Origin of the sequence: Streptomyces sp. NPDC051976, from assembly GCF_040680795.1 — a bacterium.
Classification (GTDB): domain Bacteria; phylum Actinomycetota; class Actinomycetes; order Streptomycetales; family Streptomycetaceae; genus Actinacidiphila.
Genome location: NZ_JBFAXL010000031.1, coordinates 57,672 through 107,491 on the forward strand (window position 1 = coordinate 57,672; position 49,820 = coordinate 107,491).

At 72.3% G+C, this 49,820-nt stretch carries 46 protein-coding genes (1 of these 46 only partly in view); 31 read left to right on the plus strand and 15 right to left on the minus strand.

The window, feature by feature from the left end; genetic code table 11:
- Both AB0M29_RS27130 and AB0M29_RS27135 read left to right on the plus strand, forming a co-directional pair.
- Positions 1-721, plus strand: the 3' portion of a protein-coding gene (locus tag AB0M29_RS27130) for a hypothetical protein (protein WP_365387070.1). The gene continues 158 nt to the left of window position 1, outside the view; the window shows 721 of its 879 coding nt (coding positions 159-879); the start codon falls outside the window, past its left edge; its stop codon occupies positions 719-721.
- Positions 722-756: 35 nt separating this feature from the next.
- Positions 757-1,452 carry a 4'-phosphopantetheinyl transferase superfamily protein gene (locus AB0M29_RS27135; RefSeq protein ID WP_365387071.1) on the plus strand — a complete coding sequence of 232 codons (696 nt, stop codon included), beginning with the start codon at positions 757-759 and terminating at the stop codon, positions 1,450-1,452.
- Between the two features lie 50 nt (positions 1,453-1,502).
- Here AB0M29_RS27135 and AB0M29_RS27140 read toward each other — a convergent pair whose 3' ends face one another.
- Positions 1,503-2,867, minus strand: coding sequence for a condensation domain-containing protein (locus AB0M29_RS27140; RefSeq protein ID WP_365387073.1), 1,365 nt, complete (start codon positions 2,865-2,867; stop codon positions 1,503-1,505).
- 673 nt (positions 2,868-3,540) lie between these two features.
- On the opposite strand from AB0M29_RS27140, the gene AB0M29_RS27145 reads away from it, so the two are divergent.
- The 3 genes from AB0M29_RS27145 to AB0M29_RS27155 all read left to right on the plus strand — a co-directional run bounded on the left by AB0M29_RS27145 (position 3,541) and on the right by AB0M29_RS27155 (position 9,677).
- Positions 3,541-5,658 (plus strand): chitobiase/beta-hexosaminidase C-terminal domain-containing protein, encoded by a 2,118-nt coding sequence (locus tag AB0M29_RS27145; protein ID WP_365387160.1) that lies wholly within the window; start codon positions 3,541-3,543, stop codon positions 5,656-5,658.
- Positions 5,659-5,862: 204 nt separating this feature from the next.
- Positions 5,863-7,773 (plus strand): LamG-like jellyroll fold domain-containing protein, encoded by a 1,911-nt coding sequence (locus tag AB0M29_RS27150; RefSeq protein WP_365387162.1) that lies wholly within the window; start codon positions 5,863-5,865, stop codon positions 7,771-7,773.
- Between the two features lie 107 nt (positions 7,774-7,880).
- Entirely contained in the window at positions 7,881-9,677 is a 1,797-nt protein-coding gene (locus AB0M29_RS27155) for a serine/threonine-protein kinase (protein ID WP_365387075.1), read from the plus strand.
- A gap of 85 nt (positions 9,678-9,762) precedes the next feature.
- Here AB0M29_RS27155 and AB0M29_RS27160 read toward each other — a convergent pair whose 3' ends face one another.
- Both AB0M29_RS27160 and AB0M29_RS27165 read right to left on the minus strand, forming a co-directional pair.
- Entirely contained in the window at positions 9,763-13,233 is a 3,471-nt protein-coding gene (locus tag AB0M29_RS27160) for a discoidin domain-containing protein (RefSeq protein WP_365387164.1), read from the minus strand.
- A 441-nt stretch (positions 13,234-13,674) separates the two neighbouring features.
- Positions 13,675-14,127 (minus strand): ATP-binding protein, encoded by a 453-nt coding sequence (locus AB0M29_RS27165; protein WP_365387076.1) that lies wholly within the window; start codon positions 14,125-14,127, stop codon positions 13,675-13,677.
- A 270-nt stretch (positions 14,128-14,397) separates the two neighbouring features.
- Between AB0M29_RS27165 and AB0M29_RS27170 the strand changes: the two genes are divergently transcribed.
- The 4 genes from AB0M29_RS27170 (at position 14,398) to AB0M29_RS27185 (ending at position 16,953) form a co-directional block, all read left to right on the plus strand.
- Positions 14,398-15,261: a helix-turn-helix transcriptional regulator gene (locus AB0M29_RS27170; RefSeq protein WP_365387078.1), complete on the plus strand. Its 864-nt coding sequence runs from the start codon at positions 14,398-14,400 to the stop codon at positions 15,259-15,261.
- On the plus strand, positions 15,258-15,488 hold the full coding sequence (locus AB0M29_RS27175) for a DUF397 domain-containing protein (protein WP_365387080.1): 231 nt from the start codon (positions 15,258-15,260) through the stop codon (positions 15,486-15,488). Before AB0M29_RS27170 ends, AB0M29_RS27175 begins: the two co-directional genes overlap by 4 nt.
- Positions 15,489-15,538: 50 nt before the next feature.
- The gene (locus AB0M29_RS27180) at positions 15,539-16,339 is read left to right on the plus strand and encodes an SAM-dependent methyltransferase (RefSeq protein ID WP_365387082.1); all 801 of its coding nucleotides are present in this window, start codon (positions 15,539-15,541) and stop codon (positions 16,337-16,339) included.
- A gap of 377 nt (positions 16,340-16,716) precedes the next feature.
- On the plus strand, positions 16,717-16,953 hold the full coding sequence (locus AB0M29_RS27185) for a LuxR C-terminal-related transcriptional regulator (RefSeq protein WP_365387084.1): 237 nt from the start codon (positions 16,717-16,719) through the stop codon (positions 16,951-16,953).
- 616 nt (positions 16,954-17,569) lie between these two features.
- Here AB0M29_RS27185 and AB0M29_RS27190 read toward each other — a convergent pair.
- Positions 17,570-18,421 carry a LysR family transcriptional regulator gene (locus tag AB0M29_RS27190; protein WP_365387086.1) on the minus strand — a complete coding sequence of 284 codons (852 nt, stop codon included), beginning with the start codon at positions 18,419-18,421 and terminating at the stop codon, positions 17,570-17,572.
- A 94-nt stretch (positions 18,422-18,515) separates the two neighbouring features.
- Between AB0M29_RS27190 and AB0M29_RS27195 the strand changes: the two genes are divergently transcribed.
- Positions 18,516-19,247: an SDR family oxidoreductase gene (locus AB0M29_RS27195; RefSeq protein WP_365387088.1), complete on the plus strand. Its 732-nt coding sequence runs from the start codon at positions 18,516-18,518 to the stop codon at positions 19,245-19,247.
- A gap of 27 nt (positions 19,248-19,274) precedes the next feature.
- Here AB0M29_RS27195 and AB0M29_RS27200 read toward each other — a convergent pair whose 3' ends face one another.
- Positions 19,275-20,537 carry an SDR family NAD(P)-dependent oxidoreductase gene (locus tag AB0M29_RS27200; protein ID WP_365387090.1) on the minus strand — a complete coding sequence of 421 codons (1,263 nt, stop codon included), beginning with the start codon at positions 20,535-20,537 and terminating at the stop codon, positions 19,275-19,277.
- 115 nt (positions 20,538-20,652) lie between these two features.
- The gene (locus AB0M29_RS27205; RefSeq protein ID WP_365387093.1) at positions 20,653-21,459 is read right to left on the minus strand and encodes a class I SAM-dependent methyltransferase; all 807 of its coding nucleotides are present in this window, start codon (positions 21,457-21,459) and stop codon (positions 20,653-20,655) included.
- A 637-nt stretch (positions 21,460-22,096) separates the two neighbouring features.
- On the opposite strand from AB0M29_RS27205, the gene AB0M29_RS27210 reads away from it, so the two are divergent.
- From AB0M29_RS27210 to AB0M29_RS27235, 6 genes are all read left to right on the plus strand, one after another.
- Complete coding sequence (locus AB0M29_RS27210) at positions 22,097-23,053, plus strand: alpha/beta fold hydrolase (protein ID WP_365387095.1); 957 nt, start codon at positions 22,097-22,099, stop codon at positions 23,051-23,053.
- A complete protein-coding gene (locus AB0M29_RS27215; protein ID WP_365387097.1) occupies positions 23,035-23,781 on the plus strand; it encodes a 3-oxoacyl-[acyl-carrier-protein] synthase III C-terminal domain-containing protein in 747 nt (248 codons plus the stop codon). Before AB0M29_RS27210 ends, AB0M29_RS27215 begins: the two co-directional genes overlap by 19 nt.
- Positions 23,778-24,878 (plus strand): AfsA-related hotdog domain-containing protein, encoded by a 1,101-nt coding sequence (locus tag AB0M29_RS27220; RefSeq protein WP_365387099.1) that lies wholly within the window; start codon positions 23,778-23,780, stop codon positions 24,876-24,878. The genes AB0M29_RS27215 and AB0M29_RS27220 overlap by 4 nt, the downstream gene beginning before the upstream one ends.
- Positions 24,879-24,945: 67 nt before the next feature.
- A complete protein-coding gene (locus AB0M29_RS27225) occupies positions 24,946-25,131 on the plus strand; it encodes a hypothetical protein (RefSeq protein ID WP_365387102.1) in 186 nt (61 codons plus the stop codon).
- Positions 25,131-25,361: an acyl-CoA dehydrogenase C-terminal domain-containing protein gene (locus tag AB0M29_RS27230; protein ID WP_365387103.1), complete on the plus strand. Its 231-nt coding sequence runs from the start codon at positions 25,131-25,133 to the stop codon at positions 25,359-25,361. The genes AB0M29_RS27225 and AB0M29_RS27230 overlap by 1 nt, the downstream gene beginning before the upstream one ends.
- 110 nt (positions 25,362-25,471) lie before the next feature.
- Positions 25,472-26,347: a hypothetical protein gene (locus tag AB0M29_RS27235; protein WP_365387104.1), complete on the plus strand. Its 876-nt coding sequence runs from the start codon at positions 25,472-25,474 to the stop codon at positions 26,345-26,347.
- Here the strand turns inward: AB0M29_RS27235 and AB0M29_RS27240 are convergent.
- On the minus strand, positions 26,329-27,690 hold the full coding sequence (locus AB0M29_RS27240; protein WP_365387106.1) for a hypothetical protein: 1,362 nt from the start codon (positions 27,688-27,690) through the stop codon (positions 26,329-26,331). The two genes, AB0M29_RS27235 and AB0M29_RS27240, sit on opposite strands and share 19 nt — an antisense overlap.
- 535 nt (positions 27,691-28,225) lie before the next feature.
- Here AB0M29_RS27240 and AB0M29_RS27245 point away from each other — a divergent pair.
- From AB0M29_RS27245 to AB0M29_RS27260, 4 genes are all read left to right on the plus strand, one after another.
- On the plus strand, positions 28,226-28,990 hold the full coding sequence (locus AB0M29_RS27245; protein WP_365387108.1) for a ferric reductase-like transmembrane domain-containing protein: 765 nt from the start codon (positions 28,226-28,228) through the stop codon (positions 28,988-28,990).
- A complete protein-coding gene (locus AB0M29_RS27250; RefSeq protein ID WP_365387110.1) occupies positions 28,987-30,705 on the plus strand; it encodes an FAD-dependent oxidoreductase in 1,719 nt (572 codons plus the stop codon). The genes AB0M29_RS27245 and AB0M29_RS27250 overlap by 4 nt, the downstream gene beginning before the upstream one ends.
- A complete protein-coding gene (locus AB0M29_RS27255; RefSeq protein WP_365387113.1) occupies positions 30,702-30,923 on the plus strand; it encodes a hypothetical protein in 222 nt (73 codons plus the stop codon). Before AB0M29_RS27250 ends, AB0M29_RS27255 begins: the two co-directional genes overlap by 4 nt.
- A 312-nt stretch (positions 30,924-31,235) precedes the next feature.
- Positions 31,236-32,177, plus strand: a complete 942-nt coding sequence (locus AB0M29_RS27260; protein WP_365387114.1) for an NADP-dependent oxidoreductase — start codon at positions 31,236-31,238, stop codon at positions 32,175-32,177.
- A 380-nt stretch (positions 32,178-32,557) separates the two neighbouring features.
- Here AB0M29_RS27260 and AB0M29_RS27265 read toward each other — a convergent pair whose 3' ends face one another.
- The 3 genes from AB0M29_RS27265 to AB0M29_RS27275 all read right to left on the minus strand — a co-directional run bounded on the left by AB0M29_RS27265 (position 32,558) and on the right by AB0M29_RS27275 (position 34,174).
- Positions 32,558-32,758, minus strand: a complete 201-nt coding sequence (locus AB0M29_RS27265; RefSeq protein WP_365387116.1) for a hypothetical protein — start codon at positions 32,756-32,758, stop codon at positions 32,558-32,560.
- Positions 32,755-33,492, minus strand: a complete 738-nt coding sequence (locus AB0M29_RS27270; RefSeq protein WP_365387117.1) for a hypothetical protein — start codon at positions 33,490-33,492, stop codon at positions 32,755-32,757. The genes AB0M29_RS27265 and AB0M29_RS27270 overlap by 4 nt, the downstream gene beginning before the upstream one ends.
- A 214-nt stretch (positions 33,493-33,706) precedes the next feature.
- Positions 33,707-34,174 carry a hypothetical protein gene (locus tag AB0M29_RS27275; RefSeq protein WP_365387119.1) on the minus strand — a complete coding sequence of 156 codons (468 nt, stop codon included), beginning with the start codon at positions 34,172-34,174 and terminating at the stop codon, positions 33,707-33,709.
- Positions 34,175-34,783: 609 nt separating this feature from the next.
- On the opposite strand from AB0M29_RS27275, the gene AB0M29_RS27280 reads away from it, so the two are divergent.
- Positions 34,784-35,785 carry a beta-ketoacyl-ACP synthase III gene (locus AB0M29_RS27280; RefSeq protein ID WP_365387121.1) on the plus strand — a complete coding sequence of 334 codons (1,002 nt, stop codon included), beginning with the start codon at positions 34,784-34,786 and terminating at the stop codon, positions 35,783-35,785.
- Between the two features lie 227 nt (positions 35,786-36,012).
- Positions 36,013-36,933 (plus strand): zinc-binding dehydrogenase, encoded by a 921-nt coding sequence (locus AB0M29_RS27285; RefSeq protein ID WP_365387123.1) that lies wholly within the window; start codon positions 36,013-36,015, stop codon positions 36,931-36,933.
- A 42-nt stretch (positions 36,934-36,975) separates the two neighbouring features.
- On the opposite strand, the gene AB0M29_RS27290 is transcribed toward AB0M29_RS27285, so the two are convergent.
- Positions 36,976-37,620 (minus strand): hemerythrin domain-containing protein, encoded by a 645-nt coding sequence (locus AB0M29_RS27290; protein WP_365387125.1) that lies wholly within the window; start codon positions 37,618-37,620, stop codon positions 36,976-36,978.
- 285 nt (positions 37,621-37,905) lie between these two features.
- The gene (locus AB0M29_RS27295) at positions 37,906-39,009 is read right to left on the minus strand and encodes an aminoglycoside phosphotransferase family protein (protein ID WP_365387126.1); all 1,104 of its coding nucleotides are present in this window, start codon (positions 39,007-39,009) and stop codon (positions 37,906-37,908) included.
- 269 nt (positions 39,010-39,278) lie between these two features.
- On the opposite strand from AB0M29_RS27295, the gene AB0M29_RS27300 reads away from it, so the two are divergent.
- Positions 39,279-40,610, plus strand: a complete 1,332-nt coding sequence (locus AB0M29_RS27300; RefSeq protein WP_365387129.1) for a phosphodiester glycosidase family protein — start codon at positions 39,279-39,281, stop codon at positions 40,608-40,610.
- A gap of 35 nt (positions 40,611-40,645) precedes the next feature.
- On the opposite strand, the gene AB0M29_RS27305 is transcribed toward AB0M29_RS27300, so the two are convergent.
- Complete coding sequence (locus AB0M29_RS27305) at positions 40,646-41,533, minus strand: LysR family transcriptional regulator (protein WP_365387130.1); 888 nt, start codon at positions 41,531-41,533, stop codon at positions 40,646-40,648.
- A 112-nt stretch (positions 41,534-41,645) separates the two neighbouring features.
- Here AB0M29_RS27305 and AB0M29_RS27310 point away from each other — a divergent pair, with 112 nt between their 5' ends.
- The 4 genes from AB0M29_RS27310 (at position 41,646) to sigJ (ending at position 44,504) form a co-directional block, all read left to right on the plus strand.
- The gene (locus AB0M29_RS27310) at positions 41,646-42,155 is read left to right on the plus strand and encodes a nuclear transport factor 2 family protein (RefSeq protein ID WP_365387132.1); all 510 of its coding nucleotides are present in this window, start codon (positions 41,646-41,648) and stop codon (positions 42,153-42,155) included.
- Between the two features lie 117 nt (positions 42,156-42,272).
- On the plus strand, positions 42,273-43,034 hold the full coding sequence (locus AB0M29_RS27315) for an SDR family oxidoreductase (protein ID WP_365387134.1): 762 nt from the start codon (positions 42,273-42,275) through the stop codon (positions 43,032-43,034).
- An 84-nt stretch (positions 43,035-43,118) separates the two neighbouring features.
- Positions 43,119-43,580: a S4 domain-containing protein gene (locus AB0M29_RS27320; protein ID WP_365387137.1), complete on the plus strand. Its 462-nt coding sequence runs from the start codon at positions 43,119-43,121 to the stop codon at positions 43,578-43,580.
- 3 nt (positions 43,581-43,583) lie between these two features.
- Positions 43,584-44,504, plus strand: coding sequence for an RNA polymerase sigma factor SigJ (gene sigJ, locus AB0M29_RS27325; protein WP_365387139.1), 921 nt, complete (start codon positions 43,584-43,586; stop codon positions 44,502-44,504).
- Between the two features lie 24 nt (positions 44,505-44,528).
- Here sigJ and AB0M29_RS27330 read toward each other — a convergent pair whose 3' ends face one another.
- Positions 44,529-44,936 (minus strand): VOC family protein, encoded by a 408-nt coding sequence (locus AB0M29_RS27330; RefSeq protein WP_365387141.1) that lies wholly within the window; start codon positions 44,934-44,936, stop codon positions 44,529-44,531.
- Between the two features lie 90 nt (positions 44,937-45,026).
- Here AB0M29_RS27330 and AB0M29_RS27335 point away from each other — a divergent pair, with 90 nt between their 5' ends.
- From AB0M29_RS27335 to AB0M29_RS27350, 4 genes are all read left to right on the plus strand, one after another.
- On the plus strand, positions 45,027-45,470 hold the full coding sequence (locus AB0M29_RS27335; protein WP_365387143.1) for a MarR family winged helix-turn-helix transcriptional regulator: 444 nt from the start codon (positions 45,027-45,029) through the stop codon (positions 45,468-45,470).
- Between the two features lie 137 nt (positions 45,471-45,607).
- Entirely contained in the window at positions 45,608-46,801 is a 1,194-nt protein-coding gene (locus tag AB0M29_RS27340; RefSeq protein WP_365387145.1) for an acetyl-CoA C-acyltransferase, read from the plus strand.
- A gap of 188 nt (positions 46,802-46,989) precedes the next feature.
- Positions 46,990-47,859, plus strand: coding sequence for a metallophosphoesterase (locus AB0M29_RS27345; protein ID WP_365387148.1), 870 nt, complete (start codon positions 46,990-46,992; stop codon positions 47,857-47,859).
- Positions 47,856-48,554 (plus strand): 4'-phosphopantetheinyl transferase superfamily protein, encoded by a 699-nt coding sequence (locus tag AB0M29_RS27350; RefSeq protein WP_365387150.1) that lies wholly within the window; start codon positions 47,856-47,858, stop codon positions 48,552-48,554. Before AB0M29_RS27345 ends, AB0M29_RS27350 begins: the two co-directional genes overlap by 4 nt.
- An 18-nt stretch (positions 48,555-48,572) precedes the next feature.
- Here the strand turns inward: AB0M29_RS27350 and AB0M29_RS27355 are convergent, their stop codons facing one another.
- Complete coding sequence (locus tag AB0M29_RS27355; protein WP_365387152.1) at positions 48,573-49,625, minus strand: LacI family DNA-binding transcriptional regulator; 1,053 nt, start codon at positions 49,623-49,625, stop codon at positions 48,573-48,575.
- Positions 49,626-49,820: the final 195 nt, after the last annotated feature.

Consider the following 49,820-nt stretch of genomic DNA (forward strand, 5'->3'; position numbering starts at 1 on the left):
GGACGAGGAGCGGCTCCGCGGCGGCGCCGGGCAGTCGTACGCGGAGATGGGCGAGGCGGTGATCACCGCCCTGGTGCCGCCCGAGCGGCCGGTCGACCTGCTCGTCGAGGTGTTCGCCTCGCCCGACGTGCAGCCCGGCCGGGCCGCCTCGGTGCACCTGAGCACCTTCTGCCCGGGGCGGCCGTTCGCGTTCGCCCTGACGGAACAGGGCACTTCGGGGGTGTTCAGCGCCCTGCGGCTGGCCGGGTCGTATCTCGCGGACGAGGGCTTCGCGCGCGCCCTCGTCCTGGTGCTGGAGCAGTCCGGGCTGCCGTACCGGCCCCCCGACGGCACCCCGGTGGCGGACCGCGCCGCCGCCGTCGGGCTGCTGCTCGCCCGCGACGCCGACGTCGAGCTGACCCTGCACGGCGACGCCGGGCGGGTCCCGGCCGAGGAGGCGTACGAGAGCGTCGCCAAGGCCGCGGCGGACCTGCGGGGCGCCGACCCGGAGGCGCTGCTGCTGCTCGGCCCCGCGCTGGCGGGACGCGGCGACCCCGACGGTACGGAGGCCACGGGCGGGGCGGCCACCGTCCGGGCCCGCTCCGGCAACCCGTACACCGGCCTGTGGTCGGCCCTCGCCGAGCACCTGCCGCGGCTGCGGGCGGACCGCCGCACCGCGCTGCTCGCGGAGTACGATCCGCTGCTGGGCCTGCTCGACCTCGCCCGGCTGCGCCGCCTATGACGGTCGGTCAGCGGCGGGATGCCGCAGGCGGGTTCGTGGAGGTCGACGTCTGGGCGATATCGCTGCGGCAGCCGCCGGAGGCGGTGGCCGAACTGCGGGCCATCCTCGACCCGATGGAGCGGCGGCGGGCCGCGGGCGATCCGCGGTACACCGTCGCGCACGGGGCGGTGCGCTGGATCCTCGCGGGCCGGCTCGGCGCCCAACCCGGCGCGCTGCGCCGGACGTTCGGCCCGCACGGCAAGCCGCGGCTGACCGGCACGGGGGCGGGACTGGGCTGGAATCTGAGCGCCAGCGGGGACTGGGCGCTGCTCGCCGTGGTGCCGCAGCCGGAAGGCGGCGCCGAGGGCGCGGCGGTGGGCATCGACATCCAGCGCCTGGTGCACCCGGACGCGGCGCCACGGCTGGCCCGGCGCTACTTCCCACAGGCGGAGGCCGAGGCGGTGCGCGCCGCGGCGGCGGGCGGCACGCCGGGTACGGCCCCCGGTACGGCGGCGGGGGCGGCGTACACGCGGCTGTGGACCTGCAAGGAGGCGTATGTGAAGGCGTACGGCGGGCGGCTGGTGGACGGGCTGTCGGTGCCGGTCCCGCCGGGAGCGGGCGGCGTCATGTCCGGGCCGCTCGGACCGTGCCAGGTCGCCGCGGCGCCCACCCCCGCCGAGGGCTACCACGCGGCCGTCGCGGTCACCGGCCCGCTGCCGCCCCGCCCGCGCCCGCGTTTGTGGAGCTGGTGACGCGGTACGCGGGCCCGCCCCTCAGCGCGGACGCTCCGTGAGCGTGTCCCTCACCCGCACCCCGTGGCCAGCGCGTCCTCGACGATCGACTCCTCGAAGCCGCGCAGGAACGCCTCCATGTCGGCGCGCGGGAGCAGCGAGCTGTCCGCCGTCATGGCCAGCTCCACCGCCCCCGGGGTGTCGACCACGTCCATGGCGAAACTGAGGTTCCTGCGCGGCGGGAACTCCACCGGCCAGCTCAGCGTCGTGTGTTCCCGCGCCCGGGCCAGCGGGACCGCTGCCCGGTCCGGTGCGGCGGGCCGGAACAGCCCCGGCTCACGGGTGTCGTTGAAGACGCAGCTGTGGTCGGCGAGATCGGGCAGTTCCGAGCGGAGCCGCTCGATGTCCTGGTCCAGCAGCCGCTTGTCGTACGAGGCGTAGCGGTACGCGCCGAGCGCGCCCGCGTGCACCCGCCGCACCAGATCGCCGAAGTCCCGGTCGACCGACCGCAGATGGAACAGTCCCTCCTGGGCGAGGGTGGTGATGGTCTGCGCCATGCCGGGCAGGAAGCGGTTGTTGACCACCACCTGCAGCAGCGGCTCGGGAGCGCCGGAGATCCTGCTGACCTGCTGGGCGGCGGCCGCCAGCAGCACCGAGGAGCCGCTGACCCTGCGGGTGGCCGCCACATGGTCGACCGCCCGCAGCAGGGCGGGGGAGTGCAGCACCGCGTTCGGGAAGAGAGCGTCGGGAGAGCGCTCCCCGCGGGGCGGGAACAGCCCGCGCGGCCCGTCGCCGAGCTTGGTGCGCCAGTAGCGGCGGGAGGCCGCGTCCCGGCGGCGCCCCCGGTCCGAGTTCTGGTACGCGGCCTCGTCCAGCGGCTGCGTCGCCGGGTACAACTCCCGTAGCCGCTCCGGGGATTCGCCTTGCACCAGCATCAGGATGTCGCGGGCCAGCCGGCGCAGCCCGCCGCCGTCGGCGGCGGTGTGGGAGAGCGCCATCACGTAGTGGTGGACGAGTCCGTCCGCCTCGACCAGGCCGACCCTGATCGGCCAGTGCCCGGCGCAGTCGAAGGCGCGCGATGCCAGCTCCGCCAGCAACTCGTCGCCCACCCGCCCGGTCTCCTCCCGCGCGCACTCCCGTAAGGCGACGGGCAGTCGCCCGGAGGCGTCCAGAGTCTGTACGAGTCCGCCCGCCTCGTCCGGCCGCAGCCGGGTGCGCAGCGACTCGTGCAGCCGGGCCGCGTGGGTGACCGCGTCGAGTACGGCGGCGCGCGGGTAGCCGGCGTCGAGGGGGAAGCCGATCGAGACGTTGTAGCGCGGCGCGTCGTCGCCGAGTACGGACACCGCGTCCCAGATCGCCTGCTGCCCCCAGGTCGCCGGGCCGGAGCCCGAACGGTCGGCCGTGACCTTGAGGTGCAGCTCTTCCGGCTCGCTCATCGAACACTCCTCGTGTGACAACCGTGGCCCGGGGCCAGCCCATTGGTCTGGTCCATGCGTCGATCCGGAAGTATGCCCGTCCGGCAGCCCGTTCGACCCGCTTTCGCCGCAACCGCCCGCCCTCGCCTCCGGGGCCGCGGGACGGGCTCTCCTCCCGAAGGCGCGCTGCGTTCACAAGGTGAATCCCGTACAACTTCTTGACTGACCGCCATGGCGACTTGACACTGCCTAACGGATCCAGAAGTGCCCTGATCCATTGATTGAGAGCGTTTTCAAATAGCGAATTCCCAGGGAACGGCCGCGGTCTGGCCCTGAATGTTCAGCAACGCGTGCGATCCACCCCCCACTTCCGCACTGATCTGGCGTTCACTTCGCGAAGCCAGACGAAAGGACCCCACCGATGCGCCGAACCATCACCCCGGGCCGCAGCGGGCCCGGACCGCGTCGCCACCAGCGTTCCGTCGCCCTGCTCGGCGCGCTCGTCCTCGCGCTGGCCGGACTGCTGGGCCTGCTGCAGGTCGCCGGGTCGGCCTCCGCCGACAGCACCGACTACACGCAGAGCGTCACCCAGGTCAGCGACACCCAGGCCAAGATCACCTTCACCCCCACCACCGCCGCGCTCTACGTCGACGCGCACTACCTGGTCAACGGCGCCAACCAGCAGAACGTCCGGATGACCAACACCGCGGGCACCTGGACCTGGACGGTCGGTTCGCTGACCACCGGCTCGGTCCTGGAATACTGGTTCACCTACGAGAAGAACGGCCCGCAGTACGACACCCCCCACTTCACGTACACCCAGGGCAGCGGCACCACCGGCGGCGGCACCGGCGGGACCGGGGGCACCGGCGGGACGGTCGCCACACCGACCTTCAGCCCGGCGGGCGGCACCTTCTCCTCCGCGCAGACCGTGACGCTCGCCGACGCGACCGCGGGAGCGACCATCCGCTACACGCGGGACGGCTCCACCCCGACCGCGAGCTCCACCCTCTACAGCGCACCGATCAGCGTCACGTCCACCACCACCGTGAAGGCCATCGCCCTCGCCTCGGGACTCACCAACTCGGCCGTGGCGAGCGCCACGTACACCATCGGCACCTCGGCGGGCTGCCCCACACAGTCCGACACCCCGGACTTCGGCCCCAACGTGCACATCTTCGACCCGTCGATGGGCAACGCCGCGATCCAGTCCCAACTCGACGCGCAGTTCGCGCAGATGAAGGACACCAACAGCGCGCAGTTCAGTGAGAACCGGGTGGCCGACCTGTACAAGCCCGGCACGTACAACGTGTCGGACAACGTCGGCTTCTACACCTCGGTGGCCGGACTCGGCCAGAACCCCGACGACGTCACCATCAACGGCGACGTCACCGTCGACGCGTTCAACGCCTCCGACGCGGGCAACGCCACGCAGAACTTCTGGCGCTCCGCGGAGAACCTGGCCATCAACCCGTCGAGCGGCACCGACCGTTGGGCCGTGGCGCAGGCCGCGCCCTTCCGCCGGATCGACGTCCACGGTGGTCTCGCCCTCTATCCGGCGAGCTACGGCTACGCCAGCGGCGGCTACATCGCCGACACCAAGGTCAGCGGCCAGACCGCGTCCATCTCGCAGCAGCAGTGGTACACCCGCGACACGAACTTCGGCAGTTGGTCGGGCGGCGTGTGGAACATGGTCTTCTCGGGTGTGAACGGCGCTCCGGCGAACACCTTCCCGAACCCGCCGGAGACCACGCTCGGCACCACCCCGGTCTCCCGTGACGTGCCCTACCTCTACCTCGACGGCACCGGAAAGTACCGGGTCTTCCTGCCCTCCCTGCGCACCAACGCCTCCGGCCCGAGCTGGGCGAGCGGCAGCACCCCCGGCAGCTCGCTGCCGATGAGCCAGTTCTACGTGGTCAAGGCGGGCGACACCGCCGCGACCATCAACAACGCCCTGGCCCAGGGCTGCAACCTGTTCGTCACCCCCGGGGTCTACCACCTCAGCCAGACGCTCAACGTGACCAAGGCCAACACCGTGGTGCTCGGCATCGGTTACCCGACCTTCGTGCCGGACAACGGCGTGAACGCCATGCAGGTCGCCGACGTCGACGGAGTGCGGCTCAAGGGCCTGCTGTTCGACGCGGGCACCACCAACTCGGCCGCGCTGCTGACCGTCGGCCCGTCCGGCTCCTCCGCGAGCCACGCGGGCAACCCCACCACCATCCAGGACGTGTTCTTCCGGATCGGCGGCGAGAAGGCGGGCAAGGCCACCACCAGCCTGATCGTCAACAGCTCCAACGCGATCATCGACCACATCTGGGCCTGGCGCGCCGACCACGGCACCGCGGGCACCGTCGGCTGGAACACCAACACCGCCGACACCGGCCTGCTCGTCAACGGCGCCAACGTCCTGGCCACCGGCCTGTTCGTCGAGCACTACCAGAAGTACGAGGTGGTCTGGAACGGGCAGGGCGGCAAGACGATCTTCTTCCAGAACGAGATGCCGTACGACCCGCCCAACCAGGCCGCCTGGACGAACCCTTCGGGCGTCAACGGCTACGCGGCGTACAAGGTGGGCGCCAACGTCACCAGCCACGAGGCGTGGGGGCTCGGCAGCTACTGCTACTTCAACGTCAACCCGGCCGTGAACAGCTACCACGCCTTCGAGGCGCCCAACACCTCGGGAGTGCGCTTCCACGACGCCCTGACCGTCTCGCTCGGCGGCGTCGGCACCATCACCCATGTCATCAACGACACCGGAGCCGTCACCGCGTCGAACACCACACCCAGCAACGTCGTCAGCTACCCGTGACACCCCTGACGGCCTGACCTGATCGAGGATCCGGGGCTCCCCGCCCGAACGGGGAGCCCCGGATCCTTCATGCGATGTTCCGTCCGCGTTGCCCCGCCGCACCCCCGCCGTGGCCGAAACCCGACCGTACTGTGCACGCGTCACCCCACGAATCACCCCATGAACACGCAGACGGCGGCGTGGAACGCAGCGACGGAGACGCACATGTGCAGCCCTGACCACCAGCCCGACGGCCCGCAGCAGGGCTCCAGCCGACGCTCCTTCCTGCGGAACGCAGGGCTCGTGGGCGCCGGAGCCGCGACCGCCGCCCTGGCCACCGCCGGCCAGGCCGCCGCCGCGCCCACGGATAGCACCTCCTCCGGCACCGCCACCGGCGCCCGCAGGGCCCGGCCCGACACCGATAGCCGCCGCTTCACGCTGGTGGTGATGCCCGACACCCAGTACCTCTTCGACGGCGAGAGCATCCACCCCGAGCCGCTGGAGGCGTCCTTCCGCTACATCCTCGACGGCACCGAGGACGAGCAGGAGAACGTCGTCTTCATGGCGCACCTGGGCGACCTGACGCAGAACGGCCAGCCGCACGAGTTCGACGCGATCAGCGGCGCCTTCGGGTTCCTCGACCGGCACGGCGTCGGCTACAGCGTGCTCGCGGGCAACCACGACGTCGGCTCGTCGAGCGACGACCAGCGCGGCGGATCGCCGTACCTGGACCACTTCGGGCCCCGCCGCTTCCGTGACGCGGCCACCTTCGGCGGCGCCAGCGCGGACGGCTACAACACCTACCACCTGTTCCGGGCCGCGGGACGCCAGTGGATGGTGCTCGCCCTCGACTGGCGGCTGTCCGCGCCGGGCTTCGGCTGGGCCCGGCAGGTCATCGCCGCCCACCCCGGCGTCCCCGTCGTCCTCACCACGCACGAACTGGTCTATGCCGACAACCCCGGTGACGAGGCCCAGCCCTCCGACTACGGGCAGCAGTTGTGGGACGAGCTGATCGCCGACCACGACCAGATCTTCCTCACCCTCAACGGGCACTTCTGGCCCGCCGGACGCACGGTGCGCACCAACAAGGCCGGGAACGCGGTGCACCAGCACATCACCAACTACCAGAACCGCTACTACGGCGGCGCCGCGATGATCCGGCTCTACCACTTCGACCTCGACCGCGACACCATCGACGTGCGGACCGTCTCCCCGTGGATCATGGGCAGGGCGGGTGAGCGGCTCAACGCGCTGGAGCGCCAGGAGAGCGAACTCACCAGCGACCAGGACTACTTCTCGGTGCCGATCGACTTCACGCGCCGCTTCGCCGGCTTCGCCCCCGTGCCCACCCGGCCCGCGCGCCCCGCCAAGGACCTGCTGGTCCCCGGCACCGTGGCGTACTGGCGGTTCGACGGCGGGCAGCGGGACGGCACGCCGGTCACCGACGACGTCCGCATTCGCGACCTGAGCGGCCACGGCAACGACCTCACCCGGATGAACGTCCCCGGCAGCCCCGCGACCGCCCTCACCTGGTCCACCGACTTCCACCCCGACCAGCCCGGCCACGGCAGCCTCTTCTTCGGCGGCCACAAGAACCCGCTGCGGGGCGCCTGTCTGCGCACCGACCCCGGCGCCCCGCTCAACAAGGCCACGTTCAACTCGGGTTACACCGTCGAGGCGTTCTTCCGGCTGCCCGCCGACTGGAACGGCGACAACGACGCCTGGGCCGCCCTGCTCAGCCGCTGGGGCATGAGTGGCGAGGCGGGGAAGACCGAGGGCGACGCCCAGGAGCCGGTGGCCACGCTCAGCCTCTCCGGCGACCGCGAACTCCAATGGGCGATCTACCCGCTCAACCTGGACGGCCCCGTCACCAACTGGGGCCACGAACTGCCCCTCGACACCTGGTGGCACGTCGCGGTCGTCAACGACGGCCGCCACACCACGATGTACGTCGACGGCTGCCCCGTCGTCCGCAACCCCGCCACCGTCTCCACCGGCATCAGCACCACCGCCATGCAGTGGCTGCTGGGCGGTTACGAGTACGGCGGCGAACTCGACCAGGTGCTGCACGCCTTCGTCGGAGACGTCCGCGTCGTCGCCCGTGCGCTGCCGGTCAGCAGGTTCATGAACGCCTGAACCGTGGTGACCGTGTGAACGGCGTCGAGCGCGTGCCGCCGAACGCGGCGCGGGCCGGTAGTCTCCTCCCGCAATCGCCAACTACGGTCACGGGGACGGTTTCAACGATGGGTGCGGGCGCGTCAGAACAGGTGTTCCAGCCGCTGGAGGAGGACGATCCGGCCGCGGTCGGGAACTACCGGCTCACGTCACGGCTGGGTTCCGGCGGCATGGGCAAGGTGTACCTGTCGTACACCCCCGGCGGCCGTCCGGTCGCCGTCAAGGTGATCCGGCCGGAACTGGCCGAGGACGCCGACTTCCGCAGGCGCTTCCGGCAGGAGGTCCTGGCCGCCCAGCGGGTCCAGGGCCTCTACACGGCGCCGGTCGTCGACAGCGACGCCGAGAGCGCCCGCCCCTGGCTGGCGACGGCCTATGTGCCGGGACCGACCCTGTCCTCGGCAGTCGCCGAGCACGGCCCGCTGCCGGTGCCCACCCTGCTGCTGCTCGTGGCGGGCATCGCCGAGGCACTGCAGGCCGTGCACGCCGCCGGGCTGGTGCACCGCGACCTCAAGCCGTCCAACGTGATCCTCGCCTCGGACGGCCCGCGCGTCATCGACTTCGGTATCGCGCGGGCCGCCGACGCCACCGCGCTCACCGACAGCGGCGTCACCGTCGGCACCCCCGCCTTCATGTCGCCCGAGCAGGCGGCCGGCCGGGAGATCGGCCCCGCCACCGACGTGTTCGCGCTCGGCCAGGTCGCCGCCTACGCCGCGCTGGGCTCCCCCGCGTACGGCGAGGGCCCCTCGCACGCCGTGCTGTACCGCATCGTGCACGAGGAGCCCGACCTCTCGGCGCTCCCCGCGGACCTGGTGCCCCTGGTGACCGCCTGCCTCGCCAAGGACCCCGCCGCCCGGCCGTCACTGGCCGACATCGTCGGGATGTGCCAGGCGGCGTCCGCCGAGACGCAGTTGCGGCGGCCGGAGCAGTGGCTGCCGGGCGCGGTGGCCGCGGAGATCCCGCAGCGCCACGCCGCCCCGACGTATGTGCCGCCCGCCGTCCCGTACACCCCGACCGCCCCCGTCGCCCACCAGGCGGGCCCGCCGCCGGTCCCGGCGCCCGGCACCCCGCCGCCCGGCCACGACCCGCGGTCCTACCAGCAGACGCAGGCCGCCGGACCGGTCGCGGGCCACCCGCAGGGCACCCCGCCGCCGATGCCGGTGCCGCAGAACCGGGGTTACGGCCCCGGCCCCGGACCGCGGCCGGGCGGCCCGGGACCGTACGGGCCGATGCCGCCCCGGCCGTTCGTCCCGCAGCCGCCCAAGAAGTCCAGGAACAAGGTGCTGGTCGTGGTGGGCGCGGTGGTCGGCGCGCTCTTCGTGATCAGCGCGGCGGCGTCCGTGATCCGCGCCCTCGGCGGGTCGGGCGACTCGACCGACACGAACTCCGCGAACGGCGGTTCGCACAGCACCGGCAGCGGCTCCACCAGCGGTTCGAGCGGCGGCACCTCCCACCAGAGCGCGAAGACACCGGACCCCAAGCCGACCACGCACCCGAATGTGCAGCTGCCCGACGGCTATCACCTGGAGTTCGCGGACGAGACCCTGCAGCCGAAGGACAGCAACTTCGACGACCTCTACTACGGCTGCGACTTCGAGGGCTGCAACTTCGGCGCGTACAACACCAAGCTGGTGCTGCTGAACGCGGACGAGAAGGGCTCGCTGGCCACCTGCCTGCACGACACCCGCTTCACCAACGTCATCCAGCAGCCCCGGCTGTCGGCCGGATCGCAGATCTGCGCCCGCACCCAGACCGGCATCGTGGCCCTGGTCACGTACAAGAAGGCGTCGGGCAGCTCCGACCCCAGCAAGAACGTGGTCCTGGACGTCACCGTGTGGCGCAACGCCATCCCCGCCTCCACCGACTGACGGAACGTCAACCGCCGTTGTGAGAGCGGCCGGTGGCCGGGTCACCCCGGTCCGCCGGCCGCTCCCTCGGTACTTCGGTGTGCGGCTAGCTCCAGCTGGTCAGACCCGCGCCGTACGGATAGAGCGGATTCCCGTACGTGGTCGGCACCGGCTGGCCGGCGTCGATCTTCGCGCGGATGTCGGCGCGCTCGGCGTCGGTGGCGCCGAGGTCGTACGGCAGGTCCCACGCCTCGTTGGCGTCGGCCAGGTTGTCGCCGCCGCCGGGCTTGAGGATCTGGTCCATGCTCCGCGGCAGCTGCCAGGGCAGGTGGCCGTGCGGGGTGTAGTCGCCGAAGAGCAGACTGGCCGTGGCCGGTCCGACCTCCTCACCGCCGCGGTAGGTCACCACGATGGCGTCCGCCAGGTTGTTCCAGTCGCTGATCACGATCGGCCGCGGCAGTGTCAGCACCACGACCACCTTGATGCCCTGGTTCCTGTAGTTCTGGATCAGGGCCAGCTGGTCGGCGGGCAGATACGGCTGGGTGTCCGGCCAGGCCGTGGCGTGGGTGTACGAGGATTCACCGACGTACACCACCGCGACCTTGGGGGCCGGGCCGGTGCCCTGGTAGACGTTCACCCCGCCTGTCGCCGCTCTCGCCTTGAGCGCGTCGAGCTGGTCCAGCGAGCCGTAGTCCGGGTGGAAGTAGCTCGACCAGATGCAGCAGGACGCGCCGTCGGTCGCCCGGTCGCCCGCGACCGCGATGCTGTCGCCGGAGTTCAGCTTCAGCGGCAGCACCCCGTCGTTCTTCAGCAGGGTGTTGGACTCACGGGACGCCTGGTTGGCCAGCTGCGTGTACGACGGCTGGTGGAACCGGTACGGGCCGTTCACCGGGTCGCCGTACGGGTGGTCGAAGATGCCCAGCTCGAACTTGAGCTTGAGGATCCGCGACACCGCGTCGTTGATCCGGGCCAGCGGCACCTGCTGCTCGAAACCGGCCATGGTGAAGCCCGTCGCGCCCGGGTCGGCGCCGCCCATCACGTCGGAACCGGCGTTGGCCGCGTTCACCCACGCGCCCGACGGCAGCCAGTCCGTGGTGATCAGACCGGTGTAGCCGAGGTTGTTGCGCAGATAGGCGAGGATCTTCGCGCTGTCGCCCGCGCCGGGACCGCCCGGGTCGAGATACGAACTGCCCGCGTAGCCCGGCATGATGTTGACCGCGCCGGCCTCCATCGCCGCCTTGAACGGGATCATGTGGTACTTGATCGTCACCCCGTCGTAGACGATCCCGGCCTCGCCGCCCGCGCCCTCACCGGGCCAGTGCTTGACGGTCGCCAGCACCGAGGAGGGGTTCAGCTCCGGGCCGCCCTGCAACCCGGCGACCAGGGCCTTGAGTTGGGCCGCCGCGACGTCCGCGTTCTCGCCGCCGCCCTCCTGGATCCGCGGGTAGAGCACCTTGGTGCCCACCTCGGCGAGCGGCGACAGGGTGCCGCGCGCGCCGACCTCCAGCTCCTCCTTGCGCTGCATGTTGCCCAGTTGGTAGTCGAGTGGGTAGTCCTTTCCCGCGGACAGAGTGCTCTGCAGCGGATACGTGGTCTGGTACCCGGCGGTGGTGTCGCCCGCGGAGACCGGCGGGATGCCCAGCCGGGTGGCCGCGGTGGACATCAGCACGTTGTTCAGGTCGGCGGGCTGCGCCGGACCGAAGTGCCAGCCGGACATCGGGTACGTCTGGACGTTGTAGAACATCTGGTACGCCTTCTCCTCCAGCGTCATCCTGCCGAGGAGGTCGTTCACCCGCGTGTCGACCGGCTGGCGCCAGTCCTCGTACGGCTCGATCGTGCCGTCCTTGTTGAGGTCGCGGGCGCCGTTGACGATGTTGACGCCGTCGGCGACGGTCTCGATGTCCGGCAGATACACGCTGAAGGTGCGGATGTTGGACGTCGTCCTCCCGCCCGAGCCGCTGACCGCGACGACGAACCACTTGTACGTCCAGCGGTCGGTGATGTCCCAACTCGGCGTGTAGCTGGTGCCGGTGGGCTCGGCGACCTTGGTGTAGAGGTCGAGCAGGTTGCCGGACGCGGTGAAGTCGTAGTCGGTGCGGCTGATGTTGAGCCACACCTCGTAGTGGGCGGTGCCCCCGACGGCCGCCCAGGACAGGGTGGGCCTGCGGGTGTCGGTGACCATCGCCTTGTCCGCGGGCGCGGACAGCGCGAACTGGTTCAGCGTGGCCGGCGCCTTGGTGGGGCCGGAGAGCATCGGCGGGGTGGCCGTGGTGGTGTCGACCGTGCCGTAGACCTGGAACTCCCACAGGGAGTAGCCGTATCCGGTGGCGCGGGCGGTGCCGGTAAACCGCACATAGCGGCCCTTGCCGGTGACCGGCAGCTTCTCGATGCCGCCCTTGCCGGTGGTCGTGGTGTAGAGCGGGGACCACGACGTGCCGTTGTCGGAGACGTCGATGTGGTAGCCCGCGGCGTACGCGGACTCCCAGTTGAGGACGATGCCGCTGATCGTGCCCGTGCCGCCGAGGTCCACCTGGAGCCACTGGTCGTCGGTGTAGAGGCTGGACCAGCGGGTGGTGGTCCGTCCGTCGAGCGCGGCGGCGGGCGCGTTGCCGCCCTCGTAGGAGGACGCGGAGACCTGCTTGTAGGCGGAGATCACGGAGCCGGAGAAGTCACCGCCGCCGCCACCCCCGCCTCCGCCGCCCGTGCCGGTGGTGTGCACGGTGAACTCCCAGAGGGAGTAGCCGTATCCGGTGGCGCGGGCGGTGCCGTTCATCCGAACGTAGCGGCCGGTGCCGGACACGGTGAGGGTCTGGTTGCCGCCGGGCCCTGTGGTGGTGGAGTAGATGTTCGTCCAGCCGCCGGTCCCGCTGTCGGAGACCTGGATCTGGAAGCCGGTGGCGTACGCCGTCTCCCAGCTCAGGCCCACCTGGCAGATGGTCTGCGAGGAGCCGAGGTCGACCTGGAGCCACTGCGGGTCGGAGGCCGCGCTCGACCAGCGGGTGCCCGGGTCGCCGTCGACGGCCGCGGAGGCGGGGGTGCCGCCGTTCTCGGTCGAGGAGGCGGTGGCGGGACGGTTCAGCGCGGCGTTGCCGCTGCCGCAGTCGGGCGGCGGGGAGCCGCCGCCACCGTAGACCTGGAACTCCCAGAGGGAGTAGCCGTATCCGGTGGCGCGGGCGGTGCCGTACATGCGGACATAACGCCCGGAAGCGTTTACGGCGAGCGTCTGCACACCGCCGGTGCCGGTGGTGGTGGAGTAGGCGTCGGTCCAGGACGTGCCGTTGTCGGACGTCTGGATCTTGAAGCCGGTGGCGTAGGCGGTCTCCCAGTTGAGTACGACCTGGGAGAGGGACTGGGTCGAGCCGAGGTCGACCTGGAGCCACTGGGGGTCGGAGGCGGCGCTGGACCAGCGGGTGCCGGTGTCGCCGTCGACGGCCGCGGAGGCGGGGGTGCCCGCGTTCTCAGTGGAGGAGGCGGTGGCGGGCTTGCCCTGGGACAGCAGGGTGCTCGCGGCGTGGGCGGAGGTCGCCGTGGTGGCGCTGAGGGCGCCGCCCGCCAGCAGGGCCGCGACGGCGGTCATCGCGACCGCTCGTCTGCGGCGCCTCGCGGCGTGGCGGAAGCGGGACAGGAGGCTCATTCACATCTCCATGGGGGGATGCCTCGTGCCACCGTGACACCGTCGCCTGACCGGCGACGGTGTCACGGTGGCCGTGGGCTACTCCGGACTGACTCATCGGACAGGGACCGGTCGGGACTTCGGAGAGCGCTCTCCGGGGGAGTGTCGTGCATCCCCTGATCGCTGTCAATGCTCGTGGCGCACACGGGAATTGGCGGACGGCCGCGGGGCGCGCGGACGCGCGCGAGCTGCGGGTGGCGGCGCGCGGGCGGTCCGGGGCGTGTGGGCGCCGCCCGGACGGAACGCGCTGCGGCTCCGCGCGGCGGCGGCTCGCGGACGTGGGACCGAGGAAAGCCATCGCGCGGTGCGCGGGTGGTAGCGGGGGGTCGGGGACGACCCCGGGGGTCAGGCGCGGGCGGCCCGCAGGACGGCCCAGACGGTACGGCCCGGGCCGCGCGGGGCGGGGCCGACGCCCCACTGCTCCGCCAGCAGCTTGACGAGCATCAGCCCGCGGCCGCCCTCCTCGTCGGAGTGCGCCTTCCGCGGCCTCGGGGCCGACTGCGCCCCGCCCTCGTCCGCCACCTCGATCAGCAACCGGCCCGGGATCCACGCCAGTCGGCAGGTGATGACCTCGCTCGCGGTGTGCACGAGCGCGTTGGTGAACAGCTCGCTCACCATCAGCACCGCCGTGTCCGCGCCGTCCGGCTCCACGCCCCACGCACCGAGCTGCTCGCGCACCCGCTGCCGGGCCGCGCCCACCGCCAGCACGTCGGCGGGCAGACCGAAGGCGGCGCGCAGGGCGCTGCCGCCCAGACGGGGAGGCGTACTGGCGTCGGTTGCGGGGTCGGTCAGGGCCACGGCCGATTCCTCACGAGTCAGGTGCGGTGGGCGGACACGGGTACCGGACACGGACGCGGCCGCGCTCAGCGGTGACAGAACCCCGGCGCCGCGATCGGCCACGGCGGCCGGCAAGCTCAGGGCAAGATCTGTCACACCGTCACTATGCTTGCTGCACGGGCCAGTTAGCAAGGTTTACTCTGCACGGTGCATAGTTGCGCAGTGCGGCCCCTCCCTCCCTTTCGGGCATGGCAGACTGCTGCCTGGCCGGTGTTCGAGGAGGTAGCTGACGTGAGTGAGCCGCGGTCCGCCCCGACGGTGCTGCAGATGGTGCTCGGCAGAAGGCTGCAGGATCTGCGCGTCCACGCCGGGCTCACGGCGCAGGACGTCGGCCGGAGCCTTCGCCAGGCCCACACCACCGTCACCCGCATGGAACGCGCCGAGACCGCCCTGAAGTGGGTCACGGTCAAGGCGATGCTGGAGCTGTACGGGGTCGGCGAGGCCGAGCGCGCCGAGTTCCTCACCCTCACCGAGCAGGCCAACGTGCCCGGCTGGTGGCAGGGTTACCGCGACGCGCTGCCGAGCTGGTTCGGTGTCCACGTCAGCCTGGAGACCTCGGCCACCCATATCCGCGGCTACGAACCGCATGTCGTCCCCGGTCTGCTGCAGACCGAGGAGTACGCCCACGACGTGCTGGCCGTCGGCTTCCCGCGGGTGTCGGCGCAGGAGCTGAAGCGCCGGGTGGCGCTGCGGATGGAGCGGCAGGCGGTGCTCACCCGCCCCGACGCCCCGCAGTTCTGGGTCGTGATGGACGAGACGGTGCTGCGAAGACCGGCGGGGTCCCCGCAGGTGATGCGCCGCCAGATCGACCGCCTGCTGGAGGCGACGGAGCTGCCCAACGTCACCCTGCAGGTCCACCCCTTCACCGCGGGGCTGCATTCGGGCGCCTTCGGGCCTTTCACGCTCTTCCGGTTCGCCATGCAGGAAATACCGGATGTGGTGTGCACCGACAGTCTGAGCAGCGCCGCCTACAGCGAGGACCGCGTCGAGGTCGCGCTGTACCGTGAGGTGCTCGACCGTATGTGCACACAGGCAATGCCCAAGGGACGCATCAGGAATTTCCTGGGCGACGTCCGCAAGGAGCTCTACCCATGAGTCACGCCCGCAACGCCGCCGCCGACCTCGGCGCCGAAGGATGGCGCAAGCCCTGGAGCGGAAGCAACGGCGGCAACTGCGTCGAGGCCAAGCCGCTGGGCGACGGCCGGGTGGCGCTGCGGCAGTCCACCGATCCGGACGGACCCGCGCTGATCTGCACCCGCGGAGAGATCAGCGACTTCGTCAACGGGGCCAAGGCGGGCCTCGCGGACTTCCTGCTCGGCTGATGCGCCGGGCCACGCGACCTGCCATGCGACCCCCCACACGGAGGACCGAAGTGACCGACACCGGATCCGGCGCGGACGAGATCGACACCAGCAAGCCCCATTCGGCGCGCATGTACGACTTCTATCTCGGCGGCAAGGACAGCTATCCGGCCGACTGGGAAGCGGCAGAGAAAGTCATCGCGCTGTTCCCGCGCATCAAGGAAGGCGCGCGGACCAACCGGGAGTTCATGCACCGGTCGTCCCGTATGCTGGCCCAGCAGGGAATACGCCAGTTCCTCGACATAGGGACCGGAATTCCCACCGAACCCAACCTCCACCAGATAGTCCAGGAGACCGTCCCGGACGCCCATGTGGTGTACGTGGACTTCGACCCGATTGTGCTGCGGCACGCCGAGGCGCTGCTGGGCGGCACGCCCGAGGGTCGTACCGCATATGTCCAGGCCGATGTCAGGGAGCCCGCGAAGATCATCGCCGCGGCCCGCGAGCACCTGGATTTCACGCAGCCCGTCGCGCTGTCGATGGTGGCCCTGATGCATTTCGTCTCCGACGAATTCGACCCTTATGGAATCGTCGCGGAACTTCTCGCCCCCCTGGCCCCGGGGAGCGCTCTGGTGCTCTCCCATGTCACCGGTGACTTCGAACCGGCGACCTGGGAGCGCATCGTCCAGATCTACCGCGCCGCCGGCACACCGGCCCAGGTGCGCTCGCACGCGGAGGTCACCCGCTTCTTCGACGGCCTGGAGCTGGTCGAGCCGGGCGTGGTGGTGGCCACCGCCTGGCACCCCGAACTCGGCGAACTGAGCAGCGACGACGCACAGGTCCAGCTCTACGTGGGAGTCGCCCGCAAGTAGCCCGCCAGGCAACCCCGTTGTGCCTGGAGCGCCTGGAGTGCCTGTGACGTGCGCGGGAACGAGCTTGCCGTGCAAGTGTGCCCGTGTGGCGCAGGTCACGTCGTAAGCTGGAGCGAACCGGGCGCTGCGATGGCGATGTTGTTTAGTGTCTGACGCAGCGTCGTACGTTCATACGTACCGACGGTCACACTGGTCCCGATGGGAGGGCGATATGACATCTCGTATTCTGTCGGGCCAATTATGCACAGAGCCCATTCGACACCTTCCGTCGTGAAGGTCTTCTTGGGGAGTTGAAGAGTAGCTTGTACGGGGAGAAGCTTCTAACTAAGCGTCATGATTTGGGGCAAGTCGAACGGGGACGGGGGAGCGGCGAGGGAATGGCTCCCATCGACCGCTCGGCCCTGCAGACCCTGACGCCCCGCGAACGTGAAGTGCTGCGCGTGCTCGGCCTCGGCGAGGGGAACAGGGCACTCGCCAACAGGCTCGGCATCGCCGAACGCACCGTGAAGGCCCATCTCACCAGCATCACCCGCAAATTGGGACTACGGTCCCGTGTCGAGGCTGTGCTCGTGTCTCTCGAATGGGCCGATGATCTCCGTTCCCGGGCGCAATAGGACCATCGATACGACGGCCGTCGGGCCGGATCAGGCGGCGGTCGTCGTACGGCTGCTGCGGATCCCGGACTCGGCCGACGCGGCCGAGGCGGCGGCGGAGGTGCTGGACGCTTCCGAGGCCCGGCGCGCCGCCGCCTTCCAGGACCCCGCCGCCCGCATCCGCTACCTCACCTCACATGTCGCCCTGCGTGTCCTGCTGGGCTCCCGGCTGGGTGTCCCGCCGGGAGCGGTGGCGTTCGTCCGCGAGCGGTGCGGCATGCCCAACTGCGCCCTGGCGCACGGCCGTCCGGCCGTGGCGGGCCATCCCCGGTCGCACTTCTCCATGTCCCACGCCGGGGACTTCGCTCTCTACGCGCTGGCCGCCGTGCCGGTCGGGGCCGACATCGAGTCGCTGCGGCTGGTGTCCGGCGCGCTCGGCCGGACCGCCGGGCGGCTGCACCCGGCCGAGCGGCAGGCGATCGCGGCGCTCCCGGCGGCGAGCCGGGCGCAGACCACGCTCGGCTGCGCGGCTCGGGCGGGGGCGGCGTTCCGGTGCGGGTGCGGCAGTTCGGGTTTCGGCTGGAGTGACGGGGCGGCCCTTCGGCTCATGGGCGAACCGTTGGTCAGCGCGCTGGGCTTACTGGAGTCGTGTCGCGGTGCGTACGAGGGCGGCGACGGCTCTGGACCGGCTGTGGGGCGGCCAGGCGATCACGGTGGTGACTTTCGGGGCGTCCAGTACGGGCACGGCGGCGAGGTCGGCGTGGAGTTGGGCCCGGCAGGACTCCGGTGAGACCGCGCACGCCCGGCCGAGGGAGACGAGCTGCAGCAACTGCGCGTGGTCGCGGACCTGGGGGCCGGGGCCGGGTGGGTAGGTGCCGTCGGGGTGGGGCCAGCGGGGCAGGGGCAGGCCGGGCAGCCCCGTGATGTCGGCCATGTGCACATGGGCCCGGTCGGTGAGCGGATGCCCGGCGGGCAGGATCACGACTTGCCCCTCCGTGCGGAGCTCTTCGGTGTGGAGCCTGGCCGTCGAGTCGAACGGCCGGTGCAGCAGCGCCACGTCGGCGCGGCCCTCGCGCAGGAGTCGTTCCTGCTCGGCCGGGCCGCACAGGAGGACGTCGACGGGGACCGCGTCGGGTTCGGCGGCGTAGGCGTCGAGCAGCTTCGCCAGCAGTTCGCTGGACGCGCTGGCTTTGGTGACCAGGACCAGGCCGGGACGGTCGGTGGAGGGAACGGCGGCGCGGCGGGTCCGGCGCTCGGCGGCGTCGACCGCGTCGAGGGCCGCCCGGCCCTCGGCCAGCAGCACCGAGCCCGCTTCGGTCAGCGTGACGACGCGGCTGGTCCGGTCCAGCAGCGCTGCCCCGAGCCGGCGTTCGAGCTGCTGGATCGCCCGTGACAGCGGCGGCTGCGCGATCCCGAGCCGCTGCGCGGCGCGCCCGAAGTGGAGCTCTTCAGCGACAGCGACGAAGTAGCGCAGTTCCCGGGTCTCCATACGGCCACGGTACCCGGATCGATACCTGGGAGGTATCGCTGGCCGCCTCATCGGTCTTGGACCTCCGCCGGGGTCCGAGGGCAGCATGATCCCCATGAGCGAACGAACGATTGCGCTGGTCACAGGCGCGAACAAGGGAATTGGCTACGAGATCGCCGCGGGCCTGGGTGCCCTCGGCTGGAGCGTCGGCGTCGGCGCTCGCGACGAGGAGCGCCGTGAGGCCGCGGTGGAGCGACTGCGCGCGGCCGGTGCCGACGCGTTCGGCGTACCGCTGGATGTGAGCGACGACGCGAGCGCGACCGCCGCCGCCCGCCTGATCGAGGATCAGGCGGGGCGCCTCGACGTGCTCGTCAACAACGCCGCCATCGCCGGTGCCATGCCGCAGCAGCCCACCCACGCCGATCCCGCCACCGTCCGGGAGGTCGTGGAGACCAACGTGATCGGCGTCATCCGCGTCACCAACGCGATGATGCCGCTGCTGCGGCGCTCCGCCTCACCACGGATCGTGAACATGTCCAGCAGCGTCGGCTCACTCACCCGGCAGTCAGGACCTGGTGCGGAGCAGACGGCGGGTCCCGTGGCCGTGGCGTACGCGCCGTCGAAGACGTTCCTGAACGCCGTCACCCTCCAGTACGCCCGGGAGTTGAGCGGCACGAACGTCCTGATCAACGTCGGCTGCCCCGGCTACGTCGCGACCGACCTCAACGGCTTCCGCGGCGTGCGCACCCCCGAACAGGGCGCGGCGATCGCCATCAGGCTGGCGACCCTGCCCGACGACGGCCCGACCGGCCAGTTCTTCGATGACGCGGGCGAAGTGCCCTGGTGAGGCACGGGCGTGCCTGAACGAGTGCTGCTACTGGTCGGACCGGGCGGCGACGACCTTGTTCAGCCGGTGCATACGGGTGGCCAGGCTCATCCGGCCCTCCAGCCGGAAGGCGGGCGGCTGGCGTCCGTCCACGTCGCCGAAGCCGTACTCGACCGCCAGGTCGCCGGTGCTGAGTACCTTGCCGGAGCGCTCCATCACCTCGGGGTCGGAGAACAGGGCGGCGATCGCGCGGCCGACGTACTCGGGGGAGTGCACCACCGAGGCGGGGCCGTCGCCCATCGCCGCCCAGGCCGCCTCCACGCGCTCGGTACGGACGAAGCCGGGGTGCAGGGAGACCGCGGCGATGCCGCGCTTGCGCAGATCGGCGGCGAAGCCACGGCACATGCGGTCGGAGGCCGACTTGAAGACGTCGTAGCCGACCTGGCCGAGGTAGATGTCGCCGTCGGAGAAGCTGATGCCGACGATCAGCCCGCGGTGCTGCGGCAGCATCAGCGGCACCAGCCGCCGCGTCACGTCGAACTGCGCGCGCAGCGACGCCTCGAACAGGTCGTAGCGCCACATCGGCTGGTCCCAGAAGGGCGCGTCGAAGCGCACCTCGGAGGACCGCTCGTAGCCGCCCCAGGCGTTGTTGACCAGCAGGTCGAGCCGTCCGTGGTCGGCGTTGACCCGCTCGAAGAGCGCCGCGTTGTCCGCGGGGATGCCGTGGTCGCAGCGCACCGCGACGCCCTTCCCGCCGCGCCGGGTCACCTCGTCGGCGGTGTCGTCCACGGTGCCCGGCAGGTCCTCGGTGCGCGCGCCGTCGCGGGTGCTGCGACCGGTCACGTACACCGTGGCGCCCGCGGAGCCGAGGGCGAGGGCGATGCCACGCCCCACGCCCCGGCTGGCGCCGGTGACCACCGCCACCGTCTCGCTGAGGTCCGGGGGGTTCCAGCTCGGCAGGATCTCCAGCTGCGCCGCGCCCATCCGCTCGGCCAGCCGCAGGTCCTCCTCCAGCCGCCGTACCTGCGCGGCGTCCGTGGCCACCATCAGATAGTCATTGGCCTCGTACTGCGCGTCGATCCGGTTCCTGCGGGCGAACCTGCCGATGTCCAGGATCGAGCGGCCGACCGCCTGCGAGGCCTCGAGCGCCCGCTGCGGCCCGAACTCCTTGACGAGCGCCTGGATGTCCTTGCCGATGGTCGGTGTGACGAACCCGTCGGCACGCCCCGACGCCCCGTAACCGGAGTGCTTGGCCTCGATGATCCGGATATCGAGTGCGGTTCCGCCTCTTTGAGGAAGAAAGCGGTCCACAAACCGGTGAAGCCGCCGCCGACGATACAGACATCGCATTCGACGGATTCCCGCAGCGGAGGTTCCGCGACGACCTGTTCCGCATCGTGCCAGTAGACGACATGTTTGTACGTACTCACGTGCTGCTCCTTGACGTGGCCCGCCGGTCGAGCGGTAGGTCACACGGCTTCGAGGATGATTCTCGACAGCCCGAGGTGACGGTTCGTTCAGCCTTTCCTGGTGTCCGGCTGTAGTGGTCCGGATCATTGCGCAGGGTGACGACGTCGAAGAGCTTCTCCGTCGCCTCGAGAACCTCCGACAGCGCCGGAATCTCGGATTCCGGGAAGATGGTGTCCATAATGAACAGCAGGTCGCGCACGGTCTGCTTGTCCATCTGGACGTTGTTGCCCTTGATGTTCGTCTGCAGGCCGATTCTTCCGCCTTTGGGGAGCCACTGGCGGCAGCGGTCGAAGAACTCACGGTAGGCGGCGACCCGCTCGGCCCGGGACAGCCCGGTCCGCGCGAAGTGCTCGAAGGCGCCGATGGAGATGATCGCGTCGTACGTGCCGTCCGGCTCGTGGTCGAGCCAGTTCTCCACCCGCACCTCGGTCCGCGGCAGCGCCAGTTCCCGCAGCCGTTCGGCCTGGCTGTCGCTCAGCGTCAGGCCCACCGCGTGCTCGACCCCGTACGTCCCCACCAGGCGTTTCAGCAGGCTTCCCCAGCCGCAGCCGACGTCGAGCACCCGCCGGGTGCCCGCCGCCCGGGCGCCCTCGATCAGATAGTCGAGCTTGCGCCGCTGGGCGCTCTCCAGGGTGTCGCCGTCGGCCCGCAGTGCGCAGGTGTACGTCAGTTCGGTGTCCAGCCAGAGGGCGAAGAAGTCGTTGGAGACGTCGTAGTGGTGCTTGATGGACTCCGCCGTGGCGCCCTGGTATCCGTCGGTCACGCGGCGGCGCTGCCCTGCTTGGTCTCCTCCGCGAGCTTCACCCGATCGCCCACGGTCTTCGCGCTCGCCGCCTTGCTCGACCGAGTCAAAAAGCCGTGTCGGCGTTCAGCGTGAAGGAATCGGCCTTGCTGCCGAGCTTCTTGGTGATCCGGAGGGCATCTCGTGATAACCGTCGAAGAGGTTTGCGCCCGCACCATCGAGAAGACGCGCGAGTCTATCGGAACTCGTGCTGTGGTTCGGTTGAATCCAGAAGCGGTTGCGGACTTCTGCGCGTGCGCCGCGATCGACCATGAGGTGTGTTGAGGCAGGTGCAACCGTCCCCGGGGCCAGCGACCTTACCGCCCAGGTGAGCGGGGGGCCATTGCCCTTTTGGGCTATGCGACATGGTGCAGATTTTGCTGGCGGAACTCGCCGGAAGGTGTTTTGCTTACTCCGACTCATCCGTGCGGGGCCGGGTGTGCGGGAGCCGGTCCCTGATTTCCCGGGAAGATCCCCGGAGCGCCAATGGCCGAGGCCGTCATTCCGCCGGCGTGGTGGCGGGGCGGAGCGGCGGCAGGGCGCGCCGCGGGGAGTGACGGGGACCGCGCGGCGGACGGGGGCGGGCCGACGGGGGCGCGCGCGACGAGCGGAGGACGGCATGGCTGACCCGACCCATGGGCACACCCAGGCCCTGGCGGCGCGGCTGTCCTGGATGCCCGCCGCCGCCCCCGCGCCGCTGCACACCCCCGCAGACGCACCCGCCTCCGGTGCCGCCGCCCCGGCTCACGGCCCGCTCACCACACTCCCGCTGACCGCCCACGCACGCGGCGAACTCGGCGCCACCGTCCCCCGGTTGCAGGCGGCGGGCGCCGACCGCCCCTCCTTCTCCGCCGCGGCCGCGCCCGGCACCCCACCGAGAGCCGTACTCGTCAGCGAAGGCGCCGCCGCCCCCGCGGTCGTCTGCGTCCCGTCCTTCCTCGCGGGGTCCGGGCCGCACCAGTTCACCCGGTTCGCCGCCCGCTTCGCGCCCCGGCTGCGGATGTCCGGGCTGACCCTGCCCGGCTTCGACGCCGCCACGCCGCTGCCCGCCACCTGGCGCGCGGCCGTCGACAGCCTCACCGCCGCCGCGGTGCGCGCGGCCGGTGGCGCCCCCCTGCTGCTGGTCGGGCACTCCATCGGCGGCGCCCTCGCCCATGCCGTCGCCGCCACCGCCGAGCGCGCGGGCCACGAGGTCGCGGGCGCCGTGCTGATCGACACCTACGAGCCCGAAGTCGCCCAGCAGCACGAGGTGTTCGGCTGGGCGATGGGCCGCGTCCTCGATCTGGACCAGGAGCTGCTCGGCATCACCGAGCACACTGTCCGGGCCATGGGCGGATATCTGCGGCTGTTCGACGACTGGACCGCCGATCCACTCCTGGCTCCCGCACTGCTGGTGGCCGCCGAGAGCGGCCCTGAAGTCCCCGGCGGCGACCGATGGGCGCTGTGGAGGGCGCCCGCCACCGTCGTCCCCGTACCTGGCGATCACTTCTCGCTCCTCGAGGAACACGCTGCGGCCACAGCGCGGACCGTCGAGGACTGGCTTCGAAAGGAAACGCCATGCAGCCCGTCGGCATAGTCGACTTCGGGAGCTATCTGCCCGAGAAGGTCGTCGGTCCCGAGTTCTTCCTGGACGAGGACTCAGCCCCGGACCCGATGGCCAACTCCCCGCTGTTCAAGGTCCCTCCGACCCGGCACCACGTCGCGCCCGACGAGCAGGCGGCGGACATGATCGCCAAGGCGGCCCGGCCGGTCTTCGAACGTCTGGGCAGGGATCCCGCGGCGGGCGTCGACGTGCTGATCACCAATGTGCTGCTGCCCGACGAGCTGTTCACCGGCATCGGCGCACGCGCCGCCCACCGGCTCGGCATGAGCCCCGGGTGGATCGTCGACCTGCACAACGGCGGCTGCGCCGCCTTCATGTACATGGTCCAGCTCGCCCGCAAGATCATGGCCGACGGCACCGCCCGTACCGCCCTGATCGCCGACGTGACCAACAGCGCGGGCCAGATGTCCGCCCAGTCCGAGGTGCGCAAGCAGCCCCACGCGGCGATCCCCGGCGACGGCTGCGGCGTGGCCTACCTGGAGGCGGGCAAGGGCTCGCCGGTCCTCGGCGTGGACGCCGCCCGGCACTTCGACACCTTCGACCGCTTCGGCAACCTGTACGGCGCCGCCGTGCCCATCAACCTCGACCACGCCCTGCGCGACGGACGCCTGCACGACGGCGACCTCGTGATGATGTCCGGCTTCGCCCACGCCGGGGACTTCGCCGCCGCCGCGGCCGTGCGCTGGAGCGCCGCCGCGTGAGCGGCGACTGCGTCGGCCCGGCGCACCTCCCGTTACTCCCGCCCGGCACCGAACTGACCTTCGACCAGGCGGTGCCGCGCTCCCTCGTCCAACGGCGGCAGACCGCCGAGGTGTTCGTCGCGGACTCGGTGCAGGCCACCCCCGACGACTTCTACCTCTCCTTCCGGATACCCCGCGCGCATGCCCTGTGGTCCGACCAACGGGCCGGGTACCACGACCCGTTGGCGTCGGTCGAAGCGGCCCGGCAGGCCGTCTCGGTGGTGCTGCACCGCCACGCGGGGGTGCTGCCGGGATGGCCCGTCACGCTGCGGCGGATCTCTGTGCGGATCGAGGACCCCGAGGCGTACGCCACCGACGGCACGACCCCGCTGCAGGGCTATCTGCACTACCGGATCAGCGACCGCGTGGGAGGGGCCGCGACCCCGCGGGCCATGACGCTGCGCGGCAGGGCCGAGATCAACGGCCGGCTGGCGATGACGCTCAGCGTCGAGATCGGCTTCAGGTCCCGCACCGGCCATGGCTCCCTCCAGTCCCACCAGGGGGCCGGGAAGCCGGTCGGCACCGCCCGGCGGGCCGGGCTGCCGCCGCTGGCGCCCGCCCTGGTGGGACGGTCCGACCCGCGCAACGCGGTGATCGCGGCGGGCGGCGCGGAACCCGACGACGGCGCCGTGCACTATCTGCTCGCCTGCGACCCCGGCCACCCCGCCTTCTCCGACCACGGGGACGGCCACATCCCGGCGTCGCTGCTGGTCGAGGGGCTGCGGCAGTCCGCCGTCGCCGCCGCGTGCCGGACCGGCGCGATGCCCGAGCCGTACGCCCGCACGGTCGGCTGCGCCGCGGTCTTCCGGGAGTCCGCCGAGGCCGGGGCCGAACTCACCTATCTGGTACGGGTCGGCGCCCAGGACGAGGACGGCCGCATCCCGGCAGAGGTCGGCGTGTGGCAGTTCGGCCGCCCGATCGCCGAGGGCCGGATCGAGCTGCTGCCCGACGAGCCCGCCGCGCCGGAACCCCCGGTCCCGTACCGGTACTCGCGCTCCCGCAGACGCGCGCAGGCGCACACCCCCACGCACCAGGAACAGCTCAACTCACAGAAATGAGGGTCAAATGGACGGTAGGGAACACCGCTGATTCATTCTCGGTGCATCGGTCATCCCGCTGGTCGTCGTGTTCGGTGCGATGGCACTGCTGTGGAACTCGATCTTCCACTGGTCGGACCTCGTGGTGCTGGTCATCATGTACGCCATCTCCGGTTTCGGCATCTCCGCCGGGTACCACCGGATGCTCACCCACCGGTCCTTCGAGACGTACCCGCCGTCTACCAGGCCGGCCGCAACACCACCCGGCTGCTGATGGCGGCCGGTGACGTCCTGCTGTCCTGGCTGCTGCTCCGCCAGGCCGCCGTCGCCCTCGACCGGCTCGCGGACGGCGAACTGCCGGAGCGTCGGCGGGCCTTCTACCGCGGCAAGGTGGCGACCGCGAAGTTCTTCGCCCAGGAGACACTGCCGCTGCTGGCCGCCCAGCGGGCGATCGCCACCCGCGAGGACACCGTGCTGATGGACCTGGCCGACACCGACTGGTGACGCCGGGGCCGATTCCGCGATCCGCCAGGCCTTCGTCTACAGTCTCGTAGACGCTGAAACGGCGGCGTGGGGACACGGAATCGGCGCGCCCGGCGCCGGGAGAGCGGCGGTTGCCAATGGAGCAGGCCGGAAACGGGTTCGTGGCCGGAACGGAGACCGGGGGTCCCGCCGGGGCACCGGTCGCCGGGGCGGCACGCCACCGGCACGCGGCGACGCCGGGCGGCGGCGCCTGGAGCAAGGTACCCGAGGTCACCGTCGCCTTCTGGGTGACCAAGGTGCTCACCACCGGCATGGGCGAGACCACGTCCGACTTCCTGGCGCGGGTGCTCGGCCCGATCCCCGCGGGCGCGATCGGTCTGCTCGGGCTGGTCGCCCTGCTGGTCGCGCAGTTCCGCACGACCCGCTACTCGCCGTGGGTCTACTGGTCCGCCATCGCGATGGTGAGCGTCTTCGGCACCATGGCCGCCGACGTGGTGCACGTGGTGATCGGGATCCCGTACGTGGTGTCCACCGTCGCCTTCTCCCTCGCCCTCGCCGCGGTGCTGGTCCTCTGGTACGCCAGCGAGGGCACGCTGTCCATCCACAGCATCCGCACCAGGCGCCGGGAGACGTTCTACTGGGCCACGGTGCTGGCCACCTTCGCGCTGGGCACCGCCGCGGGCGACCTCACCGCGGGGACGCTGCACCTGGGCTACTTCACCTCCGGTGTGCTGTTCACCGGGCTGATCGCGATGCCGGTACTGGGACGGCTGCTCGGGCTCAACGCGGTCGCCGCCTTCTGGTGGGCGTACGTCCTCACCCGCCCGCTGGGCGCGTCCTTCGCCGACTGGATGGGCGTGCCCGCCCACCGCGGCGGGCTCGGCTGGGGGACCGGCCCGGTCAGCCTGGTGCTGGCCGTGCTGATCGCCGGGGCCGTGGCCTATCTGGCCACGACCCACGACGACAGCCGTAGCGGTGCGGACGACGGTCAGAACATCAGGGTGTAGGTGTTCCAGCCGCCGCCGATCGCGGTGGGGTGCGGCTGCGGTCCGGTGCCGTACATGTCCGCCTTGTACAGCCAGAGCTTGCCGTTCCTGTCCCGCGCCAGCAGGCTGGGGCCGCTGTAGAACTGGGCCCCGGCGGCGTCGCGCACGCCGGTGAGCGAGGTGTACGCGTTCCAGCCGCCGCCCACCCGCACCCGCGGCATGAGCGGTGCGGCCGGGTTCTTCCCGTCCGCCCTGCCGTACGACCAGAGCACCCCGGAGGAGTCCCTGGCCAGCACCCCGTTCCCGAACGGGGTGACCTCGGTGTACGTGTTCCAGCCCCAGCCGACCTTGACCCGGGGCGCGAACGGCGCCGCGGGATTGCCGGTGTCCTGGTAGAACCACAGGTCGCCCGCCTTGTCGCGGGCCAGCAGGTCGCCGCCGCCGGCGCGTTCGTCGAGCTGGGCGCCCGCGCCGAAGATCTCGGTGTACGTGTTCCAGCCGCCGCCCACCCGCACCCGCGGCTTGAAGGGCGCGGCGACATCGCGGGTGCCGCCGTAGTACCAGAGCACCCCGTTCCGGTCGCGCGCGACCACGTCGCCCTCACCGGCCGCCGTGGTGACGCTGAGCGCGGTGACCTGGTCGTAGGTGTTCCAGCCGCCGCCGATCCGGGTGCGCGGCTTGAAGGGCGCGGCGGTGTCGCCGGTGCCCTCGTAGCTCCACAGCACCCCGGAGGCGTCCCGGGCGTGCAGGGCCGGGCGCTGCTCGGCGTCGGGCAGGACGGCGCGGAACCGCATCACGGCCGAGCCGGTGGCCAGCGGGGCGCCGTCGGCGTCGGTCAGCTCGACAGCGCCGGAGAGTGTCTGGCCGTCGGGCAGCGCGTAGTAGTCCGCGTTCAGCCGGATCACGTAGGTGAGCGTGGTGGCCGCCGCCACGGTGGGCAGATTCAGCAGGAGCTTGCCCTGGTCGGGAGTGCCGAACGGGCCGTCCCAGCCACACTCCCGCGAGTCCGCGCCGTTCACCGCGCACTGCGCCTGCAGATGGGGGGCCACCCGCCAGGGGTACGCGCCCCCGGACGGCAGCTGGCCCCCGTCGAAGTCCAGCCGCGCGTGCACCTGGCCGGTCACGCTCGCGGGCAGTGTCGCGTCGAACTCGATCGTGGTCGAGGGCGCCTCGCCCTCGGTCACCACCGGCACGTGGTCGCCCACCTGCTCGACCGTACCCAGTTCCGCCGCGGTGCGGTGGCCCGCTGACGGTGCGTCAGCGACCGCCGTCCCCCCGGAGACCAGTGGCATCGCGGACGCGGCGACGGCGATCGCCACCACGACCGCCTTGCGTACCGCACCTCGTCGTCGTCGGTTGTTCATCCCAGACCCCCCAAGCGTATGGCTGGTCGTCCCACCAGCTACGTATGTGACCGGCCGGACCGTGCCAAGGTTGCGCGCGACGGGCGGGATTATGTGGACCCGGGCGTTCCCGGGGCGCTTCCCGGCCATGCTCCGGATGCGGGTCACGCGGCGGCCGCGGACGGCCCGGAGGGAATGACCGAGCCGTTCAGAGGGTATTCACAAGGAGCGCCCGCGGTAACCGGACTCGGCCGACGCGCCTACTCCCCGTCAATTGCCGTCACTTAGCGGGATTTAGCCTCATAACCCGTTCCCGTACGAGCTGTTGGCCATGCATCGACCGGGCACCCATCTTGGTGTAGCGTCTCCCGCCAAAGGAGCGAGACCTGTGGGAAAGGCCCTGTGGGAAAGGCCCTTTGGCGGGCTTGTCCCGGGCTTGGCCCAGGCTTGTCCGCGGACACATTGTGTCATTCATTGGTGAATGACATGTGTGCGCGGTGCGAATCCCCGGCTCTCCTCCCGCCGTCCAGGCGCGTGCGAGCGAGGAGTCCAGGACATGATCAGGCTTCGGATGCGCGGTACCCGTGATCGCCGCCCCGCCTCGCCCGTGGGCCGCCCCGCACTCGTCGTCCTCGCCCTGCTGCTCTCCCTGCTGGCACTCTGCGCGATCCTGGCGCCCGACGCGCTGGGCGCGGCGAACGCGCCCGTCCCGGGGTCGCCGCTGGATGCCTACGACAAGCAACTCCCGTACGACATGGGGGTTCACAAGATCACCAGGCTGGCGGCGCTCATCGCGTACACCCTGATGGTGGCCACCGTGGTGCTCGGCGTGATGCTGCGGCTGCGGTTCCTGCAGCGCGCGGTGAACCGGGCGACCTTCTACGGCGCGCACATGACGCTCGCCCTGTCCACGATGATCTTCGGCTGCGTCCACGGGCTGTCCTTTCTCTACCAGCCCGTGTGGCGGATCGGCGCCCGCCAGTTGGTGGTCCCCTTCAGCGGCGGGGTGCAGCGGGTGCCCGTCGGCTTCGGCATCCTGGGCACGGAACTCGCGATCGCCGTCTCCTGCGCGGTCTGGCTGCAACGCCGCCTGGGATATCACCGCTGGCTGAGAACGCACCAATTCGCGTATGCCGCTTTCGCGCTGATCTGGCTGCACATCTTCTTCGTCCATCCCGAGCCGAGACATCTGAACCTGGTCTCGATCGGTGTCGCGGTCGGCGCGGTGACGGTTCTGCTGGTGTTCCTGATCCGCGCCTTCCCGTCCCGTTCCCGGCTTCGCGGTCGGGCCTTTCCCGGCGGAACCGGAGTCGTTGAATGACCTTTCCGCACAGCGCGTTTCCGGTGCCGGTTCCGGTGCCGGCGCCACCGCACCCGCCCGTCTCGTACGGGCCGCCCGCTCCCGTGCTGCACCCCGTCCCGGTGCCGCCGGGCGGCGTCGAGGTCAGACCCGTGGCCCCGCCCGTACCGGCCGTGCCCACCGAGGCGTTCGCACCGGCCCGCCCCGTCCTGGTGCCGGAGGCCGAGCCGGTACGGATCGGGGTGGACAACAACCGCTGCCGTATCTACGGCATCTGCCAGCAGGAGGCGCCCGAGGTGTTCCGTGTCTCCGAGGGCGGCTCGCTGCACTACACCCGCGGCGTCCCGGCCGAACTCGCCGCCCAGGCACGGCAGGCGGTGCGCTGCTGCCCCATGCAGGCGATCACCATCCACGGCGGCCAGACCCCCGGCGGCGCGCCCATGGGCGGTGGCCGCGCCGACCGCCGCCCGCTGCGCAGCGGAGCCGCCTCCCGTACCGGCCGCCGCCGTGTCGTCGTCGCGGGCGCCGGGCTCGCCGGGCTCAGCGCCGCCACCCGGCTGCGCGAACGCGGCTTCGACGGGGAGCTGGTGATCGTCGGCGAGGAGCGGCAACGCCCTTACAGCCGACCGCCGTTGTCCAAGCAGTATCTGTCGGGCGCGCTGACCGACAGTCAGCTCACCTTCCGCGCCGACGAGTCGCTCGACGCGCACTGGCTGCTCGGTACACCCGTCATCGGCCTCGACATGCACCGCAAGGCGCTGGAGCTGCGGGGCGGCGAGCGGCTCCCGTACGACGGGCTGGTGCTCGCCACCGGGGTGGACGCCCGCCGGCTGCCCGAGGCACCGCTGTTCACCGACCGGATCCGTACCGTGCGCACCCTCGGCGACGCCGCCGCCGTACGGCAGGCCATGCTGGCCGCGCGGGCCCGGCACGTGGTGATCGTCGGCGGCGGCTTCGTCGGCTGCGAGCTGGCCTGCACCGCGCGGGACCAGGGCATGGACGTCACCCTGGTGGTGCACAGCGCGCCCCTGCTGCGGCGGGTGCTGGGCGCCCGGGTCGGCGCGGTCGTCGCCGACCTCCAGCGCGAGGCCGGTGTGGCGCTGCGGCTCGGTACCCGGATCACCGACTGGCAGGACCACGGCGACGCGCTGCGGCTGGGACTGACCACGGGGGAGATGCTGACCTGCGACTTCGTCGTCCTCGGGCTCGGCAGCGAGCCGCGCACCGAGTGGCTGCGCGGCAGCGGCGTCGAGATCTCCGACGGGGTGCTGTGCGCGCCCACCACCCACGTGCGCGACGTCCACGGCCGGATCGTGCCGCACATCGTCGCCGCCGGGGATGTGGCGAGCTGGCCGAACGCGCGCTTCGACGAGCGGCCGCGGCGGGTCGAACACCTCATCCACGCCGTCGAGATGGGGCAGCACGCGGCGGACGCGCTGCTCCAGGGCCCGGGGCGGGCGGCGCGCTTCACCCCCGTGCCGCGCTTCTGGTCGGAGCAGCACGGGGTACGCATCCAGGCCGCGGGCATCCCGTCGCTCGGTTCCGACGTCGAGATCACCGAGGGTTCGCTGCGGTCCGGCCGGTTCCTGGCCCGCTACACGCGGCCCACCGCGTACGGTCCGCAGATCGTCGGGGCCGTCGCCTTCGACATGCCGCTGCGGTTGCTCGACTACCGCGACCAGATCGGCCGCACCCGGGCCAGACCTCCCACCGTCCACCGCGGGAGGCACCGATGAGCGGTGGCGCCCGCCGGGCCCGTCCGGCTCCCGCGGGCGGCCCCCTCTACCGCCTGCTGAGCCTGCCCGCCCGCCTGCACCTGCGCTGGCTGGTGATCGCCCTCCTCATGGCCGCGGCCGTCGCCCTCTACGGCCGCGTCCTGATGACGGCCCCACCCATGCCCCCCACCCGCGCCCCCCAAACCGGCACCCCGACCTCGGCCCCGCCGCCTGGGTGAGTCCGTGCCCCGTAGGGGCGCGGGGAACTGCGCGACCAGCCCATGACCGGGCTGCAGGTCACCACCGGCCCCAATGGGGCAGACGCGTTGTCTCCCGACCACCGGCCGGTGGGGGCGGGCCGCGCAGTTCCCCGCGCCCCTATCGGGGCACTACCGGCGTGCCCGGCGACGCAAGCGCAGCGCGCTTCCCCGCGCCCCTTCGGGGCACTCCGGTGCCTGGCCCTCCGCCAGCGCAGCGTGTGGCGGCCGGTGGCGGGCGCGGGCGGGGCGGGGGAGGGTGGAGGCAGAGGCGCCGAGGGACGGGAGGACGCCATGGAGACGATGCACGCGGTTCGCGGCCATCGGCGCGGCGGGCCGGAGCGGCTGCGGTACGAGGTGGCGCCGCGGCCCGCACCCGGCGCGGGGGAGGTGCTGGTCGAGGTACGGTCGGCGTCGATCACGCCGGGGGAGCTGGACTGGGACGCGACGTGGACCGACAGCCTGGACAGCGGTGGCGCGCTGCGACTGCCGATCGTGCCGTCCAAAGAGCTCTCCGGCGTCGTCGCGCGGGTCGGCGCGGACGTGACCGGGTGGCAGGAGGGCGACGATGTGTTCGGCCTGATCCCGTTCACCTGCGACGGCGCCGCCGCCGACTTCACCGCCGTACCCGCGGGAGTGCTGGCCCCCAAGCCGCCGGAGCTCGACTACGACCAGGCCGCCGCCCTGCCGCTGTCCGGCCTCACCGCGTGGCAGGCCCTGGTGCGCCACGGCGGGCTGCGCGAGGGGCAGCGGGTGCTGGTGCACGGCGGCGCGGGCGGCGTCGGCTGCTGCGCGGTGCAGATCGCGGCGGCGCTCGGCGCCACCGTGGCGGCCACGGCCTCCGCCCAGGACACCGCCTTCGTCAGGGAACTGGGCGCCGAGCGGGTCGTCGACTACGCGAACGAGCGTTTCGAGGAGCAGCTCGCCGACATGGACCTGGTGCTCGACACCGTCGGCGGCGACACCCAGACGCGCTCCTGGCAAGTGCTGAGCCCCGGCGGCACCCTGGTGAGCGTCGCGTCACCGCCCGCCGCGGAAGGCCCCGGCGGGGCACGCGGCGTCTTCTTCGTCGTCGAACCCGACCGCGGCGACCTCGACGAGCTGAGCCGCCTGGTCACCGCCGGCCGCCTGACCCCACTCGTCGCCCGCGTCGTCCCGCTCTCCGAGGCCGGCGCGGCCTACACGGCACTCGACCAGCCGCACCGCCGCGGCAAGACCGTCCTGAAGGTGTCGTGACGCCCCCACGACCCATCAGGACAGCGCGGCCCGCAGCCGCAGCCACCTCCGAGCCGGGCATGCCAGACCATCCGGAACCCCAGCTCCGGCAACTCCACGGGCGCCGGGAACCACCACAGCCCGAGCCCCAACCGCCCAACAGGTCGGACCTCTGTCCCGGTGACCGAGCCCCGACGCCCCCCCCGCGCGACCCTTCGCGCCCGTCGACCGCAGCGCCGCTGCCGCGCCCGTCCGGCGAGCAACAGCCGTACGCCGCCCACGCCGTACCGGCACAGGCTGCGGGAACTGCGGGGCGCTCGCGTGCCCCGCGACTCGATCCCCCGACGCGGCTCGCCCGCCACCCCGCGGCCCGCCCGCAACCCCGCCGCTCGCCCGCAACCTCAGCGTCCTCCGCGTGCCCGGCGCAGTGACAATCCCAGGAGGGCGGCCGCTGCCGCTGGGGGGAGCCACCAGGCGTTGATGCCGAGGTGGGTGAGGGCGGCGGTGGTGGCGAGGGCGGTGGCGATGCCCGCGGCGACGCGCCAGTCGTCGCCGACGACGAAGTCGTACCAGAAGCGGCCGAAGGCGCGGAGCCAGGTCATGCGGTGTCCAGGGGGGTGCGGCGCAGGAGCGCGGTGTAGCCGAGGGCGAGCAGGGCGGTGGCGGGGACCAGGGCGAGCAGGGCGGCGTCGGAGCCCGGCCAGTGGGCGCCCGCGCCCTCCGCGGACCAGAACGCGCCGAAGGCGGTGAGCATGATGCCGACGGCGAACTTCATGGTGTTCTCGGGGACCCGCGCGAGCGGAGCCCGCACCGCGAAGCCGAGGCCGGCGACGGCCAGCACCGCGGCGAGGGCGCCCACGGCGGCCAGCGGCACGTTGCGCTGGTTGCTGCCGAAGGTGATCACCAGGAAGGCGACTTCGAGCCCTTCGAGGAAGACCCCCTTGAAGGCCAGCGTGAAGGCGTACCAGTCGCGTACGGCCCCGCGCCCGCCCGTCGCGGCCTCGCGGGACCGCGCGACCGCCTTCTCGTAGGCGGCGGTCTCGTCCCGTACCGCCTTGAGCCCGGCGGCCCGCAGCACCGCCTTGCGCAGCCACTGCAGTCCGAAGACCAGCAGCAGGGCGCCGACCAGCAGCCGTAGCGCGCCGAGCGGGATCTGCCCGACGGCCGGGCCGAGGGCCGCGACGGTGGCGGCCAGGACCACCAGCGCGGCGGCGGTGCCCTGGAACGCCGAGCGCCAGTCCCGGCCGGTGCCCGCGGCGAGCACGATCGTCAGCGCCTCGACCGCTTCCACGGCGCACGCCACGAAGACGGTGAGGACCAGCACGATGTCGTTCACGCCGTGCGACCTCCGGATCGGGACCGCGGCAGCGGACCGGTGACGTTGTCTACGCGGTTGTAGACGCCGCGTCTGCCCCGAGTGTGCCACGCCACCCGCGCCACGCGCACGGGCCCCGGGCCCCCGCTCTTGGCGACGGGGCCCGGCGGCCCGTGGTCACGGCCGGAGGCCGCCCGCCGGCCCCTGCCGCCGGGCGGTCACCGGGCCGCCGCTCTCAGGTGATCACCAGGTCGGCGCTGCGCTGCCCGAGCAGTGTGGTGCCCTGCCGGAGGGTCACCGTGACGGTCAGCCGGTCCGCGGTGCAGCCGGACAGGACCAGATAGCCGGTGGAGGTGGTGACACGCGTGTACGGCGCGAAGCTGACCGAGCGCAGGAACGGGTCGAGGATCGGGCAGCCCTGCGGCACGCCGCCGGACGCGTCCGCGCCCCAGCGCGCCGTCCAGGTCTCGGTGACCGCCTGCGTCACGCCCGTGCAGTTGGTCGCGGTCAGCGCCGCTTGGGAGGTCTGGCCGGGGGCCACTTGAGCGGGGCTGAAGGCCAGGCTGTTGATCCGGACGACGCCGGAGCACGTGGCGGGCGGGGCGGTCACGGCCGCCGGGGCGGCGGCCGCCACCGGGCCGCCGGCCAGCAGCACCGTGGCGCCGGCGGCGGCCGCCAGGAGCGCGGAGAGTCTGCGCAGCACATCGATTCCTTCCACACAGGGGCGGCGCGCAGGCGCAGTTGCCCGCCCGTACCGTCGGATGCGACACCAAAGTGCGGGCGAGTCGGGCGAGTTGGCAATGGCGGGGCGGCGCGGCGGGCTTGGCCTAGACCTGAACCGGCCGGATTCGTACGGGTGGCGCCGCCGCCGTCCGTGATCGGCTGATGGCAGGCTGTCCCCATGAAGGATGATCACCCCGCGGCGCCACCGGCCCTGCTGGAACCCGAAATTCCGTACCCGCCAGTAGAGCCGGTCGGACGGCCCCGCCGATGTAACTGTCACGGAATCAGGAATTCCGTGGCGGATCCGGCCACCCCCCGGATATTTAGCCGAATTTGACCGCAAAGCCGCTGCGTGCGAAAACTCCTGGCCGTCGCGCGGCGACTGTCACGGAGCCCCTCCGCACACCGTCAAATCCCGGACAGCCTTCGGTACGGAAGAAGGGATCGGTCTCCTTCCGCACCGAAACGGGGGGATCATTCGTACGGAGACCCTCGCGGTCCCCGGCGGCACCCTCGCCGGGGAACACGAGGGTCACCGCCTGATGCAAGGTCCGACCCACACCCATGGCCGAAGGCCTGAAAGGCTCCCATGAAAGCTGAGATCGCAGTGCCCAACGGGGCCCGGCACGCCCGGATTCTCGGCGTCGGCGCGTACCGCCCGCGGCGGGTCGTCGACAACGACGAGGTGTGCCGCTTCATCGACTCCTCGGACGAGTGGATCCGCTCCAGAACGGGCATCGTGACCCGTCGCTGGGCCGGTCCCGACGAGACCCTGGGGGTGATGGCCGAGCAGGCCGCCAACAAGGCCATCGCGGCGGCCGGCCTCACTCCGGACCAGATCGACTGTGTGATCACTGCCACTTTCACCCACCTCATGCAGACCCCGGCGATCTCCACCGAGATCGCCCACCGGATCGGCGCGACCGGCGCGGCGGCGTTCGACATCACGGCGGGCTGCGCGGGCTTCGTGCACGGCGTGGTGCTCGCCTCCGACGCCGTACGCAGCCGCGGCGGCCATGTGCTCGTCGTCGGCGTGGAGCGGATGACCGATCTGCTGGACATGAAGGACCGCTCGACGGCCTTCATCTTCGGCGACGGCGCGGGTGCGGTGGTGATCGGACCCTCCGACACCCCCGGCATCGGTCCCGCCGTCTGGGGCGCGGACGGCTCGCAGGCCGACGCGATCGCCCAGACCGCCCCCTGGGACGTGCTCAAGGACGATCCCACGCACGAGTTCCCCGTGATGCGCCAGGACGGCCAGCGGGTCTTCCGCTGGGCGGTCTACGAGATGGCGAAGGTCGCCAAGCAGGCGCTCGACGCGGCCGGTATCGGCCCCGACGACCTCGACGCCTTCATCCCGCACCAGGCCAACGAGCGGATCATCGACAGCATGAGCCGCTCGATCGGCATCCCGGCGCAGGTCGTCGTCGCCAAGGACATCGTGACCAACGGCAACACCTCGGGCGCCTCCATCCCGCAGGCCATCGAGGCGGTTCTCGAATCAGGCGCGGCCGCCACCGGCGACACCGCGCTGCTTCTCGGCTACGGCTCCGGACTGTCGTACGCAGCGGTGGTCGCCACCCTGCCCTGACGCACAGCGCGAAGCCCGCGCGCTACCGCCACCGCACGCGGGGGGCTGGTGGTTCGTACCGCGCGGGCCGCCGGGGCTCACAACGAGCCCCGGGGGCCCTCCGCATGACCACCGTCACACCATCGTCACAGCCGTCGTAGTCACAGTCGCACGCGCGAATGACTCTACGTATCAACGGAATTGCTCGAAGTGACGTGGCTCCATGTGACGACGAAAGCGGGTACCTCGTGAAAGCCCTGGTCACCACGGACGACGGCGACACCGGACTGCGACTCGACCCGGTCGCGGACCCCGAACCCCGCGCCGGGCAGGCGCTCGTGGCGGTCAGCGCGGTGGGTGTGAACCGCGGGGACCTGTCGATTCTCGGCCAACTTCCGCCCGGTTCACGGCTCGGCTGGGATGTCGCGGGCACGGTGATCAGGGCCGCGCCCGACGGCAGCGGCCCCGCCCGCGGCACCCGGGTGCTCGGACTCGCCGACCGGGACGGCTGGGCCGAACGCGTCGCCCTGGGCACCGGCCGGCTGGCCCGGCTGCCCGACTCCCTGGACTGGCAGTCCGCCGCCGCCCTGCCGGTGGCCGGACTCACCGCGCTCTACGCCCTCCAGCGCGCGGGCCGCCTGGTCGGCCGTACGGTCCTGGTCACGGGCGCGGGCGGCGGCGTCGGCCGGGCCGCGGTCCAACTCGCCTCCGCCGCGGGCGCGAAGGTCATCGCCTGGGTCGGCTCACCGGAACGGGCGCAGGGGCTCGCCGCGTTGGGCGCGGACCACGTGGCCACGTACGGCGAGGACCCGCGCGAGCCCGTCGACATCCTGCTCGACAGCTGCGGCGGCGAGGTGCTGACCAGCGCCTTCGAGACGGTCACCGCGGGCGGTTCGGTGGTCTGCTACGGCAACACCGCCCGCGCGGATCTGCGGCTGCCGCGCGACTGGGGCCATGCCCGGCCCGGGGTGAGCCTGCACGCCGTCGCGCTCTTCGACGAGGTCACCCGCCGCGACGTCGCCCACGACCTCGCCTTCCTCGTCCAACTCGTCACCGAGGGCCGCCTGGACCCCCAGGTGGCACGGGTCGTCGACTGGACCGACCCGGCCCCGGTGCTACGGGACCTGGCCGAGCGCAGGCTCAACGGAAAAGCGGTGCTGGCGCTGTGAACCGCGCGCCCGCACCGCCCTCGTCACCCCGTCGGAGAAGAACTACCCCTGCGCCCAGGGCGACTGCTTCTGGTACTTCGGCCGCCACGCCTTGCGGTAGAGCAGCCTGATCGGCGGCGGCACCAGCGCGAGCACCTTGCGCTCACTGCTCTCCGGCATGCCGTCGAGCAGCCACGGGAAGAACGTGGCCGCGCCCTTGGTGCCGACCTGGCGGCGCTGGTCCTCGCCGAAGCGCTCCCAGTCCTCCTTGCTCAGCACCGCGTCCACCAGCGGCAGACCGGCGGTCTCCTCATGGTCGAGATGGGCCGTGAGGACCTTCGACAGCTCCTCCACGTCGGCCAGCAGCCGGGCGGTGCCGCCCGACTTCAGCTTGCTGTCGATCGCCTCCAGCAGCGGGTCGAGCGCGGAGTGCTCGGCGGTCATCGCCTCCAGCAGCGCGAGCCGCTCGGGGTCCGAGCCCGCCGCCCGGCGGACCGGCGGCCACAGCACATTGTCCTCGGAGGTGTGATGCACTGTCAGGTAGTAGGTGAAAGTGGTCCAACCGGCCCGGAAGGCCCGTAGATCGCCGGTCCTGCCGTCCGCGGCCGCCACCAGCCGTGTCAGATCACGCCGGAACGCGTCGTGCGCCGCGTACATCATGGTGAAGTCAAGCTTGGACTGCGCAGCGGATGCGGTGTTGGTACTCATGCGTTGCCTCCTCGAAGTGCGTGCGCGGGTACGTGATCAGATGGTGGCACCGAGCCCTGTCACGGCAATTGCTTCCGGGGAAACCCGCACCGCACGCGGGGCGGCGTCGCGCGCCGTCGCCACGGCGAAACCCCCGTCGTTGTACGGGAGTTGGTGTCCGCTATTCCTGGAATCCGCCCAAAATTGGCATGCCCATCCTCATGGTAGGGACAAGGATCCGTTAAGTTCGTTTACCACTTGCGGTCAACGGCCCCCGGAAAACGGGAAATACGCCGCGCGGGAAAATTACCGGTCGGTCACCGGTGACCCGTCCCCGGAGCCCCCGGCGGCGATGCCCAGCGCCGCGCCGAGCGCCGCCTCCAGCCGGGGCGCGGTGAACTCCCGTACCCAGGTGAGGTACTCGCCCGACGTGCTGCGCGGCTCCACCTCGACGAGCATGATCAGGTAGAGGTAGCAGCGGTACAGGGCGATCCGCCGCCGCGCCCCCTCGTCGAAGCGGGTGAGCCCGCCGCCGAGGCCGTAGCCCTCCAGGAAGGCCGTGTCCTCCTCGACATCGGTGTGCAGCAGGGACAGTGACGCGAAGTCGGCCAGCGGGTCGCCCCAGAACATCCGCTCGCCGTCGATCAGACCGGTGATGGCCCGGCCGCCCACCGGGCCGTCGACCAGGATGTTGCCCGGCCACAGGTCGAAGTGGACCAGCGCGGGGACGGTGACCTCGTCGAGCACGGGCGCGGCGGCGGCCAGTGCCGCCCGGATCACCGCGGCGGGGGCGGGCAGCCAGGCGCCGTACCGCTCGGCGTCGTCGAGCACCGCGTCGGTCATCGCGGTGAACGCGGGCCGCCACCGGCCGTCCAGCGGCGCGAGGGTCTGCGCCGGATAACCGAAGCCGGGCCCCGTGACCGCGTGCAGCCGCGCCAGCAGCCCGCCGAGCGCGTACCGCAGCCGGTCCTGCTCAGGGCCCGAGATCGCCTTCTGCTCCCCGAACCACGGGACGCCGGGGGAGTGCGTCATCAGCAGGTACGGCGTCGCCGCCGGGTCGCCGCCGCCGTCCGGCTCGACCCGCGCGTGCACGACCCGGGGCGCGGGCACGCCGCCCGCCGCGGCGGCCGAGGCGTAGAACTGCGCCTCGCCGCGCAGCAGTTCGTGCTCATAGGCCAGCTTCGGGGCCCGCTCGGACGGCGGGACCTTGAGCACCAGGCTGGTGCCGTCCGTGAGTTCGACCCGGTGCAGGGTGTTGTACGTGCCGCCCGCCAGCGGCACCAGCGCGGCGATCCGCTCGGCCGGTATCCCTGCGGTGGCCAGCAGAGCCGTCGCGGCGGGCGCCTGCGCGCCGCCGTCCTGCCGGTCGTCCCGCCGCTCGTCCTGGTCGTTCCGCGTCTGCGGAGCCATCCGCCCTCCCCGTGGTCCGGTCCCGTACGCACCCCCGCGTGGCGGGTACGGCCTCGCACCCTACGCCGTCGCCGGATCCCGGCCGACGGCGGTGAGCGCGGAGCGGACGCGGCGGCCCCGCGGTCTCACCCGGTGGAGTGCGGCGTCTGCGGCGGGCGGGTGCTTCTCGCGAGTGTCGCGATTAATGCGCCTCAGCAACGGTCATAGCATCTGAAAATAGGACTAACGCGGGCTCCGGTGGCAACCGGGGCGGCAGCGGAAGGAGCGCCATGACCGAGCGGGCGGGCCGGTGGAGCGCGTGGCGGCCGGATGACGACGACCCCGTGCACCCGGGCGACCTCGGCGACCCGGGCGAGGGCGGCCCGGACACACCGGGTGACCGCCCGCGGCGCAAACGGCGACGGCTGCCACGCCTGCTGCCGTGGAAGCACAAACGCGACCTGACGCCCGCTCAGCGCCGCCGCAGGAAGCTGGCCACCCGCAGCGCCACGGGCGTCTGCCTGCTGTGCGTCGGCACCGTCGGCTGGTCGGTCGGCAAGGCGCTGACCTACCCGGGCAAGGACAGCACCGCGGCCCGGCTCGCCGAGTGGGCGCGCGACCACGACCTGGGTGTGGTGGTCGACAAGCTGGAGGACGTCCAGTACAAGATGAACCCGCCCGCGGTCGGCGGCACCCTCTCCGCCGAAGCGCTGGCCCGGATGAACGCCACCGCGCCCGCCGCGGGCACCGGCGCCGTCGGCCCGCTGGGCACCGGGCACACCGCGGGAGCGCCGCTGCTACCGCTGCGGCCCCCGATGGCGCCCCTGGTCGACCCCGCCCTGCCCGGCGAGGGCGTCTACCGCACCCTGGCCACCGCGCGCGGCGTGCCGATCGTGCAGGGGACGTACGTACGCCCCGACGGCGAGCACACCTCCTACGAGGCCGCCGTCGCGTGGATCAGCGGAAAATACGCGCGCTTCCAGCTCCACCCCGGCTTCCGCGAGCCCGGCGGCACCTTCTCCGTGCCGCCCAACATCCCCAAGGGGCAGCGCACCGGCCTGGTGGCCACCTGGAACGGCGGCTTCCGCATCACCGACGGCGGCTCGCGCGGCGGCTTCTACCTCGACGGCCGGACCGCGGGCGAGCTGCGCGACGGCGCCGCCTCCGAGGTCTTCTACAAGGACGGCTCGATCAGGATCGGCGTCTGGGGCCGGGACGCGCACATGACCCCCGACGTGGTCGGCGTCCGCCAGTGCCTGGAGCTGATGGTCGACGGCGGTCGGGTCGTCCCCGACATCGGCGACGACTCCAAGTGGGGCGTCACCGACCAGAGCCGGATGTACGTACCGCGCTCGGGCGTCGGCGTCACCGCCCAGGGCGACGTCATCATGGTCGTCGGCCAGGCGCTGACCGCGCAGACCCTCGCCCAGCTCATGCAGCGCGCCGGCGCGGTACGGGCCATGCCGCTGGACATGAACCGCGCCTGGCCGTCGTTCATGTCCTACGACGGCAGCCACGACCCGGCCGACCCCAAGCCCACCAACATCCTGGACTTCGAGGATCCGCCGGACCGCTACTACACCCTGGCCACCCGCGACTTCGTGGCCGTCTACGCCCGCTGACCCGCGCGGTGGCCGCCACGGTCAGGCCGCCGTCCTCACACCCGGCGCTCGGCGGCCGCGGTCTCGGCGAAGGCGCGGATCCTGGCGGTGGCCCGGGAGGCGCGCCACACCGGGCCCCAGTCCAGCGGCGGGGTGTCGTGGAAGGGCAGATAGACCACGTCGGGGCGGGCGTGGAAGCGGGTGGCGTGCGCGCCGACCGGGAACACGCCCTGGCCGGCCCCGACCAGGGTGAGGATCTCCTGGAAGGTCGCCGCCGAGCGCCCGACCGGGATCGGGCGCCCCGCCGGGGTCAGCCGCGGCGAGTCCGGCTCGCGCCAGTGGTCGGGCAGCGAGCAGGGCGCCTGCAGCACCTCGGTACGGGCCAGGTCCTCCACCGAGACCGAACCCCGGGCGGTGAAGGGGTGCCCCGCGGGCACCGCGAGCATCCGCGGTTCCGACAGCAGCACCGGGCCGTTGGCCAGATCGGGTCCGGACAGCGGCAGGCAGGCGATCAGCACCTCCAGCTCGTCGGCGCGCAGCCGCTCCAGCGCCTCGCCCATCTGGACCTCGCGGATCTCCACGTCGCAGTCCGGGTAGCGGTCGCGGAACCGGTCGGTGGCCCGCACCAGGAGCTGGCCCGCCGCGGCGCCCACGAAACCCACCCGCAGCAGGCCGGTGACCCCGCGGCCCGCGGCGACCGCCGCCGCCAGCGCGGCGTCGAGCCGCTCGAAGGCGGGCCGCAGGTCGTCGTGGAGCCGCTGCCCGATCGGGGTGAGCACCACGCTGCGGCTGGTGCGTTCGAACAGCGGGGCGCCCACCCGGCGTTCGAGCTTGCTGATCACCTGGCTGACCCGGGCGGTGGTCACCCGCAGCCGCATCGCGGTCCGCCCGAAGTGCAGTTCCTCGGCGAGGGTCAGGAACGCCTCGATCTCGTACCGCTCCATGACCGGCTCCCCTCCGCCCGCGTCGTTTCCGATCTTGCCGTTAAATCATACTTAACAATCCTTCCCGGAAATCCCGTTGATCCACTCGAGGCCACGACGGAGAGTGGCACGCATGTACACCACCCTTGATCGCGCGCTGGCCGCCCGCACTCCCGAGGCCGCCGTCCAGGAACTGCGCGACCGCACCGAGATTGTCGACGCGCTCTACCGCTTCGGGCTCGGGCAGGACCTGCGGGACCGTGCGCTGTTCGCGTCGGCGTTCGCGCCCGACGCCGAGCTCGACTTCCGTCCCGCGGTGGCCCGTTGGGGCGGCGAGAGCGCGTTGATGACCGGGCGCGACGCCATCGTCGACGCCATCCTCGCGATGTTCGCCGACCGCGTCGAGACCACCCACATCGTCACCAACCCCCGGGTGGAGGTGGCCGCCGACCGGCGGACCGCCCGGCTGACGGCGATGGTCGAGGCCCAGCACCTGCTCACCGCCGACCACGCGCGGCACGCCCTTCTGAAGAACCGTTACGCCGTGGGCCTGGTCCGCGACGGCGACCGCTGGCTGATGCGGACCGTCCATATCGACAACGTCTGGTTCACCGGCGACCCGGCGGCGATCTTCGGCGGCTGAGCGGTACCCCGGCGGGACCTTGACATGATCGACGGGGCTGCCTAGCGTCACATCGCATCTGTATGTGACTGAGATTCATGTACGAGAACGCGCACAGCGACTTCAGGGGAGCGGACCGTGCCGGAGCAGGGGCAGCAGCAGCGTCGTGTGGTCGTGTCGGGCGGGGGAACGGGCATCGGCCGGGCCACCGCCGAGGCGTTCGCCGCCGACGGTGACCAGGTGATCATCCTCGGCCGCCGCGAGGAGGTGCTGCGCGGCGCGGCGGAGGAGATCAACGCGGCGTACGGCAAGGGCCTCGTCGACTGGTTCGCGGCCGACCTCACCGAGCCGGAGCAGGTGCGCGCCGCCGCGGCCTTCGCCACCGGCGACGGGCCGGTCGACGTCATCGTCACCAACGCGGGCGGCAACGTGGCCTCCGGCGACGACGGCACCCTGGAAAGCATCGCCGACGGCTACCGCCGCAACTTCGCGGCCAACGTACTCACCGCGGTCCTGCTCACCGAGGCGCTGCTGCCGCACGTACGGCGCCCTGGCGGCCGGATCGTCCACCTGTCGTCGATCGCGGCCGTGCGCGGCCCCGGCTCGTACGGCGGCGCGAAGGCGGCCGTGCACGCGTACACCTTCGAACTCGCCCAGCGGGTCGGCAAGGAGGGCATCACCGTCAACGCGGTCGCCCCCGGATTCGTGGGCGACACCGAGTTCTTCGGCGACCGCGCCACCCCGGAGTTCATCGCCGTGCGGGTCGCCCAGTCCCTCACCGGCCAGGGCGGGCGGCCCAGCGAGATCGCCGCGGCCATCAAGCACCTCGCCGCGCCCGAGGCCGCCTACACCACCGGGCAGATCATGCACGTCAACGGCGGCGCGATGCTCGGCCGCTGACCTGCCGGACCGTGCCCCCGGCCCTGACGCGACCCGCCCGCTATCCGCTCGCTCACCGGGGCGGGCGGGTCGTAGGCTCGGGGCATGGCGGGAAACACGGGCAAGGCGGCGAAGGCGGGAACGCCGGGCACGGGCGGCGGCGGTGGCGGCGCGAGCACCACGGGCGGCACCGTGCGGGTCGACGCCTGGATCTGGGGCGTACGCCTGACCAAGACGCGCGCGCTCGCCGCGGCAGCCTGCCGGGCAGGCCACGTACGCGTCAACGGCGAGCGGGTCAAGCCCGCGCAGGCGCTACGGCCCGGTGACGAGGTACGGCTGCACCACGACGGCCGCGAGCGGATCGTCGTGGTCTCCCGGCTGCTCAACAAGCGGGTCGGCGCGGCGATCGCCGCCGAGTGCTTCATCGACAACAGCCCCCCGCCGCCGCCACGCGAGGACGTCCTCGCCATGGGCCTGCGCGACCGCGGCGCCGGCCGCCCCACCAAGCGCGACCGCCGCGAGCTGGAACGCCTCCACGGCCGCCGCCCGCGGCCGGCGGCCGACTGACCCATGGCGGCCGTCACCACCGGCACACCGGCCGCGGTCTTCGAGGAGTACCGGCCGCTGCTGACGGGCCTGGCCTACCGGCTGCTGGGCAGCATGTGGGACGCCGAGGACATCGTCCAGGAGGCGTATCTGCGCTGGACGCGGACCGACACCACACAGGTCCGCGAGCCGCGTGCCTTCCTGGTCACCGTCGTCTCCCGGCTCGCCCTCGACCAGCTCCGCTCCGCCCGGGTCACGCGCGAGGCGTATGTCGGCCCCTGGCTGCCCGAACCGGTGGACAGCCGGAGCGTCGGCCCGCTGGACACGGCGGAGCTGCGCGACACCCTCGCCTACGCCACCTTGCACCTGATGGAGCGTCTGACGCCGCCCGAGCGTGCGGTGTTCGTGCTGCGCGAGGCGTTCGAGCTGCCCTACGACACCCTCGCGGAGATCGTCGGCACCACGCCCGCCAACTGCCGCCAGCTCCACCACCGGGCGGCCAAGCGCCTGGCGGACGAGCGCGTCGGCGGCGGCGACTCGCGCCCAAGTGCGTCGCGCACCGGCAGGTCGGGCGCCGCCCCCTCGCGCGAACACGCCCTGCTCGTCAGCCGGTTCATCGACGCCGCCCGCGACGGCGACCTCGAAGGGCTGACCGCGCTGCTCAGCGAGGACGTGGTCGCGTGGAACGACGGCGGCGGCAAGGTGCGCGCCGCGCTGCGCCCGGTCGTCGGCCGTGCGCGCGTCCTGGCCTTCGTCACCGGCCTGTTGGAGCGGTACTCCTTCGAGGACCTGCGCCTCACCGAGGCCAACGGCCAGCCCGCACTTCGGCTCGCCCTCGACGGCCGGGAGCAGGTCACCCTGTTCGACATCCGCGAAGACGGCCTCGTGCACGGGGTGTTCGCGGTCCTCAACCCCGACAAGCTCGGCCACCTCGCCCCCGGGTGACGGCGAGGGCGGTCGCGGCGGTCCTCAGTACGACTGGAACTCCAGCAGAGTGCCGTCCGGGTCGCGGAGGTGCGCGGTGCGCATCCCGGGACCCCACTCGGGGCGGTCGGCGGGGGCGGTGACGGGCTCGGCGCCGTGCCGCAGGCAGAGGTCGTACGCCGCGGCCACGTCCGGGACCCGGCTGACCAGCATGGCGCCGTCCTGGGCGGGCGCCGCCCGCCCGGGGAGGCCCGAGGTGCCGACGACCGCGGCCATCGCCGCCCGGTCGAAGAGCATCAGCACCCCCTGGTCGTCGACGTCCCAGCTCGCGTACGGCCCCTGCGCCGTGCCACGCGTCAGACGCGCGCCGGTCAGCGGCGGCAGGACAGCGTCGTAGAAGCGGAAGGTGTCGGCGAACCGGCTGACCAGCAGCCGGGGGTGGAGCGCGTCCATGGCGGACCTCTCGGGTCGGGGAGGCGTAGGGGCCGCACCGGATATTAGTAGGTGAGCACCCATCATTGGTCTCAGCCTACAATAGGCCCCATGAACGGGACACCGCCGACGCTCACCGCGCTCACCACGTACCTCCTGTCGCGTACCGGCAAGACCGCGCGTGGCCGGCTCGCGGCCGAACTGGGCGACCAGGGACTGCGGTTGTGGCACATGGCGGTGCTCGCCGCCCTCGCCGACTTCGGCCCGCACGCGCAGCGCGAACTCGCCGAACGCCTGGACATCGACCCCAGCGACATCGTCAAGGTGCTCGACGAACTGGCCGTCCGCGGACATGTCGAGCGCTCCCGCGACCCCGCCGACCGGCGGCGGGTCCGGGTCACCCTCACCCCCGCGGGCGCCGCCGCCCTCGCCGGGCTCACCGGGCGGGCCGAGGCCGTCCAGGACGCGGTGCTCGCGCCCCTCGGCACCGAGGAGCGGGCGGTCCTGCACGCGCTGCTGCTGCGGGTGTACGAAGGAGACGGCGCCGCGCGCTGACCCCGCGGGCGCGGTGGACCCTCGCCCGACGAAACTTGCAGTGCTAGTTTGCGGGGTGGCGGCCCCACCCACCGCCGCCGCCCGCCCCCGCGCGACCCGCGGGGCGCTTGTCACCGCCACGCCACGAGGAGCACGCGATGCGCCCAGTCCACTTCGCCGCCGCCCGCCGCACCCCCATCGGCCGACTGCGCGGCGCCCTGTCGACCGTGCGCCCCGACGACCTGGCCGCCGCCGTCCTTCGCGGCCTGCTCGACACCGTCCCGCAGCTCGACCCGGCCCGCGTCGACGACGTCTACTGGGGCGCCGCCAACCAGGCGGGCGAGGACAACCGCAACGTGGCCCGGATGGCCGTACTCCTGGCCGGACTGCCCGACAGCGTCCCCGGCGCCACCGTCAACCGGCTGTGCGCCTCGGGACTGGAGGCCGTCACCTCCGCCGCCCGGATGATCGCCGCCGGTGAGGCCGACATCGTCCTGGCGGGCGGCTCCGAGTCGATGAGCCGCGCCCCCTTCGTCCTCCCGCGCCCCGACGAGGCGCTGCCGCACACCCTGCAGACCTACGACACCCGGCTCGGCTGGCGGCTCACCAACGAGCGGATGCCCGCGCTGCACGGCGTGCTGTCGATGGGCGAGACCGCGGAGGAGGTCGCCGTGCGCCACGGGATCAGCCGCGAGGACCAGGACGCGTTCGCGCTGCGCAGCCACCGCAACGCCGCCGCCGCCCGCAAGAACGGCCTCTTCGACGCCGAGATCCTCCCCGTCACCAGGCCCGACGGCGTCGTCGTCAGCCAGGACGAGTCGATCCGCGAGGACACCACCGCGGAACGCCTGGCCGCCCTCAAGCCGGTCTTCCGCAAGGACGGCACCGGCACCGTCACCGCGGGCAACGCCTCACCCATGAACGACGGCGCCGCCGCGCTCCTGCTGGTCAGCGAGGACGCGCTGCGCGAGCTCGGCCTGGAGTCCCTCGGTCGCTACGCCGCGGGCGCCAGCGCCGGAGTCCACCCCGACGTGATGGGCATCGGGCCGGTCCCCGCCACCCGCCGCGTCCTGGCCCGCCTCGGCCGCACCGTCGACGACCTGGACGCCGCGGAGTTCAACGAGGCGTTCGCCGCCCAAGCGCTGGCCTCGGTCCGCGCACTCGGCGTCGACCCCGAGCTGGTCAACCCCGACGGCGGCGCCATCGCCCTCGGCCACCCCCTCGGCTGCTCCGGCGCCCGTATCCTCACCACCCTGCTGCACCGCATGCACCGCACCGGCGCCCGCAGGGGCCTGGCCACCATGTGCGTCGGCGTCGGGCAGGGCAGCGCCGTCCTCGTCGACCGCGACTGACCGCCATCGGGCGTGGCGCCGTACGTGACCGGCGCCACGCCCGCCACGGCGGTCCGTCGCGGGAAATCCCGGTGCCGACCGACGGTGTCTGGGAGAATTCGATCTGTGCATATACGAATGCGGGGACGCGGACAGGGGCCGGTGCGCACACCCGCCCGCGGGCGGGTACGCGGACGGGCCGACGCACGTTGACCGGCACCGGCGCGGGCGGCCCGCAGCTCCTCGCGATCAGCGACCTGCACGTCGGCTACCCGGCCAACCGGCTGATCGTGGAGCGGCTGCGGCCGGAAACGGACGAGGACTGGCTGATCGTCGCGGGTGACGTGGGGGAGACCTTCTCCGACATCATCTGGGCGCTCACCACCCTCAAGCAGCACTTCTCCACCGTCATCTGGCTGCCCGGCAACCATGAGCTGTGGACCCCGACCTCCGACCCCGTACAGCTGCGCGGCGAGGCGCGCTACCACCACCTCGTCGACGAGATCCGCCGGATCGGCGTCCTCACCCCCGAGGACCCCTATCCGCTGTGGGAGGGCGAGACCGGCCCGGTCGCCGTCGTCCCCATGTTCCTGCTGTACGACTACACGTGGCGCGACGGCACCCCCGGCGCCACCACCAAGGAAGCCGCCCTCGCCCATTCCACGGAGCTCGGTGTGGTCTGCAGCGACGAGCGGTTCCTGCACCCCGACCCGTACCCCGGCATCGACGACTGGTCCCGCGCCCGCGTCGCGCTGACCGAGCGCCGCCTCGAAGCGCTCGACCCCTCGCTGCCCACCGTGCTCGCCAACCACTTCCCGCTGCACCGCGAACCCACCGCGATCCTGCGCTACCCGTCCTTCGCCCTGTGGTGCGGCACCGAGCAGACCGAGCAGTGGCACACCCGCTTCCGCGCCACCGAGGTCGTCTACGGGCATCTGCACATCCCGCGGATCATCCGCCGCGACGGCGTCCGCTTCACCGAGGTCTCGCTGGGCTACCCCCGCGAGTGGGGGCGGCGCGAGAGCGGCCCCGCGGGACCGCGGCGCATCCTCGCCGGACGGCAGGGAGTCCGCCGGTGATCGAGCACGTGGTGCCCGCGGCCGTCAGCACCCGGGCGGCCTACGGCGCCGAACTCGACGACGCGCCGCTCTTCCCCGAGGAGGCCGGAGCTGTCGCCAAGGCCGTCGCCAAGCGGCGCGCCGAATACGCCGCCGGACGCGCCTGCGCCCGGACAGCGCTCTCCGCGCTGGGCATCCCGCCAGGACCGATCCTGCGCGACACCGAGCGCGGCGCCCCGATCTGGCCGGACGGCGTCGTCGGCAGCATCACCCACTGCGACGGATACCGCGCCGCGGCCGTCGCCCGCACCCCCGACATCCTCACCCTCGGCATCGACGCCGAGCCGCACGGGCCGCTGCCCGACGGCGTCCTCGACGTCATCCTCGCCACCCCGCACGAGCGTGCCTCCCTCGCCGCCCTCACCGCGCAGGCGCCCCAAGTCCGCTGGGACCGGCTGCTGTTCAGCGCCAAGGAGACGGTCTACAAGGCGTGGTATCCCTTCCACCGCCGGATGCTCGACTTCAAGTCCGCCGAACTCCTCTTCACCCCGGACGAGTCCGAGGACCCCGGGCACGGCGGCTACACCGCCCGCCTGCTCGTCCCCGGCCCGCTGCTCACCGACGAACTGCGTCTGGCGCACTTCTCCGGCCGCTATCTGGCCCGCGACGGCTTCGTGGTCACGGCCATCACCGTCCAGCACGACGACGTGAAGTAACGCGGGGCACCCCGGAGTTCAGGCCGACGCGCGGCGGACCAGGGTGGTCTTGAAGATGACCGAACGCGTCTGCTGCGCCGGGTCGTCGATCAGCGCCATCAGCAGCCGCGCCATCTCGGCGGCCATGTCCTCGACCGGCTGGCGGACCGTGGTGAGCAGCGGCCTGGAGGCCAGCGCGGCGCTGCTGTCGTCGAAGCCGACGACCGCCACGTCCTCGGGCACCCGCCTGCCCTGGTCGCGCAGCACCAGCAGGGCGCCCTGGGCCATCAGGTCGTTGGCGACGAACACCCCGTCGGTGTCGGGGTGCTGGGACAGCAGCTCCTTCATCGCCTGCTCGCCGCCCTGCTGGGTGAAGCCGCCCTCGACGCTCGGCACATACGCGTAGCCGTGCTCGGCCATCGCCTCGCGGAAGCCCGCCAGCCGGTCCTGGCCCGCGGGGGAGTCGTACGGGCCGGCGATGGTGGTGATCCGGCGGCAGCCGCGCGCGAGCAGATGCTCGGCGGCGAGTTTCGCGCCCGCCTGCTGGGCGACGTCGACATAACTGATCGGGATCGGCGTGGCGGGCCGGGCGAAGAGCACTGTCGGCAGCCCCGCCTCGGTCAGCAGGAACGGCAGCGGGTCACCCGGCGCTATCGACACCAGCACCACGCCGTCGATGTGCTCCTGGCGCAGGTTGTTCACCAGCGCGCGCCGCGCGTCCTCGGAGTCGGCGAGCATCAGCACCGGGTGCACCCCGCGCGGGCGCAGCACGGTGAGCAGTCCGCCCACGATCCGGCCGAAGAACGGGTCGCTGAACACCTGCCCGAGGAACGGGTCGTCGGCGGCGTGGTGATCGGGTACCGAGAAGACCAGCGCGACCGAGTCGGTGCGCCGCGTCACCAGCGAACGCGCCGCGCGGTTGGGCACATAGCCGGTGGCGGCCACCGCGTCCTGGACGATCTTCTGGATCTCCGGGTCGACGTTGCGCGTCCCGTTGACCACGCGCGACACCGTCGCCCGCGACACGCCCGCGGACCGCGCGACGTCTTCCAGGGTGGGCAGGCGTGGCCCGGCAGGACGGCTGCTCGTCATGGTGCAGTTATACCATGGGTGGGAGAGCGCTCTCCCATCCAATGCGCTGATGGGGCGGGGTACGGCGGCCCCCCACAGGCCGCCGTACCCCGCCCCGCTTGGGTGAGCGGTGACGGCTCAAGTACGGAAGAGCGTCGGGTAGGGAGAGAGTGTTAAAACGAGAGTCTAGATCTCTGGGTGGGCCGTAGCGTTAGA

Bases quoted from the DNA above. Each gene is read 5' to 3' on its own strand.
- AB0M29_RS27140 (WP_365387073.1), bottom strand. From the start codon at position 2,867: ATGAGCGAGCCGGAAGAGCTGCACCTCAAGGTCACGGCCGACCGTTCG.
- AB0M29_RS27145 (WP_365387160.1), top strand. From the start codon at position 3,541: ATGACCAACACCGCGGGCACCTGGACCTGGACGGTCGGTTCGCTGACC.
- AB0M29_RS27150 (WP_365387162.1), top strand. From the start codon at position 5,863: ATGTGCAGCCCTGACCACCAGCCCGACGGCCCGCAGCAGGGCTCCAGC.
- AB0M29_RS27155 (WP_365387075.1), top strand. From the start codon at position 7,881: ATGGGTGCGGGCGCGTCAGAACAGGTGTTCCAGCCGCTGGAGGAGGAC.
- AB0M29_RS27160 (WP_365387164.1), bottom strand. From the start codon at position 13,233: ATGACCGCCGTCGCGGCCCTGCTGGCGGGCGGCGCCCTCAGCGCCACC.
- AB0M29_RS27175 (WP_365387080.1), top strand. From the start codon at position 15,258: ATGAGTCACGCCCGCAACGCCGCCGCCGACCTCGGCGCCGAAGGATGG.
- AB0M29_RS27185 (WP_365387084.1), top strand. From the start codon at position 16,717: ATGGCTCCCATCGACCGCTCGGCCCTGCAGACCCTGACGCCCCGCGAA.
- AB0M29_RS27190 (WP_365387086.1), bottom strand. From the start codon at position 18,421: ATGGAGACCCGGGAACTGCGCTACTTCGTCGCTGTCGCTGAAGAGCTC.
- AB0M29_RS27195 (WP_365387088.1), top strand. From the start codon at position 18,516: ATGAGCGAACGAACGATTGCGCTGGTCACAGGCGCGAACAAGGGAATT.
- AB0M29_RS27210 (WP_365387095.1), top strand. From the start codon at position 22,097: ATGGCTGACCCGACCCATGGGCACACCCAGGCCCTGGCGGCGCGGCTG.
- AB0M29_RS27215 (WP_365387097.1), top strand. From the start codon at position 23,035: ATGCAGCCCGTCGGCATAGTCGACTTCGGGAGCTATCTGCCCGAGAAG.
- AB0M29_RS27230 (WP_365387103.1), top strand. From the start codon at position 25,131: ATGGCGGCCGGTGACGTCCTGCTGTCCTGGCTGCTGCTCCGCCAGGCC.
- AB0M29_RS27240 (WP_365387106.1), bottom strand. From the start codon at position 27,690: ATGAACAACCGACGACGACGAGGTGCGGTACGCAAGGCGGTCGTGGTG.
- AB0M29_RS27245 (WP_365387108.1), top strand. From the start codon at position 28,226: ATGATCAGGCTTCGGATGCGCGGTACCCGTGATCGCCGCCCCGCCTCG.
- AB0M29_RS27250 (WP_365387110.1), top strand. From the start codon at position 28,987: ATGACCTTTCCGCACAGCGCGTTTCCGGTGCCGGTTCCGGTGCCGGCG.
- AB0M29_RS27255 (WP_365387113.1), top strand. From the start codon at position 30,702: ATGAGCGGTGGCGCCCGCCGGGCCCGTCCGGCTCCCGCGGGCGGCCCC.
- AB0M29_RS27260 (WP_365387114.1), top strand. From the start codon at position 31,236: ATGGAGACGATGCACGCGGTTCGCGGCCATCGGCGCGGCGGGCCGGAG.
- AB0M29_RS27265 (WP_365387116.1), bottom strand. From the start codon at position 32,758: ATGACCTGGCTCCGCGCCTTCGGCCGCTTCTGGTACGACTTCGTCGTC.
- AB0M29_RS27280 (WP_365387121.1), top strand. From the start codon at position 34,784: ATGAAAGCTGAGATCGCAGTGCCCAACGGGGCCCGGCACGCCCGGATT.
- AB0M29_RS27290 (WP_365387125.1), bottom strand. From the start codon at position 37,620: ATGAGTACCAACACCGCATCCGCTGCGCAGTCCAAGCTTGACTTCACC.
- AB0M29_RS27295 (WP_365387126.1), bottom strand. From the start codon at position 39,009: ATGGCTCCGCAGACGCGGAACGACCAGGACGAGCGGCGGGACGACCGG.
- AB0M29_RS27300 (WP_365387129.1), top strand. From the start codon at position 39,279: ATGACCGAGCGGGCGGGCCGGTGGAGCGCGTGGCGGCCGGATGACGAC.
- AB0M29_RS27305 (WP_365387130.1), bottom strand. From the start codon at position 41,533: ATGGAGCGGTACGAGATCGAGGCGTTCCTGACCCTCGCCGAGGAACTG.
- AB0M29_RS27310 (WP_365387132.1), top strand. From the start codon at position 41,646: ATGTACACCACCCTTGATCGCGCGCTGGCCGCCCGCACTCCCGAGGCC.
- AB0M29_RS27320 (WP_365387137.1), top strand. From the start codon at position 43,119: ATGGCGGGAAACACGGGCAAGGCGGCGAAGGCGGGAACGCCGGGCACG.
- sigJ (WP_365387139.1), top strand. From the start codon at position 43,584: ATGGCGGCCGTCACCACCGGCACACCGGCCGCGGTCTTCGAGGAGTAC.
- AB0M29_RS27330 (WP_365387141.1), bottom strand. From the start codon at position 44,936: ATGGACGCGCTCCACCCCCGGCTGCTGGTCAGCCGGTTCGCCGACACC.
- AB0M29_RS27335 (WP_365387143.1), top strand. From the start codon at position 45,027: ATGAACGGGACACCGCCGACGCTCACCGCGCTCACCACGTACCTCCTG.
- AB0M29_RS27340 (WP_365387145.1), top strand. From the start codon at position 45,608: ATGCGCCCAGTCCACTTCGCCGCCGCCCGCCGCACCCCCATCGGCCGA.
- AB0M29_RS27355 (WP_365387152.1), bottom strand. From the start codon at position 49,625: ATGACGAGCAGCCGTCCTGCCGGGCCACGCCTGCCCACCCTGGAAGAC.